The sequence below is a fragment of the Sorangium sp. So ce145 genome (assembly GCF_051525985.1).
In the GTDB taxonomy this organism is placed as follows: Bacteria; Myxococcota_A; Polyangia; order Polyangiales; family Polyangiaceae; genus Sorangium; species Sorangium cellulosum_B.
The window spans coordinates 5,768,187-5,825,857 of record NZ_CP150315.1; the positions used below are offsets into that span (position 1 = coordinate 5,768,187).

Consider the following 57,671-nt stretch of genomic DNA (forward strand, 5'->3'; position numbering starts at 1 on the left):
ACACCGTAGAGCGAGAGCTCCCGATCCGGGCTCAGCGCGTAAGGAGGCAGCTTCAGACTCTGCGCCACGAGCGCCCCCAGATCCTCCACGAGGCGGTCGGCGTGAGCTCCGTTCGTCCCGTTGAGCCTCGGGGGAGGCTCCGCGTGCTCCTCCGCCTCGCCGTTGCCCCTCCTCGTCTGCTGCGATGGCTGCGACCAGAACGGCGCCTCGCCCTGGCCGATCCAGCAGGCCCGTTGCTCGAAGGGATAGGCAGGCAGGTACATCAGCGGCGGAGTCCCTTCCGGATAGAGGAGCGGCCAGTCGACGTCGACGCCGCTCACCCAGAGCTGCGCGAGCTTGCGGAGCTTGCGCTCCTCGATCACGATCCGCAGGTAAGCCTCGCCCTCCCGGCCGTCGAGCAGGAGCCGCGAAGCCGCCGGGGTGGTCCCCACGTCGCCGCGGGCGAGATCGTCGATGCCCTCCTCGCCGCGCGCGAACGCGCGCAGCTTGGCCGCGGCGCTCGCCGCATCCGTCGCGATCAGCGCGAGCCGCGCGCCGAGCGGCTCCCTTCCGATCTGGAGCGTGTAGGCGACCGCATCGAGCGGTGTCTCCGGGCTCGCCTCGAGGAACGAGCCGATCCGCTCCGCATAGGCCTTCAGCCGATCCTCGTCGCGGCCGGACAGCACCACGACGCAGGGTTGTCGGGGATCGGGCCGCGGCGCGACCTCGGCCCCGGCGAACGACTCCAGGATCAGGTACGCGTTGGCGCCGCCTGCACCGAACGAGGCCACCGCCGCGCGCAAGGGCTCTCCCTCGACAGCGGGCCGCCACGGCGCGCGCTCCCGCTGAACATAGAAGGGAGAGTCGTCCAGCCGGATGTTCGGATTCAACGGCTCGCTGTTCAGGGTGGGGACCAGCGTGCGATGGTGAAGCTGGTACGCGACCTTGGTGACCTGTGAGACCCCGGAGGCGGCCTCCAGGTGACCGATGCTGGATTTCACCGAGCCGAGCGCGCAGAAACCCCGCTCGACCGTGAAGCGCCGGAACGCCTGCTTGAGGCCCGCGATCTCGATCGAGTCTCCCAGCGGCGAGCCGTTGGCCGCCACCTCGATGTAGCTCACGGCGTCGGGACGCACGCCCGCGCGCCGGAACGCCTCGACGATGAGGTCGGCCTGCGCGCTCGGGTTCGGGACCGTGGCGCCGTGGGTGCGCCCACCGTGGTTGACGAATCCCCCCTTGATGACGGCGTACACGCGATCGCCGTCCCGGAGGGCAAGCGCCAGGGGCTTGAGCAGCAGCGCCCCCACGCCCTCGCCGACGGTGATGCCATCCCCCTCGCCCAGACTGCTGGAGCGCTCCTTGCTGCCGAGCAACCCCATCTGGGAGAAGATCACGTACTTCTGCGGGTGCAAGCTCAGGTTGACGCCCCCGGCCAGCGCCATGGCGCACTCTCCCCGCGCGAGGCTCTCACACGCCATGTAGATGGCCGTGAGCGACGACGAGCACGCCGTGTCGACGAGCATGCTGGGCCCCTTCAGGTCGAAGTAGTGCGACACGCGATTGGCGATGGCCGAGCCCGGGAAGCTCGACAGCTGGGCCGCGGTCGCGCCGTCCGGCGCGACGAAGGGATAATGCTGGTACATCGATCCCACGAAGACGCCGACGCCGGAGGTGGCCCCCTGCTGCACGACGCGGAGCCGGCGGCGGGGATAACCGGCGTCCTCGAACGTCTCCCACGCCGTCTGCAGGAAGAGGCGGAGCTGCGGATCCAGCCGCTCGGCCTCGAGCGGCGAGATGTTGAACAGCAAGGGATCGAACCGATCGACGTCCTCGAGGAAGCCGCCCCACTTGCTGCGGCTCGCGCCTCCGCCGTCGGGCCGGTAATAAGCGTCTCCGTCCCACCGGTGCGGCGGCACCTCGCCGATGCACGAGCGGCCCGCCTTGAGGTTCTCCCAGAACTCGCGGACATCGGCGGCCTCCGGGTAGCGGCCGCCGATGCCGATGATGGCGAACTCCCCGCCGCTCGCCGCGCCCGGCCGGACGAGATCCGGCGCCGACTCGCGCCGGCGCTGCGAGGAGACCGGCGCGATGTCCTCGCTGCGCCCGGCCGCGACCTCGGCACCGACGTCGCCATCGACCTCCGCGACGGCCGCGGCGCTCGCGCGCGGCGCGAGGCCGAGCGTCCGGCGCAGCGCTTCCTCGTGGCTCTCCAGGAGATAGGTGGCCACCTCGGCCACGGTCCTCCGCTCGAACACCAGCGTGGAGGGCATGTCGCCGAGATCCTTCGCGAAGGCGTCAGCGAGCTCCATCGCCAGCAAGGAGTCCACGCCATAGGCGTCGAACCCGGCGTCGCGGTCGAGCTCGGATCCGGCGATCTTCAGGACCCGCGCGATCACGCCTTTCACATACTCCTCGCAGCGCTCCTGGAGTTCGCGCGCGCTGCGCTCTGGCGCGGGAGCCACCGCGGCCAGCGCGGCCAGCCGAACAGGCGGCGGCGCGGCGTCCGCAGCGGGCGTGACATCCCTCCGCGCCGCCGGAGCGCGCGCCGCGGCTCCGTTCGCCGCCGGAGCGCGCGCCTCGGCTCCGTTCGCGGCCGCCCGGTCGCCACGGGCCGCCGCGCCCTGATCGCCCGCCACGGTGACGAGCCCATCACTCTCGGCCACGAACACGCACTGGGCCATGTCCTCCACGGCGACCCCGGGCAGGCCGTGCCGCTGGATGCCCCGAAAGCCGCTCACCCCCAGCAGATCCGACCAGCGCGCGGTCGATAACAAGGGGGAGCTGGGCAAGCGCAGGGGCGCGTCCTCGAACAGCCACCACCCCTCGGTCAGGCCGAAGGTGAGCGTGGCGAAATCCTGGGTGCGCGTCGCCTCGTTGAGGACCAGGAGGCCGTTCGCCCGGAGCAGCGCCCTCACGCGGCCCAGAGTGTGCTCGATGCGCCGCGTGGCGTGGAGGACGTTCGTCGCAAGGACGATATCCACGCTGCCAGGCTCGAACCCCTGGGGGCCCGGCTCGGCCTCGATGTCCAGCGCGGCGAAACGCGCGAACGGGTACGCCGGAGCGAACACCTTCTCCCCGTGGCGGACGAGATGCGAAGAGCAGTCGGTATAGGCGTAGTGGACCCGGGCACCCAGCCGGGCGAGCGCATCGAGCACGAGAGCGCTCGTGCCGCCGGTCCCGGCGCCCACCTCGACGATGTGGATCGCCGGTCCGGGCTCCCGCGCGAGCCGCTCCTCGACGTACGCGACGACGACCTCCGCGACCAGGCGGTTGTGGAAGTCCGTGACGGCGTTCCCTTGATAGATGCGCTCGACGCGGTCCATGGATCCGCGCGGAAACAGCACCTCCGTCGCCTGCTTGCGCCCGGTGAGCACCGCCGGGTACTCGGCCAGGCGATCCCACACGAGCTCGATGGACGGGGCCGCCTCGGGGTGGCGCGCCGCGAGGGCGGCGCCGCCGCCGGAAACGGGCGCGACAGGCTCCGCGAGCGCGCGCACGACGTAGTCGTCGCCCGCGCGCTCCAGGTACCCGCCCTCGCAGAGCATGCGCAGGAGGGCGTGGAACAGCCGCTCATGCGCGGAGACGACGCCGAGCCGCGCCCGCAAGGCCGGCTCGGTCCAGCGCTCGCCGATCGCCAGGAAGACGCCCATCCACCGGAACATCTCGGCGAGCGCACGGCGCGCGCTGGCCCCGAGCGCCTCGATGGCGGCGCGGCAGCGCTCGATCGCGCCCGCGTCGAGCGGCGGCTGGAGCCCCCGGCGCGCGATCGCCTCGAGGACCGAGGGGGCCGGCTCCGCCTGCTCGAGGAGCCTCCGGGTCGAATCCACGCCCACGTGGGCCAGCACCGCGGCGCTGGCCTTGATGGCCGCGACCTGAATCTGCCGCGAGGCCAGGATCGCCTCGATGGCCGCCATGCCATCCTCGTCGCCGATCGGCTCGACGCCCGCCATCTCCAGGCGCTGCACGAGCTCCGGGCTGACGTCCCCGACGGAGCGCCAGTATCCCCAGTTGATGGTCTTGACCGGATAAGGCCGCTGCCGCGCGAGGTGGTGAGCGGCCGCGTCGGTGAACACGCTGCCGGCCGCGTAGCCGGCCTGCTTTGCGTTCACCTGGAAGGCGCTCGCCGACGAGAAGAACACCATGAAATCGAGCGGCTCGCCGGCGAACAGCGCGTCCACGATCCCGCTGCCATCGATCTTGGGCGAGAGCTCGCGCGCGAACGTCGCCTCGTCCAGCTCCGCGAGCGAGCGCTGGTGGAGGACCAGGGCCGAGTGGACGACGCCGTGGATCGCGCCGAAGCGCGCCCGCACCTCCCCCACCGTGCGCCTCATGCTCTCGAGATCGGCGACGTCCGCCCTCAGGTACAGCGCCTCGCCGCCGAGCGCCTCGATCGCGGCGAGCTCGCGGCGCATGGCGTCGTCGAGCTCCCGACGCCCGACGAGCGCCACGCGGGCGCGCACCCGGGTGGCCAGGTGACGGGCGAACGCGAGCCCGATCCGGCCCGATCCGCCGATGATCAGGTAGACCCCGCGCTCGCGGAAGGGCGGCTCGCTCGCAGGGAGATCCAGCGGGACGAGGCGCCGGGTGTAGCGAGCGCCGGCGCGGATCAGGACCTCCTGGGCTCGCGCCGAGCAGGGCTCGGCGAGGATTGCCTGCGCGACATCCTGGAGCTCGCCGGGCGAGGCCCCCTCACGGAGCGGCGCGCCGTCGATGTCCAGGCAGCACACCCGAATCGAGGGGTGCTCCTTGGCGATCACCTTGGTCAGCCCGTACAGGGCGGCGCCGAGCGGGCTCACCGCGTCGTCGCGGTGGAGCGGGATCGCCTGGACACCGACCGTCTTCAGCGAGAACGGCTCCCGGAACGCGGGGTGGAGGCTGAGGGCCTTGTAGAAGCGGAACAGCGCCGAGACCCCGTGCGCCGCGCTCCGGCGGGACGCCGCGAGATCCGCGGCGACGCCGCCGCGCGCCTCGCCCAGGAAGTACACGGTGTCCAGCTGGGATACCGAGCGGAGGCAGGGCTCGAACGAGGCGGTGTCCTCCACGTTCACCGTCCAGCGGCCGTCGCCGCGCGGCCGCGCCGCCATGCCCAGCTCGATCTCGATCACCCTCGCCCCGCCATGGGCCTGCACGAGGGCGTCTTTCAACGCCGCGGCGGAGGGGTGATGCACGATGATCGTCGCGGGCCCGGCGCTCGCTCCGCGCTGGACGTCTACGCGCCGGCCTTGCGGCGGCGGCAAAGGCGCGGATTGCCACGCCGGCAGGAAGTAGAACGGCCGCGCGGGGCGCGGCAGCGGCTGCGTGGGGTGCGGCAGCGTCTGCGTGGCGCGAGGCAGCGGCTGCGTGGCGCGAGGCAGCGGCTGCGTGGGGCGCGGCAGCGGCCGTGAGGCCAGCCCGTGGACGCGCGCAGAGACGCGCCCGGACGCGTCCAGCAGCGTCATCTGGAAGGTCTGGGCGCCGTCGCCGCGGAGATGGGCGAACATGCGGGCGCCCGGCGGCCGGAGCAGCTCGACCCGCTCCACGGAGAAGGGCATGACGGGGCTGCTCGACTGCCCCTCCCCGGACACCAGGGCGAGCGCGGCGTGAAGCGCGCTGTCCATGAGCACCGGATGGAGATGGTAGCGATCCAGCTCCGCCGCGGCGGAGGCCGGCAGCGCGAGCGCGGCCAGGGCCTCGCCGTCTCCGACCCAGACCTGCTCGACCGCACGGCAGTGAGGCCCGTAGTCCATGCCCATCTGCCGGTAGCGGGCGTACAGCGCCTCGCCCTCCACCCGATCGCGGCAGCGCGTCTGGATGGACTCGATGGCCTCGACCATCTCGCCCTCCTCGGCGTCCGAGGAGGCGCCGTCGAGGACGAGCTTCCCCTTAGCATGGAGGACGGGCGCCGCCGGATCACCTCCCAGGACCTCGAACATCGCTGCGCCGTCCTCCTCGCGGACGGCGAGGCGCAGATCCAGCCGGGCGCCCTCCAGCGCAGCAGGCCGCACCCAGTACACCTTGGCCAGCGCCACGCGCTGCGCTCCCCAGATGTGCCGCGCGGCGGCGAACGCCATCTCCAGGTGGGCGACGCCCGGGAGGATGGCGCGCGACGCCACCCGGTGATCCGTGAGGAGCGGCGCGTCTGCGCCGAGCCCACCGCGGAACGTGAGCCCCTGTCCGAGGCTCGAAGCGCCGTCGAGGCGCGCGAGCAGCGGATGCTCGCGCGCGGGCTCCTTCTCCCTCGCCAGCTCGGCGGGGTCGAGATCGGCGAGCCAGTAGCGTTCCCGGGCAAAGGGATACGTCGGCAAGGGCACCCGCCGCGCCTTGCGCTCGGGAAAGAGGGCCTTCCAGTCGATGTCCGCCCCGGCGACCCAGAGCGCAGCGATCCGATCGAGGCGACCCCCTTCGGCGAGCGCCGGGAGGCTCTCCTGCTCGACCCCGCTCCTGGCCGGGCCGTGGCGGCCCGCGGCCCGACCCCGGAAGACGCCGGAGGCAGCGCCGGGATCGCGGCAGAACGCGGCGAGCTTCTCCTCGAGCTCGGCCGCGGTCGAGACGACCAGCGCGAGCCGCTCGGCCATGGGCTCGCGGCCCACCTGCAGGGTGTACGCGAGATCGGTGAGGCGACCTCGGACGGCGCCACGGACGACCGCGCTCCCGCGCACAGCGGCGCCCTCCGAGCGCTCCGCCAGCGAGCGGGCGAGCCCGCGCACCGAGCTCCGGGAGAGGACGTCGGGGTCGAGATCGCGGTGGAACCGCTCGCGGATCTGCTGGCCCACGCGGACGAGCGCGGGGGGATCGACGCCGAGCTCCTCGAGCTCGAGCTCGGGATCGACGTCGGCCGCGCGCACGCCGAGCGGCTCGGTCAGGATCTCGATCAGGGCGTCCTCGATCGCCCTCTCCGCCGCGGCGCCGCCCTGCGCCGCGCCGTTGCCGGCGGCGCTGTCTCCGGCCGGGCGCCGCACGAAGTCGAGGAGGCGCCCCGCGAGCTCCGCGAGCTGCGCTGGCTTGCGGGCCGACAGGATCACGAGCTGGGCCCGAGGGGCCGGCTCTCCCGGGCCGTCCGCCTCGGGCGCGTGCTCCTCGAGCAGGACGTGCACGTTGTTGCCGCCCGCGCCGAAGGAGCTGATCCCGGCGCGGCGCGGGTAGCGGGCGCGCCCCTGCTGGCCGGGCACCTCCGGCGGCTGCCACGCGGCTAGCTCGCGCTGCACGTGGAAGGGCGACGCGTCGAAATCGATATTGGGGTTCGGCGGATCGGCGTGGAGCGAAGGGGCGAGCTGCCTGTGCTCGAGCTGGAGCAGCACCTTCGTCAGCGCGGCGATGCCCGCGGCCGCCTCCAGGTGGCCGATGTTCGATTTGACCGTCCCGAGGGCGCGAGAGCGGGCCGGAAGCCCCGGAAACGCCGCGGCCAGGCCGGTCATCTCGATGGGATCGCCCAGGGACGTGCCGGTGCCGTGCGCCTCGACGTAGCTGACGCTCTCGGGCTCGAAGCCGGCCGCGCTCAGGGCATCCCGGATCAAGGCGCCGTGGGCCTCGGGGTTGGGCACCGTGTAGCCGCTGCTCCGGCCGCCGTGGTTGATGGCCGTCCCCTTGATCACGGCGTGGATGTGGTCGCCGTCTTCGAGGGCCCTGGACAGCGGCTTCAGCAGGACGGCGCCCACCCCTTCTCCGGGCACGTAGCCGTCCCCTCCCTGGCCGAAGCCCCGGCAGCGGCCGTCGGTCGACACCATGCGGCCCTGGGAGAGATACAGGTACTTCATCGGGTGGACGGTGACGTTCACGCCGCCGGCGAGCGCCATCTCGCACTCGCCGCGCCGGATGCTCTCGCACGCGAGGTGGATGGCGGTGAGCGAGGACGAGCACATGGTGTCCACGGCCAGGCTGGGCCCGCGCCAATCGAAGCAATACGAGACCCGGTTGGCGATGGAGGCGAAGATGGATGCCGGGAGGACGGTGCTGCGGCCGGCGCGCTCGGCGCCGAGGAGCTGGTACTGGCCCCACATCACACCTGCGAACACGCCGACCCGCCGCTTCGCGAGCGCGCCTCGCGCGTACCCCGCGTTCTCCAGCGTGGCCCACGCGGTCTCCAGGAACAGCCGCTCCTGCGGGTCCATGAGCTCCGCCTCGCGCGGAGCGATGTTGAAGACCAGCGGATCGAACCTGTCGACGTCGCTGAGGAACCCGCCCCACCGCGTGTAGGTCTTCCCCAGCTTGCCCACCTCCGGATCGTAGTAGGCGTCCACGGGGAAGCGGTCCGCCGGCACCTCGGTGATGCAGTCCCTCCCGGCCGCGAGGTTCTCCCAGAAGGCGTCGAGATCGTCCGCCATCGGGTAGCGGCCGCTCACGCCGATCACGGCGATGTCATCCGCCGGCGCCGCGACCGCGGCAGGGAGGCGCGCGCTCAGGCCGTTCTCGGGCCGGGCCGGCCCGGCGTGGCCGGCGTCCGTCCAGGTCTCGGGCGCGCCGCGGTGAGGCGCCGGCGGCTGCCCAGGCGCCAGGAACGCCCGAAGCCGCTCGGCGCTCCCCTCGGCGACCATCATCACGGCGGTCCGGGCGCGGAGGCCCCGCTCGAACGCCGCGATGCCGGCGGCCGTGCTCAGCGCCTTCATGCCCGTGGCCTGCCACAGCGCCTGCTCCGTCGCGGCGTCCACCCGCATCCCGCCCTCGGCCCACAGGGGCCACGCGACGGAGAGGGAGCGCCCGTGCGCTCCGCTGGCCGCGCGGCCTTCGACGAGCTGATCGAGGAAGCGGTTGGCGAACGCATAGTCGCACTGGCCCGCGTTCCCGGTGATCCCCGCGGAGGAAGAGAAGGCGACGAAGAGGTCGAGCGGCTCGCTCCGGGTGAGCGCGTCGAGGTGCGCGCCTCCGTGAACCTTGGGCCCGAGGACCGCGTCCACGTGCTCGCGGGTCTTGCGCGGGATCAGGGCGTCCCGGAGGACCCCGGCCGCGTGAATGACGCCGTGGAGCTCGCCGAAGCGGGCCCTCGCGAGCTCGATCACGCGCGCCACGTCCTCTCTCCGGCTCACGTCCGCGACGACGTAGAGGACCTCGGCGCCCCGGGCGCGCAGCGCGTCGTGGCGCCGCTGCTTGTCCGCGTCGAGCGGCGAGCGGCCGCAGAGCACGAGCCTCGCGCGCGCCCTGTCGACGAGGTGCTCCGCGAAGCGCCAGCCGATGCCGCCCATGCCGCCGGTGATGAGGTGAACGCCGCCCTGCCGGAGCGGCAGGCCTGCGGGGGCATCGCCGGGAAGCTCGATCTCCCGCAGGCGGCGGACCTGGCGCTTGCCCCCATGGTAACGGACCTCGACGTCGTCAGGGGCCTCGATGAGCTCGGCGAGCAAGAGATCGGCCGCGTTGGCGAGGTCCTCGGGCAGGCCGATCGACTTGTAGACAGCGCGCGGGCTCTCGAGGCGCACGGAGCGCGCAAAGCCGCCGAACGCAGCGTCCCACGCCGCGGGGCGGCCGCCCCGGTCGAGGTGGGCGTGGAGCAGCGTGATCCTGCCCGCCGGACCGCGGGCGAGCAGCGCCTGGGTCAGGGGAAGCACTGTGTGGAGACCGCGGGCGAGCCCGTCCTCCAGGGAGGCCGCCGGCCGGCATCCGTGGAGGATGTGGCCAGGAACGTCGCCCCGGGCAGCCAAGGCATCCAGGAGCAGCTGGCAGTCCTCGGCGCTGGCAGCGCGGATCTCGTAGCGATCGGCGCCGAGCGCGCGGAAGGCGGCGCCGAGGGAGACCTGGGTCACCGCCTGCCCCCGCGACGCGAGCGCCCGCGCGAGCGCCTCGTCGTCGGAGACGAGCAGGATCCGCGCGGGAGCGCCGGCGCGCGCGCCCGGCGACAGCGGCGCGTCTTCCCAGGTGGGCGCGAAGGCCAGGAGCTGAGCCGGCGCGTGCGCCGCCGGGTCCGGGCCCGGCGCCGGCTCCGGCTTCCCTGCCGTGTCCGAGGACAACGCGCTCACCCACGCGCCGGCGTGGTGCTCCAGCAGGTGATCCGTGAGCTCCCTTACACTCTTGTACTCGAACAGGAGCGTCGGATAGAGCCGTTTCCCAAGCCTCCGCTCGAGATCGCGCACCATCTGCAGGAGGTTCGTGGACTCCAGGCCCTGATCGTAGAACCCGTCCTCCAGAGAGATCTCGTCGGCAGGCCGGCCCGACGCGGACGCGACCATGTCGATGAGCTCTCGCTCCACGAGCGCCCGGGAGAGCGCAGGGCGCGCCGCCGGGGCGGCCGCGCTCTCGCGCGGGGCGGCTGCGTCGGCCACGCGGCCTGCTGCGGGCGCAGGCGCGGGAGACGGCGCGACACGTGGCGCGACGGTGCCTGTCGCCGCGGCCGCCGCGCCGTCGGCCAGATCGAGCCGGGTCAGCGAGGCCTGGGACCGGATCCGCTTGATCGAGAGGTTCCTGAACCACGCGAGCGGATTGCCCGCCTCATCGAAGAGATCGATGTCGATGTGGAAGATGTCCTCCGAAGCCGGCCGCCGCGCGTCCTGGCCTCGGAAGAGGACATGGCACCGCTCGCCGGAGCCCCTGAAGGCGCGGAACGCCTCCAGGTAGATGGGGATGCAGGGCTTGGTGGCCGAGGGCGCGGAGGGATCGAGCTTGGCCGGGACCAGGGTCGAGCAGTCGAGGAAGGCGGGGTGGACGTGGAAATCGCGGCGATGTCGGCTCGCCAGCTCGCCCAGGTGGAGCTCCGCGAGGACGAAGCCGTCGCCCCGGTGGATCCTCCCGCGCCCCTTCATGAACTCGAAGTGCTGGATCTCCATGGCCCGGGCGACGGCGTAGGCGTCGTCCACGTCCAGGGACTGCGCGGCCTGCCGCCTGAGGCGGTCGATGTCGAGCGGAGGCGGCGCGTCCGCCTCGGCGCGGTGGATCTCGCACTCGAAGTTGTCTTCCCACTCGTCCGCGAGCGCGCGCCCGTCCCTGGCCTTGCGGCTCGCGGCCGTCGCGCGCCAGAAGCCCCCCCGCCGCTCCAGGTCGACGCGGATCTGCCGGTCGAAGGCGGCGCCGGTGGCCAGCGCGTTCTTGAAGAGGATGTGGCGCAGCTCCAGGCCGTCGCGCTGCAGACCGGCGCTCTCCGCGGCGCGGTAGATGAGGTCCAGGAAGGTCACGCCGGGCATGATGCGGACGCCGTGGACGCGATGATCCCGCACGATGTAATCGTCGTTGTTCATCGACGTCTCGAAGCGGATCCTGTCGTCTCCGCCGAGGTCGACGCGCCGGAGCGCGAGGAGGGGGCGCTCCCTGGCGGCGCGGTCGTCCGCGCCTCCATCGGGCCAGAAGCGGCGCCGGTCAAAGGCGGGCGCCGCCAGCGGCTGCCGTCGCTCCCGGGTCGCGGTCCCGGCCGGGAGCTCGCCGACGATCACATGGGCGTTGGTGCCGCCAAAGCCGAAGGAGCTGATGCCGGCCCGGCGCACTCCGCTCCTGGGGAGCCAGTCCTGGAGCGCCGTGTTCGGGTAGAAGGGCGAGCTCGCGAACTCGAAGCGTGGGTTGGGGGCGGAGCAATGGAGCGTGGGCGGGATCCGCCGGTGCCAGAGGGAGAGGACCACCTTGATGAAGCTGGCGATCCCGGCGGCGCTGAGGAGGTGGCCCATGTTGGACTTGACGCTGCCCACCGCGCAGAAGCCGCGATCCTGGGACGACTTGCGGAAGACCCGGGTGAGCGCCCGCAGCTCGATGGGGTCGCCGATCATGGTGCCGGTGCCGTGGGCCTCGACGTAGCTCACTGTGTCGGCGCCGGCGCCTGCCCGAGCCAGGGCCTGCTCAATCACCTGTCCCTGCGCATCCGGGTTGGGCGTGGTGACACCCATGGTCCGACCGTCGTTGTTCACCGCCGATCCCTCGATGACGGCGTAGATGCGGTCGCCATCGGCGAGCGCCCGATCCAGGGTCTTGAGCAGGACCGCGCCGCACCCCTCGCCGGGGACGAAGCCGTTGGCCCTCTCGTCGAACACATGGCACCTGCCGTCCGGCGACAGGGCCCCTGCCTCGCTCAGGCTGACGAAGGGCTTCTCATCGAGGAGGATGTCCACGCCGCCGGCCAGGGCCATGGTCGACTCGCCGCAGAGGAGGCTCTGGCAGGCCAGGTGAATACCGACCAGCGAGGACGAGCAGGCCGTGTCCACGACCAGGTTGGGCCCCTTCAGGTCGAGGAAATGGGCGAGGAGGGCAGCCACGAAGTTCTGCGCGACCCCGGGGATGCCGTTCTTGGCCGGCATCGTGATCTTGTCGGTGAAGTTCGCGGTGCGGGCGCCCATGAATACGCCCACCTGCTGGCCGGCCAGCTCTCTCTGCTCGTAGCCCGCGTCGCGGAGGCAGGTGACGCCGACCTCGAGGGCCTTCCGGATCAGCGGATCGACGAACGGCGCCGATTCCGGGGTCATGCGGAAATACTCGGGATCGAACAGCTCGATGCCGTCGATGAACCCGCCCCACTTGCTGATCGTCCTGCCCGGGCTGCGGGTAGCGTCGTAGTACCGCTCCGAGTCCCAGCGAGACGGCGGGACCTCGGAGATCAGATCGGCGCCGCTCTCCAGGTTGCGCCAGAAGGTCTCCTTGTCGGGAGATTGCGGGAAGTGGCACGCCACCCCGATGACGGCGATGGCCGGGCGAGGCACCGCCGTTCCCGACGTGGAGAAGCGATGCGCGCTCTCGACGAACGGGACGACGTCACGCGCGGAAGGCGCGGATACGGGCTGGGACGCGGGTTCGGCCGCAGGCGCGGATACGGCCGCGGACGCGGGCTGCGCCGCTCCCGGGTAGCGCTCACCGAGGTACGCGCTCAGGCGCGCCAGCGTCGGATGCTCCAGGAACACCGAGGGATCGAGCGATGCGCCGATGTGCCGCTCCGCCTTCTTGACGAGATCCAAGAGCAGGATCGAGTCGATCCCGAAATCGGTGAACGACGTCTCCGGATCGAGCCGCACCTCGGCGATCCCGGTCGCCTGGGACACGATCCCCCGCAGGAAGGCCAGCAGCGCGGCGTCGACCCGCTCCGGCCGCTGCGCGCCGCCCGCCGCCGCCGGCTGCTCGGCGGCAGCGGGCACCGGCTGCTCGGCGGCAGCGTCGACGCGGAGCCAGCGCTCCATCGGGATCGTCCCCTCGACAAGCACGCAGGGCATCCCGGTGGGCTCGGCCTCGCGGGCCAGCGCGGCGTCCAGCAGCGCCAGGCCCTCGGCGGTGGTCAGCGGGGCGAGCCCGAGCCTGCTGAGGCGCGGGCTCCTGGGATCTCCCATGCCCGTCTCACCCCAGGCCGGCCACGCGAGGGACCGGTACACGTGCCGCCCGAGCGCGTGCTGGTGGGCCGCGAAGCCATCCATGAAGGCATTGGCTGCCGCGTAGTCGGCCGCCCCGACGGCCAGCGCGGGGACCAGGGCAGAGACCGAGGAGAAGAGCACGAAGCGCTCGAGCCCGTCCCGCTCGAAGATCTCGTGAAGGACGGCGAGCCCCGCGACCTTGGGCTCGAGCACCCGCGCGATCGACGCCGCGCTCTTGTCGATGAACGCCGGACGCTCGTGGTCGGCCAGCCCGGCGCAATGGATCACGCCGCCGATCGGCCCCCACTCCGCCCTGACCTGCCCGAAGAAGCGCTCCAGCCGGGGCCTGTCCGTCAGCGGCCCTGTATAGGTCCTGACCGAGGCGCCCCGCTGCTCCAGCGCCTGGATCCGCCGTTCCGCGTCGCTCCCGGCAGAGGGCCCTGTCGCGCGGCCGCCGTCGGACAGGGGGCGCAACCCCATCACCACGAGCCGCTTCACGCCCCGCTCCACGAGGTGGCGCGCCACCTCGGCGCCGATGCCCCGCGTGCCGCCGGTCACCACCCAGACCTTGTCGGGGCTCCACGCCCCGGCCGGCGACGGCGCCGCCCCGGCGCCGCCGTCCGCGCCCCGCTCGCTCAGGTAGGGCTGATGGCGCACGCCGCCGCGGTAGCAGGCTTCGCCCTCCTCCGGCGGGAGCGACCACTCGCTCTCCACGAGCGACGGCAGGACGTCCGCGCGAGCAGCCGCCCGGTCCACGTCCACGGTGCGCGCCACGACGCCGCGGTACTCGGCGCCCAGCGCGCGCACGAGACCAGCGAAGCTCGCGCCCGAAAGGCTCCCCCGGTCGGCCCGGAACGCCACGAGGCCCGAGGTGAAGTGCAGCACCCGGAACGCCGTGCGCTTCGCCACGAGGAGGCGCTGGAGGAAGGCCATCTTGCCGGCGGAGGCACCACCATCGAGGTCCAGCGCGGGGTCGAGGTCGGATAGGTCGGATAGATCGATGAGCCCCGCCAGATCGGGGTGCGCGCCGAGGAGGCGCTCGGCGGCCTCGGCCCCCTGCCCCGCCGAATCAGGCCGGAACCACGCGCCGGCGCCCGATCCGGGGGCGTCCGTTCGCAGAACGATCTTCTGGAGGGAGCGATCTCCCCGGAACAGCCTCTCCGCGACGGGGTGCGTGGCCGCATCGGCCAGCACGACCACGCTGCCCGCGACCTCCGGCAAGCTGGAGGACGGGCGCGCCTGCTCGCGCCACCGCTTGTACAGGAAGGTCGCTCTCCGTCCGGCGGCGGTGTCGAGGACCGGACCTCGACCGTCGGTGGGAGCGACCTCGGCGACCGGATGGGCCGGCGCCGGCGCCAGAGCAGGCTTGAGGAACTCGCCCGCCACCCCGGGGCCGCCGGGGAGCCAGTAGCTCTCGCGCGCGAAGGGATAACTCGGCAGCGAGATCAGGCGGCCTGCCGGGCTCACGGCGAGCTGCCTCCACGGGACGTCCCCGCCCTCGGCCCAGTGCCGGGCGATCTCCTCCAGGCGCCCCGCTCCAGCGCCCCCGGAGCCCGCGCCGTCCGGCAGCGCGCGCGCCGGGGCCTTGCCAGCGCGACCCTGAAAGAGGCCGTCGGTGCCCCTTCGCGCGAACCGATCCAGCTTGTCGACGAGCTCGCGCCGGCTCGCGGCGACGAAGGCCAGGCGCTCCTCCATCGGCTCTCGCCCCACCTGCAGCGTGTGGGCGATGTCGCTCAGGGCCGGCGCCTCGCCCGCCTCGTCCCCGCGCCGCTCAAGGAACGCCTTCAGGTTTCCGGCGTGTGCTTCGAGCCGGTCCCGGCTCCGGGCGGAGAGGACGACGACAACGGGTGCGCCGTCGCGGCGCTCGTCCCGTGGCCTCGGATCCACGAACTCCTCGACGAGGACATGGGCGTTGGCCCCGCCGGCTCCGAACGAGCTCACGCCCGCGCGGCGCAGCGGCGGGTCGCCCGCCCCGAGCGACGTCCCCTCGGGCCAGGGCGACAGCTCCCGCTGCACGTAAAAGGGCGAGTCGGCGAAGCCGATCTTCTCGTTCAGCCGCTCGGAGTGCAGCGAGGGCACGAGCTGCTTGTTCTGGAGCTGCAGGAGCACCTTGGTGAGGCCGGCGATGCCCGCCGCGGCCTCGAGGTGGCCGATGTTCGACTTGACCGATCCGATCGCGCAGTACCCATTGCCGTCCGTGTAGCGCCGGTACGCGCTGGTCAGGCCGGCGATCTCGATCGGATCACCGAGCGAGGTCCCCGTACCGTGCGCCTCGACGTAGCCGATCGTCCGCGGATCGATCCCGGTCGACGCCAGCGCGGCGAGGATCAGGTCCGCCTGGGCGTTCGGGTTGGGGACGGTATAACCGTTGGTCCTGCCGCCGGCGTTGATCGAGGAGCCCTTGATGACGCCGTAGATCCGGTCCCCGTCGGTGAGCGCCCTGACGAGGGGCTTGAGCAGCACGGCGCCCACGCCCTCGCCGTCCACGAAGCCGTTGGCCCCGGCCCCGAAGCTCTTGCACTTCTCGTCGGGCGAGAGCATGCGCATGTGCGTGAGGCGCAGGTAATGCATCGGATGCAGGATGAGGTTCACGCCCCCCGCGACCGCCGCCTCGCACTCGCCGCGTCGCAGGCTCTCGCAGGCCAGGTGGATCGCGGTCATGGAGGCGGAGCAGGCGGTGTCGACCGCCAGGCTGGGCCCCTGGAGGTTGAGGAAAAACGACACCCGGTTCGCGATGGACCAGTACGCCGACTGGGCGCCGGTCATGCGCCCGCGGGCGCAGGACGCGGCGCTGAGCCACTCGTAATTGCAGTTCATCACCCCCACGAAGACACCCACCTTGAACGCGTGCCGCGCGAGGGACTCGGTCGTATATCCGCCGTCCTCGAGGCAGGCCCACGAGGTCTCCAGGAACAGCCGCTCCTGCGGATCCATGTTCTCGGCGTCTTTCGCGGTCACCCTGAAGAACAGGGGATCGAACTTGTCGACGTCCTCGATGAAGCCGCCCCAGCGGGTATAGTGCTTTCCACCCACGCCGGGATCCGGATCGTAATGGTCCTCCCAGCGCCAGCGGTCCCGCGGGATCTCGTCGATGCAGCTCCTGCCATGGCGCAGGTTGTCCCAGAACACCTCCAGCGTCGGCGACCGAGGATAACGGCCGCTCAGGCCGATCACGGCGATATCCCTGTTGGCCTTCTTCTGATGCAGAAGTCGGACGAGGCTCTCTCTCTTCGCGTCCATCATCAAATCCTGTGATCGAAGGGTCATCGCCATTCGCCTGAGGGGCCCCGGTCCAGCCGGCGGCGCTCCGCCTCGCGTTCCTGGCCGTCATCGAGGCTCGCCCGGACGGCCGAGGAGCCGTTCGTCGCACCCGCGCCACCCGCGCCACCCGCGCCGCCTGCGCCCCCGCCCTGCAGCCACCCCAGCAGGCGCTCGACCTCCGCGTCGGACATCCGCGCGACCTCGCCCGCGAGGTCCTCGGGCACAGCGCCGTCGAACCGCTCGACGGCCGCAGCCGGGGGGCTCGGGGCGCGCCGCCCGGGGGCTACGCCGGCGCGCTCCGGGGGGTCGGCGCGCTCCGGGCGCTCCGGGTTGGCGCGCGGCCGCACGGGCTCCGCGCCGCCCCCGCCGACCCCGGGCGGCTCCGACGCGCGCAGGGCCGCTTCATGGTGGTCGACGAAGAACACCGCCAGATCCTCCACCGTCAGCTTCTCGAAGAGGAGCGTGGAGGGCAGCGCGCCGACCCGCTGCTCGAACCGCTTGGTCACGTTCAGCACCACCAGCGAGTCGACGCCGTACGCATCGAAGTTCCGATGATCCTGGATGGATTCCGGATCGATCTTCAGGACATCGGAGAAGATGCCTTTCACGTACGTGCGGGTGCTCTCCAGGAGCGCGGCGCGATCCTGCCGGGCCTTGGCAGGCGGCTGAGCCGCGACCGCTGCTCGCTGCCGCGCCGGCCGCCCTTCCGCCCCATGGCCGTTGCCCTGCTCGCGCGCATGCCCGTTCACTGGCTCGCTCGCGCGCACCTCGTGATCACGCGCCGCTCCGTTGATCTCGCGCACCTCGCGCGCCCTCTCCGGCCTCTCCGGGGGGACCGCGGCGTGGGCCGCTCGGGCCGTCGGAGCCGGCGAGCCCGCGTCGAGCTCGACGACGCCGTCGCTCTCGACGACGAGGACGGCCTGGTCCTGCGCCTCCAGCGCGACGCCCGGCAAACCGAGCGCGCGGAAACCGCGGAAGCCGAGGCGCCCGAGGACCTCCCGCCAGCCGGCGATGCTGAGCAGCGGCGACCCCTTCATGCGCAGGGGCTCGTCCTCGAAATGCCACCAGCCCGGGGTGAGGCCGAAGGTCAACGTCGGATACTCCTGGACCCGGGTGACCTCGTTCAGGATCAAGAGGCCTCCGGGCCGCAACAGGCGCTTGCTCCACCCGGCCGTTCTCTCGATCTGCCGCGTGGCGTGGAACACGTTGGTCCCGAAGACGACATCGACATCGTTGCTCCGGAAGCCCTGGGCCTCTGGATCCTTCTCGAGGTCGAGCACCTTGAACTCCGCCGCCGGATGGCGGTCGCCGAAGGTCCGCTCGCCCTGGCGGACGAAGGCCGCGGAGATGTCGGTGAAGACGAGCTGCACCCGGTCGCCGAACGACGCCAGCGCCTCGAGCACGAAGGCGGTGGTCCCGCCGGTCCCGGCGCCGACCTCGAGCACGCGGACGACCGCCGTGGGATCCTCCGCGAGGCGGAGCCGGCAATAGCGGGCGACAACGAGGGCGACCCATCGGTTGTAGTGATCGACGACCGGGCTGCCCTTGTAGATGTTCTCCACGAGCGACGTGGTCCCGCCCGGGAATAGGACATCCATGTGCCCTCGCCGCCCGGTCAGCACCTCTCCGTAGGCCGAGAGGCAGGCGGACAGGAAGCGCAGCATGTCCTCGAGCCCCGGGTGCTCTTGAAGAAGCCGTCGAGTCGCCTGCTCCTGGTCCCATGCGTGGAGGGCATCGGGGAGGTCGGCCGCCGCGGTCACCGTCTCGCCGTCCACCCGCGCCCAGCCGGCCCGCTCGACGATGCCCAGCAGGGCGTCGAACAGGCGATGGTAGTGCGGCGCGATCTGGAGCCCTTCCCGCAGCGCGGAGACCTGGCGCCGATCGCCCGCGCGGCGGAGCGCGCCCATCCCCTGAAGGGCCCGCAGCAGCGCCCGAGCCCCGAACGCCTGCAGCGCGCGGCTTGCCTCGCCGGAGAGCTCGAGGGCGCGCGCGTCGATGGACGGGGGCTCCAGGCGATCGAGCGCGGCCTCGATCAGCGAGGGCGCGGCCGGGGCAAAGGCCTGGTATCGCCGCTCCCACCTCACCCCCATCGCCTGCAGGAACCCGGGCTCGGCCTTGAAGGCCAGCACCTGCTCCAGCGGGCTCGCGGCCACCCTGACCACCGCCTCCAAACCCTCGTGGGTGTGGATGGGGTGGACGCCGAGGGCCGAGAGCCGCTGCCGGACCTCCTCGTTGGCCACCGCGCCCACGCTCCCCCAGAATCCCCAGTTGATGATCCTGACCGGAACGCCGGTTTGCTGGTGGAGGGCCAGGGCGAACGCGTCCTTGAAGACGCAGCCCGCTGCGTAGTTGCTCTGGCCGGCGTTGCACAGGAACGACTGCCCGGCAGAGAAGAACATCAGGAGATCGAGCGGCTCGTCCCGCAGCGCGCGACAGAGAACGACGCTGCCGCGCACCTTGGGCCGGAGGACCGAGCGGAGGGTCTCCGCGTCCATGGTCATCAGCGTGCGGTCCGCGAGCACCATGGCCGCGTGGATCGCGCCGTCGATGCGGCCGAACCGCTCCCGGGCGCGGGCGACGGCCGCGCGCATGGACTGCTCGTCGGCGATGTCGGCCTGGAGCTGGAGCACCTCGCCGCCGAGGGCCCTTATCTCCTCGATCTGCTGCGCCGCGACGGCGCTCGGCGGCTTGCGGCCGAGCAGCACGAGGCGCGCGGCGAAATGCTCGGCCAGGTAACGGGCCAGCTCGATCCCGATGCCGCCGGTGCCGCCCGCGATGAGGTAGACGCCCGACCGCTTGAACGGCGCGCGCGGCGCCGGCGGCAGCGCCACCGGCTCCAGGATGGGCACGCTGCGCACGCCGTCGCGGTAGGCGACCACGCCGCCCGGAGCGCCGGGGCCACGCGCGATCGCCCACCACAGCGCGCCGGCCCGGAGCGCCTCGCCGTCGCGCCGCAGCTCGGCGGCGTCCACGTCGACGACGTCGACGACGCCGATGCGCACGCCGGACAGCTCCTTGGCCGCCGAGCGGCAGAAGCCCACGAGATCGCCGCCGTGCGGCGCGACGCGCTCTCCTGCCCTGACCGGGTGGACGCGATCGACAACGACCTTGAAGAACATCCCCTCCGGCGCTGGCCGCAGGGCGAGGATCGCCTTGAGCAGGTGGAAGGCGGCGAAGACGCCGCTCTCCTGGCTCCGCTCCAGGGCCTCGAGATCGTCGAGCGCCGCGGGCCCGGCCTGCAGCCCACCCAGGAAGTAGATGCCCGCGATCGGCGCGTTCGCCCGCAGGCACGCCGCGAACGCCTCAGGGTCGCGCCGGTCCACCTCGAGGCGATCGACGCCGGACAGCCTCGTCTCCCGGCTCAGCGTGACCAGGACGACGCGGCGATCGGGATGGACAGCGGCGATCGGCTGCGCCGCGTCGCCCCACGAGGGCGGCGCGAACACAAGGACGGCGCCCGGACCGGCGGCGTCGCGCGCCTCCTCGGCCGGCTCCGAGACCCAGCGTGGCCGGAAGAAGAGCCGCCCCAGCGGGTCCCTGGGAGCGCGCACGACGAGGCCCTGGAGCTCAACGCAGACGGCCCCGGAGGCGTCGAGCAAGGACACCTTGTAACGGTCCTTCTCCGCCTGCCTGACGTGGGCATAGAGCCGCGCGCCCAGGGGACGGAGCACATCCACCCGCTCGACCGTGTACGGCAGCGCGATCGCCTGGCCCTCCCCGCCGTGAGACGCCGACAGGGCCATCGCGGTCTGCAGGGCGCCATCCATCAGCGCGGGATGGAGGCCGTAGCGGTCCAGCTCGCCGCGGAACGCGCCGTCGAGCTCCAGCAGCGCCAGGGCTTCCTCCCGGCTGGCCCAGACGCGCTTGATCACGCGGAAATACGGTCCGTAACGCAGGATCGACCCTTCGAGCCCGCGGTAGAACTGCTCTCCGTCGGCGAGCTCCGCGCAGCGCGCCTGGATGTCCTGGAGGGCGAGGCGCTCGCCCGAGGCCTCCGGCGCAGGCGCGGCCGGGTGCAGCTCGCCTTCGGCGAAGACGGTCGGCTCGTCGCCGCCCGACGCGATCTGGAACCGGTGGTGCTCGCGCTCGGGGTAGACGCGGATCCGGACGTCGACGGGCCCGGTGACCTCGAGCCGGTTGAGCCAGAACACCCGGCGCAGGCTGGCGCGCCCGCCGGGGAGCAGCCGGCTGGCCGCCGCGCTCGCCATCTCCAGGAACCCGACGCCCGGAAGGACCGCGGCGTCGTGGACGCGGTGATCCCTGACCACACGATCTCCCGGGTAGAACGTCTTCCGGAAGGTCAGCCCTGCGCCGAGGCTCTCCGCGAGGTCGACGCCGTCGACGAGGGGGTGCAGGCGCGCCGGCGCCTCGCGTTCGACCGGCTCGGGAGACAGCCAGTAGCGCGCCCGGGCAAAGGGATACACGGGCATGACGAGCCGGCGCCATGTGTCCTCCGGGAACAGCGCTCGCCAGTCGGGGTCGTGACCGCGGGTGTAGAGATCGGCCAGCGCGAGGAGCTTGCTCCGGTACGCGCCGCCCGCGCCACCGGCGTCGCCCGAGGGAGCGCGGCGCAGCTCGCCCAGGAGGACGCTGGCGAGCTCCCGCAAGGCGGGCTCCGGTCTGGCCGGCTTCGCGCCGAGCTCTCCGAACACGACGCCGCCGTCGGTCTCGCCCCGGATCACCGCGCGCAGGCGCTCGGTCAGCTCTTCGCGGCTCGCGGCCGCGAACGCGGCGCGGACGTCGAAGTGGGCTCGCCCGACGAGCAGGGTATAGGCGATGTCGCCGAGCACCTCGGCGGCGCCGGCGCCCTCCAGCCAGCGCAGGAGCTCGCGGACGCGCTGCTCGAGCGCGGCGCGGGTGCGCCCGGAGAGGGCGATCAGGAACGCGGGCGCGGCGGTGGACGGGGCCGCGCGCGGGCGGGCGGGCGGCTCCTCGAGCACCACGTGCGCGTTCGTCCCGCTCATCCCGAAGGAGCTGATCGCCGCCCGGCGGGGCCCCGAGGGGCGCCACGGCCTGAGCTCGGTGTTCACGAAGAAGGGGCTGTTCGCGAAGTCGATGTGCTCGTTGGCCCCGCGGAAGTGGAGGCTCGGGGGGATCTGCCCGCGCTCCATCGCGAGCACGGCCTTGATGAAGCCCGCCACGCCCGACGCGAGCGCCGTGTGGCCGATGTTGGTCTTCACCGAGCCGATCGCGCAGTAGCCCGTCTTTGACGTGAGCGTCCGGAACGCGTCGGTCAGCGCGTTCACCTCGATGGGGTCGCCGAGCCTGGTGCCGGTGCCGTGGGCCTCGACGAGGGTGATGGACTCCGGATGCACGTCGAAGTCGCGGTAGATCCGGGCCTCCAGCTCGGCCTGCGAGAGCGCGCTCGGCGCGGTGATGCCGTTGGTGCGACCGTCCTGGTTGACCCCGGAGCCGGCGATCACCGCGCGGATGGGATCCCCGTCGCGGAGCGCGTCGTCGAGCCGCTTGAGGAGCACAACGCCGACGCCCTCGCCGGGGACGAAGCCGTCGGCGCCGTCATCGAAGGTCCTGCACCGGCCGCTCGGCGAGAGCATGCCTGCCTTGCCCGCGACCTCATGGAAGTGATGGGAGGTCATCAGGCAGACGCCGCCTGCGAGCATGAGGTCGACCTCGCCGCTCCAGAGGGCCTGGCAGGCCATGTGGATGGCGATGAGCGACGAGGAGCAGGCGCCGTTGAGGGTGATGGCCGGCCCCTTGAGGTTGAGGAAATAGGCGATCCGGGCAGCGATGACCGAGGTGTCGTTGGCCCAGAGGGTCTGCGGCTCGTCGAGATCCTTCGGGGACATGAAGGCCTGGTAGTTGCCGTCGAGCGCGCCCGCATAGACGCCGCAGCGCGCGCGATCGAGCGCCTCGGGCGTGTAGCCGGCGCCCTCCAGGGCCTTCCATGCCTCCTCCAGGAACAGCCGCTGCTGCGGGTCGGACAGCTCCGCTTCGCGGCCCGAGATCTTGAAGAAGAGGGGATCGAACTTGTCGATGTCGTCGAGGAAGCCGCCCCAGCGGAACTGCGCGGCCGATCCGCCGATGCGATCGGGATCCCACCGATCCTTCGGCACCTCGGTGATGCAATCCCGACCCGCCGCCAGGTTGTCCCAGAACGCGTCCAGATCGGGCGAGCCGGGGAATCGACCCGACAGGCCGATCACGGCGATATGGCGCGATCTCGCGGCCGCCGGGGCCTGGTCTCGCGGTGGGCCCGCGCTGGAGAGCGCGGGCGGCGGCGCGGCCTCACGCGGCGGCGCGGCTTCACGCGGCGGCGCGGCCTCACGCGGCGGCGCGGCCTCACGCGGCGGCGCGGCTTCACGCAGGGCGTCGCCGTGGGTCTCGACGAGGAACCGAGCCAGCGCGCGCACGCTCGTCCAGTCGAAGATCACGGTGGTGCGGAGCTTGATGCCGAACGCGTCGTTGAGGAGCCGGACGAGATCGACGCCGAGGATCGAATCCACGCCGTACTCGGCAAAGGGAGCCGAGGGATCGATCGACGCGACCGGCAGGTCCAGCGTGGCGGCGACGCACGCCATGACACGCGCCTCCACCTCGTGGCCATCGACCGGGCGCCGGGGCACCGGCGCGTCCTTCCGCGCTGGCACATCGCCCGGATCGGCCGCGGCCACGCTCTCCCGATGCGCGCTCGCGGCCTCCCCGGCGCTCGCGGGGCGCACCCTCGCGACGATCCCGTCGCTCTCGGCCACGATCACCTGCTGCGGGACCACGTCGCCCCCGGGCCCCACGTAGCCGAGGGGCAGCACCGGCGAGAAGCCCGCCTGCTCGAGCAGCCGCTTCCAGGCGCTCCCATCGAGCAGCGGCGCGTGCGGAAGGCGCTCGGCTTCGTCCTCGAACGCCCACCACCCCTCGAGCAGGCCGAAGGTCATGGTGAGGAAGCCCTGGACCCCGGTGCCCTCGTTGGCGACGAGCCACCCGCGCGCCTTGAGCAGGGTCTTTGCGCGCCCCAGCGTCGCGGCGATGTCGCGGGTCGCGTGGAGCACGTTGGCGGCGAGGACCAGATCGAACTGCCCCGCAGGAAAACCCTGCTCCTCCACGTCCTTCTCGATGTCGAGGACGCGGAACTCCACGAAAGGATAACGCTCTCCATACGCCCGCTTCCCGTGGAGGCAGAACGCCTTGGAGACGTCGGTGTACACGTAGCCCACGCGCGAGCCGAAAGGCTGCAGCTCGGCCAGGACGCCGGCGCTCGTGCCCCCGGTGCCGGCCCCGATCTCGAGGAGGCTCACGCGCTCCCCCGGCGCCTCGCGAAGGCGCTCCCTCACGAACGCCGCCGCGCTCTTCGCCACCATCCGGTTGAAGAGGTCGGCCGCGCCGTTGCCCCGGTAGATGCCCTCGACCAGCGCCATCGACCCGTCGGGGAAGAGCACGTCGGTCGCCGCGACGCTGCCGGTCAGAATCGCGGGGTAATGGCGCAGGCATTCCCACAGGAGCTGGACGTGGGCGCGCGCCTCGGGGTGGGCCTCCATCAGGCGATCTCGCTCGCCCTCCAGCGCAGCCAGGCTGCCGGCGGTGCGAGCCAGCGGAGCCGCCGGCCCGGCGTCGCTCCGCGCCTGTTCGGCCTCGTCGAGGAGGGCGAGCAGGGCCGAGAACAGCCGGTGGTGCGGCGGCGCGATGCCGAGCCGGTCCCGCGCCTCGACGGTGCTCGCGCGCACGCCGGGCTCCCGGGAGAGGCCCATGTCCCGGAGCACGGCGGCCAGCGCGCGCTTGCCGAAGGCGTCGAGCGCGGAGAACGCCGGGCCGAGATCCGGGAGCTCGGCGCGCCGGCCCTCGTCCTCCAGCGCCGGGGCGAGGCGCGCGAGCAGCGGGGGCGAGCTCTCTGGCAGCAGCTCGAGGGAGCGATCGCCGGCGACGCCGAGCGCGCGGAGGACGTGCTCGTCCGCCGGCACGACAGCGAGCTGGGCGGCGCGCTCCGCGAGGAGCCGCTCCAGCGCGGCCAGGCCCTGGCCAGGCGCGATGGCGCCGTACCCCAGGGCGGCGAGGCGCTGGCGGCCGAGCGCGTCGCCGTCGTCCCAGTAGCCCCAGTTGATCACCTTGACGGGGTACCCGGCGGACCGGGCCAGGCTCGCCCCGAGCGCGTCCTGGAACACGCTACCGGCCGCGTAGGCGGCCTGTCCCTTGTCCCGGGAGGAGGACTGGATCGAGGAGAAGAAGACCAGGAAGCCCGGCGCGTGCTCGGCGAGCGCCGCCGCGAGCGCGCGGCTCCCCCAGAGCTTGGCCCCGAGCAGCTCGAGGAACCGCTCCGGCGACATGGCCGCGAGCGGCTCGCTCGCGAACAGGAAGGCGGCGTGGAACACCCCGTCGATCCGGCCCCAGCGGGCGCGGACCTCGCCCAGCGCCGCCGCGAGCTGCCGCTCGGAGCGGGCGTCCGCCTGGAGGTAGAGGACCTCTCCGCCGGCGGCCGACACGCGATCCATCCGGCCGCGCAGGGCGGCGTCGAGCGGGCGTCGGCCGATCCAGACGAGGCGCGCGCCGGCCGAGGCAGCGAGGAACAGGCTGAGATCCATGCCGATCCTGCCCGCGCCGCCGACGATGCAGTAGACGCCGCTGCGCCGGAACGGCGAGCTCGCCGCGGGGGGCAAGGCGATCGGGCGGAGCACGCGGCGGTAGCACCGCCCGCCGCGGAAGGCGCAATCGTGCGCGTCGGTCGCCGCGCCACCCAGGGCCTGCTGGACCGCGAGGGCGTCGGCCTCGGGCGTCTCGCCGTCCACGTCCACGCCCTGGACGAGCAGCCGGGGGAGCTCCTTGGCCACCACGCCGGCCAGGCCGTGGAGCGCGGCGCTCGGCGGATGAGCGAGCTCGCCGGGCAGCACGGCGTGCGCCCGCTCCGTCACCAGCGCGAGCCGCGGCGCCGGGCCGCTCTGCTCGCCCAGCGCCTTGATCGTGCGGAAGAACGCCAAGAGCCCCCGCGCGACGCTGCGATCGAGCGCCTCTTCGTCGAGGTCGTCGCCCGCCCGCCCCGGCCTGCCGGCCAGGAAGTAGGCGCGCTCCGCCGGCAGCAGGTCCTGGAGGGCGCGCTCGAGGGCGCCGGCGTCGCCGACGGAGACCGAGCGCCCCGCGGCGGGCACACCTCGCCCGTCGCCGTCGCCGGTCAACCACAGCGCGCGGATCTCGTCGCGCGGATGGGCGCGCCGGATCGCCTCGGCCAGCCGCTCGCCCCCTTCCGACACGACGATCAGCACGCGCTCGGCGCCCGGGCGCGGCGCGCCGGACACCGCGGTCCGGACGGGCTCCCAGCGCGCCTGGAAGAGGGTGTTCGGCGCGGCGGCCCCCTCCGCGGCGAACGCCGGCGCGGCGCCCTCCACCGCGGCGAGCTGCGGCGCCGGCATCTGCGGTGCGGGTCGAGCCTGCTGCACGGCCGCGACCTCTCGGCTCGGCGCCCAGTACCGCCTGGGGGCAAAGGGATAGACGGGCAGCGGGACGCGCCTCGGCCGGACGGGCTCGCGCTCGTAGAGCAGGCGCCAGTCGACGTCGATGCCGGCGGTCCAGAGCCAGGCCAGCTTGTCGTACTCGCGATCCTCGACGATGCACTGGAGGAACGTCCGGCCGGAGCGCCCTTCGATCAGGGGCGCGGCGAGGGCGTGTGGCCTCTTCGCGGCGCCCCGGTGGAGCCCTTCGCGCGCCTTGCCCTCGCGGGTGTCCTTCAGCGCCTCCAGGAGCTCGTCGAGCGACCGCACCACAAGGGCGAGGCGGGCCGGCATCGCCGCACGGCCCACCTGCAGCGTGTAGGTGAGGTCCGCGAGGCTGAGCTGCGGCGGCCCCTCCGCCTCGCCCGCGCCGCCTTGCGGCAGCGCGCCTCGCGACGCGGAGAACCTCTCTGGATGGGTGGCCGCGAGGTGGCTGGACAGCGCCTTGACGTCCGTGAGCCCGACCACGAGGTCGGGCTGGATCTCGATCCGGTGCCGCTCGCGCAGGCGCTCGGCGAGGCGGACGGCGTGGACGGGCTCGAATCCATAGGAGCTCAAGGCCACGTCGGGCTCGATCTCCTCGGCCCGCACCGACAGGAGCTCGGCCACCACGTCCCGCAGGGCCGCCTGCACCGCGGCGAGGACGCCGTCACCATTTGCGGCACCGTTTGCCGCGCCGTTTACGGCGCCGTCCGGCAGGGCGCCGCTCCCGCGCCGCTCAAGGAAGTCGATGAATCGGCGCACGTAGTCGTCGAGGCGCTCCTCGTCTCTGGCCGAGAGCGCGAAGACGCGCGGGCGGCCGTCGTCGGGGGTGACCCGGTTGTCGTGCTCCTCGAGGATGACGTGTGCGTTCGAGCCGCCGGCACCGAAGGAGCTGACGCCCGCGCGCCGCGGCACGGTCCGCCTCGCGCCGCCCTCCTCGAGCATCGGCCGTTGCCAGGGCGCGAGCTGCGCCTGGACGCGGAAGGGGGAGCTCTCGAAATCGATGTTCGGGTTCGGGGGGTCGGCGTGGAGCGACGGCGCGAGCTGCCGGTAATGCATCTGCAGCAGCACCTTGGTCACCCCCGCGATGGCCGCCGCGGCCTCGAGGTGACCCAGGTTGGACTTGGCGGAGCCGATCGCGCAGTACTGGCGATCTGCGGTTCCCTTCCGGTAGGCCCTGGACAGGCCGGCGATCTCGATGGGGTCCCCGAGGGCCGTCCCGGTGCCGTGGGCCTCGATGTAGCTGATGGTCCGGGCGGCGACGCCAGCCTTGCGGAGCGCCTCCTCGATGCAATCGCCCTGCGCCTTCGGGCTCGGGACCGTGAAGCCGCTCGCGCGGCCGCCGTGGTTGACGGCCGTCCCCTTGATGACCGCGTAGATCCAGTCCTCGTCGGCCACGGCCCTGGCGAGCGGCTTGAGCACGACGGCGCCGACGCCCTCGCCGGGCACGTAGCCAGTCCCTCCTTCTCCGAAGGTGCGGCAGCGCCCCTCGTCCGAGAGCAGGTTCCCCTGGCTGAGGAAGGTGTATTTGTTCGGGTGCAGCGACAGGTTGACCCCGCCGGCGATCGCCGCGGTGCAGTCGCCGGCACGGATCGCCTGGCAGGCCAGGTGGATCGCCGTGAGCGATGAGGAGCACATCGTGTCCAGCGACACGCTGGGCCCGGCGAAGTTGAAGAAGTACGAGACCCGGTTGGCCACAGACGCGTAGAGCGAGCCCAGGGTGGGACCGGGCTGCCCGGGCCCCACGCCGGCGGAGAAGAGCTGGTATTGCCCCCACATCACGCCGGCGAAGACAGCGACCCTCTCGGCGGCGAGGCGATCTCCGCCGTACCCGGCGTCCTCGATCGCGTGGTAGGCCGCCTGCAGGAACAGCCGCTCCTGAGGATCGAGGATCTCGGCCTCTCGCGGGGAGATGTTGAAGAAGAGCGGATCGAACTGGTCGAAGCGCTCGAGGAACGAGCCCCACTTGCAGGGAGACGTCCCCTGCCGCCGCTCCTCGGGGTCGAAGTGAGATCGGTAGTCCCAGCGCTCGCCGGGTATCTCGATCACGAGATCGTGCGCCTCCGCGAGGTGGCGCCAGAACGCGTGCAGATCGTCGCTCTGGGGGTAGAAGCCCGCGAGCCCGACGATGGCGATGTCGCCGGTGGACCCGGGCGGCACCTCGACGCCGGGCGCGGCCGGCGGAAGGCCCGGCGCGCCGGCCGGCTGAGCGCCCGGTGCCCGGCCAGAGGCGGCGCTCGCCGCCGCCGCGGGCGGCTCGTCCTCGGCGGGGTCCAGCGACAGGATCCGCTGGAGGCGCTCGGCCTCTCCTGCCACGACGACGAGCCGGGTGAGGCCGGCGCCCAGCGCGACCTGGAAGGCGCGCAGGCCGGAGGGGGTGTCCAGGGGAACGATGCCCGTCTGCTCGGCGAGCGCGGCCTCCGCGTCCGCGTCCACCTGCATGCCGCCGTCGCGCCAGAGCGGCCAGTTGATCGAGAGGCTCCTGCCCGAGCGCTGGCCTCTCTGCCGCAGCAGCTCGCGGTGGGCGGCGTGGTGGTCGAGGAAGGCGTTGGCGTACGCGTAATCGCTCTGGCCGGCGTTGCCCCACACCGCCGAGGTCGACGAGAACGAGACGAAGAAATCGAGCGGCTCGTCCCGGGTGGCCCAGTCCAGCGCGAGCGTGCCGAGCACCTTGGGGCCAAGGACCGCCTGCACCGCCTCCTTCGTCTTCGACGGGATCAGCGCGTCCCGGATCAGCCCCGCGGCGTGGATGACCCCATCGAGGCGCCCGAACCGGGCCTTGATCGCGGCGACCAGATCGACCACCTCGCGGCGTCGGGAGAGGTCGGCCTGCAGGTAGACGGCCTCCGCGCCCTGCGCTGCCAGCGCGCGCAGCGCGGCTGCCTGGGCCTCGCCGAGCGGCGAGCGGCCGACGAGCGCGAGCTTCACGCCCGGCTCACCGGCCAGGAGCCGGGCGAAGAGCAGGCCGAGCTTCCCCGTCCCGCCCGTGATCAGGTACACGCCGCCTGGCCTGGCGGGCCCGCCCGCCGCGGCAGGCGGGGTCCACGTCCGCCACCGCCGCGCCCAGTGGCGGCCGCCTTCGTAGCGCAGCTCGAGGGCGTCGTCGCCGCGCCCGAACGACGGCAGGATCGCGTCCAGCAGGCGCGCTGCCCCGCCGCCGCACGCAGGGTCGATGGCCAGGGTCCTGAACCTCAACCGAGGGTTCTCGCGGGAGAGCGTCCGGGCGAAGCCGCCCAGCGCGGCGAGGTGGGCGTGGTCTCCGTCGTCGCGCTCGACGTAGGCCAGGACCGCCTCGACCGGCTCCGCTGGCGAGCACGCGCAGAGCGCCTGGGCCAGCCAGAGGGCGGCGTGGATGCCGCGCTCCAGGCCGCGCGCGATCGCCTCGTCGTCGCCGGCGAACGGATCCTGCCCCCAGAGGAACAGGATCCGCGACGGCAGCCCCGAGCGCGCCTCGAGGCCGTGCACGAGGGCGTGGAAATCGTCGGGGGACCGCGGATCCACCTCGAACGTGTCGGGCGAGATCTCACGGAACCGCGCGCCGGGCCGGACGAGGACCACGGGCCCGGCGGGGTGCCCGTCGCGTTCCCGCCGCGCGATCAGGGCGTCCCGCGTCTCGGTGCCGGTGTCGAAGATCCAGAAGGCGCCGGCCCGGAGAACGGCGGCGGCGGGAGCTGGTCCCCACGCCGGCCGGGCGAAAACGACCTCGGCCGGCCGGGGCGGCGGCGGAGCGCGATCCGGCGGCGGCGGGACGCGATCCGGCGGCATCGCTGGCCGGGCGAACCGGCCGGCGTGGTGGCTCGCCAGGTACGCGGCGAGATCGGCGACGGTCGTGTGCTCGAACAGGAGCGTGGGATAGAGCTGCGTCTGCAGGCGCTTCTCCAGCATCCGCACCAGGCGCAGCAGGTCCGCGGAGTCGAGCCCCTGCTCGTAGAAGCCGACGTCGAGCGGGACCTGCTCCGCGTCCTCGCCATGGAGCCCGCCCAGCATGGCGCGCAGCTCCGCGACGATGGCCCCGCGCACGCCCGGCGCCGCGTCCGAGCCGCCCTGCGCAGGCGTCTGCGCCGCGGGCGAGCGCGTGGCCTCGTGGCCCACCGGCGCGGCGGGCTTGCCTCCCGCGGAGGCCTCGCCTCCTCCCGCGAGCGGCGCCGCGTCGAAGCCCGCCGCCGCGCCGGCCGCTGCGGCGGATGGCGGCGAGGCGCCCGGCCCGTCCTTCGCGGGCTCCGCCTCGGCGGACGGCGCGAGCTGCTGGATGAGCTGCTTGAACCGGACACGCTTGGCAGAGAACCGGCCGTACGCGGCGACCTGCCTGCCGCTCGGGTCGTAGAGCTCGATGTCTCCGTAACTCACGTGCTGCGAGGAGCTCCTGAGCTCCTGCTTCTTCATGTGGACGAAGCACGAGCCCCCCAGCCGATCCACCGCGCGGAAGACGTCGACATGGAAGGGAATGAACGGGACCTCGGTCGTCTGGCCCGGCGGCACGATGAAATACGGCGGGAACACCAGTGCGGAGTCGAGGAACGCCGGGTGGAGGTGGTACTCGTCGAGGTATTCCTTGCCGAGGGAGCCGAGCTCGAAGAAGGCCAGGAGGTAATCCTCTCCCTCGTCGACGTGGCCGCGGACCTTCATGAAGTCGTCGTGGACGATCTCCATGCGCCGCGTGGCGCTGTAGATCTCCTCGAGATCGACCCGGCGCCTCGCCCCTCGCTGCAGCGCCGCGATGTCAATTGTCTTTCCGAAGGGGGATGTGTCCTCCACGAGGTGGCATGACAGGTTGTCCGTCCACGCTCCGGACGTGTCCTCTGCGCCGGCGTCCCGGCTCTGCACGACGACGAGCCAGCCGCCATCCGCTCGGTCCACGGTGACGAGGACCCGCTTCGGCGCGTCCGCGCCTGGCGCGACCGGGGTACGGAAGAGCAGATCCCGGAAAGCCATCCGGTAAATGGGGAATCCGCGCTCCCGCAGGACCTTTGACAGGACCTCTATCCATGCGGCGCCGGGCAGGAGCCGCGTCCCGTGGACGCGGTGATCCCGGAGCATCAGGTTGTCGTGATGAACGGTGAGGTGGCACCGAAAGGGATTCATCGACTCGGATCTCCTCAGCAAAGCCGTCTATCGCCTTCCAGGCTTCCGCGCGCCGGGCTCGGCGCCGTCCGCGGGCTCGAACTCGAGCTGGAAACGCGTGGGATCGCGCCGCGCCGGCGCGGCGATCGCTTGTGGCGACGAGGGCGCGGCCGGGCTCTCCGGCCAGAAGCGGCGCCGGTTGAAGACGGGAGCAGGCAGGCGCCGCCGCCCCTGCTGGTCCGAAGGGGCGAGCGCCGGATCCAGCTCGGCGACGATTGCGTGGGCGTTGGTGCCCCCGAACCCGAACGAGCTGATCCCGGCCCTGCGGACGCCGCGACGAGGGCGCCACGGCGCGAGGCGCGTCGCGGGATAAAAGGGCGAGTCGGCAAACGCGAAGCGCGGATTCGGGGTCTCGCAGTGGAGCGTGGGCGGGATCTGGCGGTGGCGCAGGGCGAGCACGACCTTGATGAAGCTGGCGACGCCTGCGGCGCTCAGGAGGTGGCCGATGTTGGTCTTGACGCTGCCGACCGCGCAGAAGCCCCGCTCCTCGGTGGAGCGGCGGAAGACCTGGGTCAACCCGCGGAGCTCGATGGGGTCGCCGATCAGGGTGCCGGTCCCATGGGCCTCGACGTAGCCGAGCGTCTCCGCGGCGGCGCTCGCGCGCGAGAGGGCCTCCTCGATGACCGCCGACTGCGCCTCGGGGTTGGGGGTGCTGATGCCCATGGTGCGCCCGTCGTTGTTGACCGCGATCCCCTCGATCACGGCCTCGATGCGATCGCCGTCGGCGAGCGCCCGGTCGAGGCGCTTCAGGATCACGGCGCCCGCGCCCTCTCCGGGGACGAAGCCGTTCGCCTTCTCGTCGAAGACATGGCACTTGCCGTCGGGCGACAGGGCGCGCCCCGCGCTGAGGACCAGATAGGGTTTCTCGTCGAGCAGCACGTCGACGCCGCCCGCGACCGCCATCTCGCACGCGTCCGAGGCCAGGCTCTGGCACGCGAGGGAGATGCCCACGAGCGCGGACGAGCAGGCGGTGTCCACGACCAGGCTCGGCCCCTTGAGGTTGAGCGCGTGGGACAGGTGCGCGGCGATGAAATTCTGCCCGCCGCTGACGATGCTGGCCTTGGACGCGTGCCTGGACCGCTCGGCGAAATTCGCGGAGCGCGCGCCCACGAAGACACCCACCTTGCGGCCGCCGAGCGCCTTGCGATCGTAGCCGGCGTCGAGGAAGGCCGTGACCCCCGCCTCCAGGAAGAGGCGGACCAGCGGATCCAGCATCACGGCGTCCGACTCGGGGAGGTTGAAGTACCCGGGATCGAACCCCTCGATGTCGTCCACGAACCCGCCCCACCTGCTGATGCTCTTGCCCTCCTGCAGGGCGGGGCTGTACAGGCGGCGCCAGTCCCACCGGGACAGCGGGACCTCGCGGATGCTGCACACGCCCGCGGCGAGGTTCTCCCAGAACGCCGCCGGGCAGGGCGCGCCGGGAAAGCGGCAGGCGAGGCCGATCACCGCGATCCGGGGCTGCCCGGAGGACGACGCCCCGAGGGAGGCGCGCGCTCCGGCGTCCGGAGCGGGCGCGATCGTGGCGGCGGGCTCCGCCGGCGCGGGCGCAGGCGCGGCGACGGGCTCTGCCGGAGCGTGCGCGCTCTGCGCTGTCGCATCCCGGCGAGGAGCGTCGGACGCCGCGACGGCCTGCGCCTGCGCCTGCGCCTGCGCCTGCGCAGGGACGTTGTCCGCAGGAGCCGGGCGCGGCGAGAGCCTGGCGCGGATCTCGGCCTCGAAGTGTTTGCGGAGGTGGCGAGCGAGATCGTCGAGGGTGCGGTGCTGCAGAAGCACGGTGGGCTCGAGCGCCACGCCGCCCAGCCATGTCTCGATCCGCTGGACGAGGCCGGCCAGGATGACCGAGTCCACGCCGAAATCCTCGAACGGCGTGTCCGAGCCCAGCTTGGCCACGGGGATCCGGAGCTCCGCGCTGAACACGCCCCTCAGCCCGTCGAGGACACGGCTCGCGCCGTTCTCGCCCACGCGCGGCGTGATGTGGCTCGCGCCGTTCTCGCCCGCGCGCGGCGCGATGTGGCTCGCGCCGTTCTCGCCCGCGCGCGGCGCGATGTGGCTCGCGCCGTTTTCTCCCGCGCGCGCGGCGGGCGCGGGAGGCGCCGCGCCGAGCGTGGGTTGCTTCGCCTGCACCGGCTCTGGGCGCTCCACCTGCAGCCAGCGCTCCGCCGCCGCCTCCTCGGGGAGCTTCCTGCCGGCGAAGACGCAGGGCGCGCCGTGCAGCCGCACGGCCTGGTCGAGAAGCGAAAGCCCCTCGGCCGTGGAGTACGTCGGGAGGTCCCATTCCTCGAAACGCCGGGTCCCCTCGCCGGCCATGCCGCCCCCCTGCCAGCGGGACCATTGAATCGATCGGACGTGTCGCTCGCCCGCGGCCGCGCGCTGCGCGGCGAAGACATCCATGAAGGCATTGGCCGCCGCGTAATCGAGGATCCCGGCCGAAAGCCGCGGTATCAGGGCGGCCACGGACGAGAACGTGACGAAGAAGTCGAGAGGGCTCGTGCTCGTCAGCTCGTGGACGAGCTGAAGGCCATCGACCTTCGGTGAAAGGACAGCGGCGATGTCGGCGATGTCCTTGTGAATGAAGGCGGGCGTGGAGGTCCGCATCTCGCCCGCGCAATGGACGACGCCTCCCAGCGGTCCAAGGTCGCGCTCGAGGCCGCCGAGGAAGCCCTGCAGCGCCTCGCGGTCGGTCAGCGATCCGACGTAGATCCGGACCTCGGCGCCGCTCGCCTCGAGGTCGAGCACGAGGGCCACCCTGGCCGCGGTGAGCGGATCGCGCGCCGGATCCGCGACGAGCGCCCGCCAGCGCTCGCGCGGCGGCAGCGGCTTGCGCCCCAGGAGCGCGAGCCGGCGCGCACCGCGCCGGACCAGGTGGCGGGCCACCTCGGCGCCGAGGCCCTGCATCCCGCCAGAGACGAGGATCGGCCGCCCCGCCGCGATGGCCGAGGCGATGGGATCGCCGCCGCGAGGACCGCCGGACGAGGACACGGGCGAAATCCGGGGGACGAAGCGCTCGCCGTCCCGATAGCAGGCCTCGCCCTCGGGGGCGTTGGCCATGAACTCGTGCCACAGGAGCTCGCCCAGGGACGCTCCGGAGAGCGCGCGCTCGTCGAGGTCGACGGTCCGGGCCCGGACGCTCCTGTACTCGGCGCCCAGCGCGCCGATCAGGCCCGCGAGCGCAGCGCCGGCGAGGGACGGCGCCTCGTTGCGGAAGGGCAGTCGACCGCGGGTCGCGTGCAAGAGCCGGAACGGCCCCGGGACGGCGAGCCGAACGAGCCGCTGCACGAAGGCGAGCTTCCCGAGCTGGAGCGGGCAGCGCGCGACCGGCTCGCGATGGATGTCCGACAGGTCGATCAGCGCGGCGATCCCCCCGTGCTCGTTCCAGAGCGCCTGCGCGAGCGCGTCGGCCTGCGCGGGCGCGCCGGTGTCGAGCTCCATCTCTCCGCCGTGGAACCCGGCCGCCGCATCACGCGTGAGGACGACGCGAACGTCGCCGTGCCCCGCGCCCAGGGCCTCCGCCAGCGCGAGCGTCTGCCGGCCGGCGACCACGAGGACCGCGCCGTCCGGGCGCTCCGCGCCGCCGGCGACGCGCTCCGAGGGGCGCCAGGCCTTCTCGAGGAACACGCCGGCGTGCGCCGGAGCGGCCTCCGGAGCGGCAGCTCCTCGCTCCCCGCCCAGGTCCGCCGAGGGCGAAGGCGCCGCCGCAACGCCCGCCGCGCCCGCGGGCTCGTCCTGCAAGGGCAGCCAGTACCGCTCGCGGGCGAACGGGTACGTGGGCAGCGAGATCCTGCGGCAGGCGGACGGCCGGGGCAGCGCTTCCCAGTCGATGTCCGCGCCGGAGACCCACAGCCTGGCCACCTGCTGCAGCCGGCCCTTGCCGATCCATTGCGCGATCAGCGACCGGACGCCCTCGTCGTCCCCGGGGAGTAGCGCGCGGTCGTCCGAGCGGGCCCGCCCCCGCAGCACCGCTGCGTCGTCGCCGGCCGCGAAGGCCTCGAGGCCGCGCGCGAGCGCCTCCCGGTCGCCGGCGATCAGCGCCAGGCGCTCTTCCATGGGCTCTCTGCCGACCTGGAGGGTGTACGCCAGGTCGGCGAGGTCGACGTCGTCTCCGCCGCGGAGGAACGCCGCGATGCGCGCGGCAACCGCGCGCAGCCGCCCTTCTTCCCGGGCGGAGAGCACGACGATCTGCGGCCCTTCGTGCGGGGGGCGCGGCGCGACCTCCGGGGCCTCCTCCACGATGACGTGGGCGTTCGCCCCGCCGGCCCCGAAGGAGCTGATCCCGGCCCGCCGGGGCAGGACCTGCGAGCGCCCGTCGACCTCGACGGTGGCTCGCTCCCAGGGCGCCGGCCGCCGCTGGACGAAGAACGGCGTCGCCGTCCAGTCGATGTTCGGGTTCAGCGCCTCGGCGTGGAGCGACGGCGCGAGCTCGCCGTGTTTCATCTGGAGCAGGACCTTGGTCAAGCCAGCGACCCCGGCGGCCGCCTCCAGGTGCCCCATGTTCGACTTGAGCGACCCAATCGGGCACGAGAAGCCAGGCTCCGCTGCGCCCTGGAACGCCTGGTTCAAGCCCTCGAGCTCGATGGGATCCCCGAGGGGAGTCCCGGTCCCGTGGGCCTCGATGTAGCCGATGGACCGGGCCGGGATCCCCGCCCGCGCGACGGCGGCCTTGACCAGCGCGGCCTGCGCCTTGGCGCTCGGGACCGTATAACCGCTCGACCTGCCGCCGTGATTGACGGCGACCCCCCGGATGACGCCGTGAATCGGATCTCCGTCGCGCAGCGCGTGCGAAAGGGGCTTGAGCAGCACGCACCCGACCCCCTCCCCCGGCGTGAACCCGTCGCCGCCTTCACCGAAGCTGCGGCAGCGGCCGTCAGGGGCGGTCATCTTGAACAGCGAGTGCTGAAGGTACTTGTTGGGGTGGAGGGACAGGTTCACCCCGCCGGCGAGGGCCATGGCGCACTCGCCGCGCCGCAAGCTCTCCACGGCCAGGTGGAGGCACGTCAGGGAGGAGGAGCAGAGCGTATCGACGCTGAGGCTCGGGCCGTTCAGGTCCATGACAAAGGAGACCCGGTTGGCGATGGACCCGTACCCCAGCCCCACCGCGACCGGCCGGCCCCTGAGCGTCGCCTCCACCCCGTAGAAGGGATACTCGCTGTACATGACGCCGGCGAACACACCCACGCAGCCGCCGTGCCTGCGCTGGAGGAGCTCGCGGGTATAGCCGGCGTCCTCGAACGTCGACCAGGCGACCTCCAGGAACAGGCGCTCCTGGGGATCCATGAACTCGGCCTCTCGCGGCGAGATCCTGAAGAACATGGGGTCGAAGAGGTCGATCCCGCGGAGGAACCCTCCCCATTTGTTGTGGATCCGGCCGAGCTTGCTCCGGTCGGGATCGTACCAGGCGGCGTGATCCCAGCGATCCGCGGGGATCTCGGTAATGCAGTCCTTGCCCTCGCGCAGGTTCTGCCAGAACTCGCGCAGATCGTCGGCGCCGGGGTAGCGGCCGGCGACACCGATGATGGCAATGGCGGTGTCGTCGCCGACCGCTGCAGGGAGCGGCCCTGGCGCGACCACCGCCACGCCGGCGACCGGCGCCGGCGCGGCAGCCGCGCCGGACGGCTCGGCGCCGGTCAGGCCGAAGCGCTGGCGCAGCGCCTGGCCGTGGGAGGTGACGAGATGCCGGGCCACCTCCCGCAGGTCGCGATGCTGGAAGAACAGGGTCTTCGGCAGGCCGGCGAGGCCCTCCGCCGAGAGGAGCCGATACAGCCCCATGGCCATGAGGGAGTTCAGGCCGTAGTCCGAGAGCGGGGTCTTCGCCCGCACGTCGCGCGCAGGGATCTCGGCCACCGAAGCGAAGAGCTGCACGAGCCAGCGCTCCACCGCGTCGAGCAACCCGTCTTCCGCCTGCGAGCCCGCAGGCGTCACGGGCGCCGGAGCAGGGGCCGCTGCGAAGGCCGCTGCCACGGCGGGGGCCGCTGCCAAAGCCGGAGCCGGAGCAGGGGCCGCTGCGAAGGCCGCTGCCACGGCGGGGGCCGCTGCCAAAGCCGGCGCCGGAGCCGGGGCCGCTGCCGGAGCAGGGGCCGCGCCGGACGCGCGGGAGATCTCCCGCACGCGGAGCCGCTGGCCCCCGAACGGGTACGTGGGCAGCGGCACGCGTCGCGGCGGTCGCCGGTAGCAGCGCGACCAGTCCACGGCGTCCCCGGCGACCCATCGGCGCGCGAGCGCCACGGGATCGTCCGACGCCGCGGCGGGCCGGGGCACCGGCGTCCCATCGACGCTGCCGGTGAACACCCCTTCCGGCAAAGGCGCCTGGCCGGCGGCAAACGCTGCCAGCTTGGCGCCCAGATCGTCGAGGTCACGGGCGATGATGGCCAGCCGCTCGGCCATGTCGCGGCGCCCCACCTGGAGGGTGTAGGCCACCCCGGCGAGCGAGAGCGTCGCGCCCGGTCCGGCGAGAAAGCCCTGGAGACGTCGCGCGTACTCGCGGAGCTGATCGCCTGTCGCGGCCGAGAGGATCACCCCATAAGGGCCGATCGACGCTTCGGCGGGTCGCTCTGCAGCGCAGTACTCCTCGATCACGGCGTGGCCCAGCGAGCCCGTGGCGCCGAACGCGTTGACGAGCGCGCGGCGCGGCCCGCTGCGGGGCTGCCATGCGGCCGGCTGCTCGGGCACCCAGAACGGCGCCCTGTCCCAGGGGATCATGGGGTTCAGCGCGCCGCTCAGCACGTGCGGCGCCAGCGTCTTGTGCTGGATCTGGAGCAGCACCTTGGCGAGCTGCGACATGGCCGAGGCGGACTCCAGGTGTCCGATGTTCGGCTTGATCGAGCCGAGGGCGACCCGGGGCGCGCTGCCTTGCCGCTCCCCGAAGACCTCGATCAGCGCGGCGATCTCCGAGGCGTCGGCGATGGCGGCGCCTGTCGCCGCGGCCTCGACGTAACTTACCGCCTCGGGCCCGAGGCCCGCGCGGCGCAGCACGTCGCGGATCGACGCGGCCTGCGCCTCGGCCGAGGGCATACCGTAACGCGGGGTCGCGCCTGTGTGGTTGATCGCGGTGGCCTTGATCAGCGCGTGGATGTGGTCGCCGCTGCGCTCGGCGTCGTCCGCCGGCCGGATCAACACGGCGCCCACGCCTTCTCCCGGGATCCATCCGGTCGCGTCCTCTCCGAGCGCGTTGCCGAAGCCGCTCTCGGACACCATCCCCAGGCTGCAGAGCAGCCCCTGATGGTACGGGTGGGTCATCAGGTTGACGCCGCCCACGATCGCGGCCCTGCACTCGCCGCGCTGGATGCTCTCGCACGCGAGGTGCAGCGCTGTCATCGCCGACGAACACGACGTGTCGACAGCGACGCTGGGCCCCTTGAAATCGAAGGTGTGCGAGACCCGGTTGGCGATGGAGGAGTGGAGCGCCACGGCCCTGGCCACGTGGTCTTCCCGAAAGCCCTCCACTCCCTCGTTCTGGAAGTCGTTCCACATCACCCCGACGAACACACCCACCTTGCCGGCCTGGGCGTTCAGGCGCTCGGCCGTCGTGCCGGCCGCCTCGATGCACGCCCACGCGGCCTCGAGAAACAGCCGCTCCTGGGGATCGATCGAGCGCGCCTCCGCGGGGGACATGCGGAACAGCAAGCAGTCGAAGCGATCGACATCGTCGAGGAAGCCGCCCGAGGAGCAGTAGATCCCGCCCTTGTCAGGCCCCGTGGCCTGGAGCGGCGCAGGGTCCCAGCGATCGGCGGGGGCCGGCCGGATGCTCCGCTCGCCGCGGCGGAGACGTTCCCACAGCGCGGCGGCGTCGGGCGCGCCGGGGTACCTCCCGCTCTGGCCGACGATGGCGATGTCCGTGCCCCAGGCGGCGCTGGCCGCGCCCCGGCTGCCGGCTCCGGGCGAGGCGCTGACAGGGAGCGCGCCCGCCGGAGCGCCGCGCACAGTCAACGCCTCGACCCCCTCGCGCGCCGGCGTCCCCCTCCCCGGCTGCCGCGCCCGAGGCAACGCGCCCTCGCGCTCGACGCGGCCGCCCAGCACGTTGAGGAGGAATACGTGCCTCGGGCCCAGCCCGAAATGAGGCCGGATCCGGTCGAAATCGACGGCGCCGACGGGCAGGAGCCCGACGCCGAACTCCGATTGCCGGAGCGTGAGCAGCTCGATCAAGCACCCTGTCTCGATGAGAACGAAGGGATCCGCGCTCGCTCCATAGACGGGCTCGATGGCGTCGAGCTGGGCGATGAAGAACAGCGAGAACCCGGATCGGTCGAAGTGCGGCCGGTTGTAATAGAAATGGGCGGTCCGCTCGATGGATGGATTCCCGTCGATCAGCCAGAGCTCGTGCCGCTCGGGGTGATGATAGTAGATCCCGGGGCCGAGCCCCTCGACGGCGCCCTCTTTGACGTGCAGGTATGTCTGTACGGCGTAGGTCGCGCCGGCCGAGGGATAGAGATACTTCGGCTTTCCGTCGATCGTGGCCTGGCGGAGGAGCCCCAGCAGCCCGCTGAAGTCCGCGAGGGGGATGGGCTGGTCCTGGAAGTCGGTCCGGCACGAGCGCAGGCGGTAGTCGGCCTCGGGGACGCTGTCGCCAGGAAGCGCGATGACGCCGCGGTGCTCGCCCTGCCGGCGCAGGTGCGGCTTCTGCTGCTTGAAGGCCTCCCGCTGCTCCCTGGAGAAGAAGTCGGTCTTTTGCGGAGCGGGCGCGCTCGGCTCGGCCTCGACCGGCGCCGCCAGGGGCTCTGGTGCCGCGGCCGCCTCGACAGGCGCCGCGGGCGCGCCGCGCTCCTCCAGGAAGGCGGCGATGCCAGCCACGGTGGGCCGCTTCAGGAGGACATCGACGCTGAGCGACAGATCGAGCTGCTCGCGAAGGCGCTGCGCGATCCGCACCAGGGTGAAGGAGGTGGCGCCCAGGTCGAACAGGTCCTGGTGCGGGTCGACGTGCGCCACGTTCATCGCCTCCCTGAAGAAACCGACGAGCTGGTCGACGAGGCGCTGCCCAGCGAACACGCGAGGACTCCCATTCTTCGCCGACGCCGCCGGCGCAGACTGCGCCGGTCGCGCCGACTGCACCGGTCGCGCCGGCAGCACCGGCTCGGGCGCAGGCTTTACCGGGGATGCGGCGCTCCGCGGCGAGGCCGCGGGCTGCGGCGAGGCCGCGGGCTGCGGCGCCGCGGCCCCGGCAACCTGCTCGGCCACGCTGGCGGCGATGCCCGCCATGGTGGGATGCTTCAGGATCGTCTCGACGGACAGGCTGACGCCGAAGGCCTCCCGGACCTTCTGGGAGACCCGCACCAGCGTCAGCGAGGTGGCTCCCAGGTCGAAGACGTCCGCCTCGGGAGCAAGGCCCTTTCGCCCGAGGGCCAGCTCGAAGAGGGCGACGATGTCCCGGAGGATCTTCTCCTTCACGGCGCCGGCGTCCGGCGGCGCCGCGGCCGCGTCGTCCTGCACCGGCCAGGGCAGCGCCGCCCGGTCCATCTTCCCGTGGGCCGTCACCGGGATCCCGGCGACCTGCACGAACTGATTCGGCACCATGTAGCGCGGCAGCGAGGATTCGAGGAAGCGCCGCATCACCTGGGGCGAGAACGACGCCCCGTCCCGGAGAACGACGTAGGCGACCAGCCGCGGATCACCCGAGTCGGCGTCCCGTACCGCGACGGCGGCCTCCCTCACCGCCTCGTGCCCGAGGAGCGCGGCCTCGATCTCTCCGAGCTCGATCCGGAGGCCGCGCAGCTTGATCTGCCCGTCCATGCGCCCGAGGAAATCGATATTCCCATCGGGGAGCCACGCGGCGCGATCCCCGGTCTTGTACATCCTGGCGCCCGGGCTCGGATCGAACGGGTCACGGACGAAGCGCTCCGCGGTCAGCTCGGGCCGGTTCAAGTAGCCGCGCGCGAGGCCCACGCCGGCGATGTAAAGCTCGCCTGTCTGATCGGGGCGCACCGGCCGCTGCTGCTCGTCGAGGATGTAAAGGCGGATGTTGGCGATGGGACGGCCGATAGGGACCTTCCTGTCGTCCCTCAGGTTGCACTTCCAGAAGCTGACATCGACGGCCGCCTCGGTGGGGCCATACAGGTTGTGGAGCTGAGCGGAGAAGGTGGAGAGCGCCCTCTCCATCAAGGGATACGGCAGCGCCTCGCCGCTGAAGAAGACGTGCCGCAGCGACGCGCAGCCCGCCGCTCTGGGCTCGTCCAGGAAGAGGCGCAGCATCGACGGGACGAAGTGGCAGGCGGTCACGCCGTGCTCCTGGATGAGCCCGGCCAGGGCCGCCGGATCCCGCTCCGCGCCGGGCGCCGCGAGGACGATGCGGGCCCCGGTGATCAGCGGCCAGAAGAACTCCCAGACGGACACATCGAACGTGAACGGGGTCTTCTGCAGGACGCGATCAAGCGGCGTGAGGGCATAGGCTTCCTGCATCCAGTGGAGCCGGTTGCAGATCGCCCGGTGGGAGAGCATGCACCCCTTGGGCATCCCCGTGGATCCCGAGGTGTAGATGACATAGGCGAGGTGCTCCGGCCGGACCTCGACGCGCGGCCTGTCGGCGGAGTACGAGGAGAGCCGGCTCGCCTCGGTGTCCAGGCACAGGCGCGTCCCGGTGAATCCGGCCAGCACGCCGGAGAAGCTCGACTGGGTGAGCAGGACGGCCACGCCGGCGTCCCGCGCCATGAACTCCAGGCGCTGCTCCGGATACGTGGGCTCGAGAGGCAGGTAGGCGCCACCTGCCTTGAGGATCGCCACGAGCGCCACGACGAGCTCGAGCGATCGCTGCATGAGCACGCCCACGATCTGGTCGGGGACCACGCCGTGCGCGCACAGGAAGCGAGCGCACCGATTGGCTTGCTCGTCGAGCTCACGGTAGCTGAGCGAGCGCCCGTCGATCTGCACGGCCGGCAGATCGGGTGTCCGGAGGACCTGCTCCTCGATCAGGCGGTGGAGGGCCTGATCCTCGGGATACGCGGCGCGGGTGTCGTTCCAGCGCGCGAGGCGCTCTCGCCACGCCTCGTCCGTGAGGCCGGCGAGGGCGGAGGGCGCGCTCTCGGGGGCGCGCTCTCGGAGGACGGCCGCGAGGTCCGCCCGATCCCAGACCTCGGGCGAGGTGGCGAGCTGCTCGAGCAGCCGGCCGTAAGCGGCGAACATCTCGGCCACCATGCCAGGAGGGAAGTGATCCTGGACGGCGTCCCAGTGGTACTCGAGCCTGCCGTCGGCCTCCACCTGCGCTGTATCGAGGACGACCTGCGGCGTCTGGGAGAGGCCGCACGCGTCGCAGAAGCCGACCGGCAGCCGGAAGTCGGCGTGCGGCATGAAGCCGGTGAACACGACCGGCAGGACGCGCGCGCCCTGTTCCGGGCGCCGCAGCGCGAGATCGCGCAGGACCCCGAAGCCGCCGAGGAGCTGATGGGCCCGGTCCTCCTCGACGCCGCGCTGATGGCGGCGGACCTTCTCCGCGAACGAGCGGCCCGACCGAGGGTCGTGGACGAGCCAGCGCAGGAAGGTGAAATCGCCGACGACCTCGTCGATTTCCGGGTGGATCGGGGGGCGCTCGTAATCGACCACGACCACGGTGAACGGCCCGGGCTCGGCCCAGGCCGACAGCACCTCGACATACGCCGACACGAGGACGGTCTCTGGCGACACGCCGAGCGCCCTCGCCCTGTCCGCGAGGGCCGGCCACGCGGCAAGCGTCGCCTGGAGCCGCGCGCGCTCCGACCGGACCGAGGCCGGGGGCCGCGCCCCGGGGAAGACGGGGCCGTTCGGGATGTGCGCGAGCTTGTGACGCCAGTATTCCCGGGACACCGCCCCTTCCGGGGACCGCTGGAGCCGCGCGACGGCCGCCACGTAATCCTGAAAGGTGATGGCCGGCCGCCGCAAGGGAGCCTCGGACCGCTCGTAGAGGCGGAACCATTGCTTGAGGACGAGGAGGACGCTGTTGCCGTCGGCGATGAGCAGGTCGATCGCGACGTGCAGGCGCCAGCGCGTCGCGTCGAGCCGCGAGGCGGCGACCTCGAACAGGGGCCATCGGCCGAGGGGAAAGACCTGCTCGCTCGCGCGCCGTCGCATCGTGGCGAGGGCGCTCTCCGGCGACGCGTCGCCGCGCAGGTCGACGGAGCGGATCTCGTAGGGCGGCACGTCCTCGAGCACGCGGCAGCGCCCGTCGGCGTCGATGACCGCCCGCAGCATGTCGTGGGTCGCCACGACCGCGCGGAGCGCGCGCTGGAGGCGCGGCACGTCGAGGCCCTCGCATTCGTACTCCAGGTAGAGCTGGCAGCTCACGCCGCCGTGCTCCAGGAAGGCCGTGCGGCCGACGAAGTACGCCTGTTGCAGGTCGGTGAGCCCGAAGGACTGGTGTCGCAGGGCGGGGTCGTGCGCCAGAGGCGGCGGCGCGGCGCGCGCGGGTACGGCGTCGGAGCGGGAGGGCGCCACGGGACGATCCGCCGCCGGGCGCTCGGCGTGCCAGCGCTCGGGGTGCTCGGCGAGCTCACCGACGGCGCGGCCGTAGCGGTCGAACATCGCCTCCATCACGCCTGGCTCGAAGGACTCCGCGTCGTAATCCCAGCTCAGATAGAGCGCCCCGTCCCGCTCGAGGATCTGGTGATCCAGCGCGACCTGGGGTGTCTGCGTGACCGCGTACGAGACGCGCTGGAACCAGTCCTCGGCGTCGGCCGGCTTCGCCGCGTTGTCGAGCATCGAGGTGAACACCACCGGCAGCGTCGAGGCGCGATCGGCCTTGCTCCGCAGCCGGAGCTCCCGCAGGGTCCGCACCCCGCTGACCGTGTAGTGATCCATGTCGTCCCAGAGCTGGCGCTGGTGGAGTCGGGCCTGCTCGATGAGGCTGCGGCCCGCGGGCGGCTCGACCTTGAACAGGCTCGTCGAGATGAACGGCCCCACGATCTCGTCGATACGCGGGTGGAGAGGCGGGCGGTTGAAGAAGGTCAGGACGAGGGCATAGGCCTCATCCCCGGACCAGCCGCTCAGGGTCTCTGCGAAGAGCGTGAGGAGCAGCGTCGTCGGCGAGACACCGGAGCTCCGGGCCGCGCTCTTCATCGCTCCCCACGCCGCGGGGGGCAACGACCGGTGCAGCCGGACTCGCGCCGAGGCCGCCGTCGCCGACGGGGAGCCCGCCCGGACCCGCATGGGCAGCTTCGGCCCAGACGGCATGTCCGCGAACTTGCCGAGCCAGTACGCGAGATCCTCCCGGAATCGAGGCGTTTTTTCGAACTCCTTGATCGCCAGCACGACGTCGCGAAAGGACACATCGAGTCCGGCGAGCTCTAGCCCGGGCTCGCGGTAGAGCTGGAACCACTGCCGCTGGAGCAGGTGCAGCCCCGCGCCGTCGGTGACCCACGTATCAAGGCTGAAGTGGATGATGGATCGGTCGCCCGGCAGCCGGGTGATCTCGATATCGAAGAGAGGCCACGACCCCGGCTCGTAGAGCTTGTGGGACAGCCGGAGCCGGACGTCAGCGCGGTGGCGCTCGATCTCGGCCGCCGCGGACCACCTGAGGTCGTGGACCGGGAGAGAGACAGGGGGGGCCGGCGGCATGATCTGCTGGCGCCCCTCGGGGAGGATCTTCGCGCGCAGCATCTCGTGGTGGGCGACGAGGCGCTGCCAGGCCCGCTCGAGCCGCGCGGCGTCGAGGTCCTGCTCCTCGATCTCCATGTAGAAGTGGCCGCCCACGTGGCCGAGCGCGTCTCCGAGCTGCTTGCCCACCAGATAGGCTTCCTGGATATCCATCAGGGGAAAGGGCCGATGGCGGTTCTGCGGATCCGGCGCGAGGACGGGCGCGCGGGGCCCGGCGCCGTCGGCCGCTCCGCCGTGCTGCGGCGGGGTGCGCCGCAGCCTGTCGCGGAGGGCGCGGAAGACGCTCAGCTTCTCTTCTCTCGAGCGTTCGTCAAACATGGCGTCCGTCACAGCCTTCTCCATGCGGTAGAGTCGCCGCCCGCGGTCCGGGCGCTGCACACAAGCGCGATCACGTCAGACCATGCCTTCGAGCTCGGGGCGCGAGCGCAACGCGTTGAACAGCGCGTCGAGCTCCGCGTCCCCGAGCGCGTCGAGCTCCGCGTCCCCGAGCGCTCCGAGGAGCCGCCAGAGCTCGTCATGCCCCACGGCCAGCTCCGGCGCGCCGGGGCCGGGAGCGCCCTGGGCGCGGAGCACTTGGGCCTTGATCTCTGCGAGCGCGGGATCGCGCTCGATCATTCCCGCCAGCGAATCGATCGTCCCTGCCTGCGCCAGGACTGCATTGGGGAATGGCCGGCGCAGCCTCTGCTCCAGGTGGTAGCAGAGCTTGGCCATGGCAATGGACCCCACGCCGAAATCGACGAGGGCTTGATCCGCGGGCAGCGACCCGGCGAGGCCCAGGAAGTCACCGATGGTGCCCTGGAGGTAGGTCGTAATGGCGTCGAGGCTCGTCCCGCGCTGCGGCGCGCGCAGCGTGCTCGGGCTGGCCGCCGTGCCATTCGCGTCCGTCACGGCGGGCGGGGCCTCCGGCGCGGGCGCGGAGACCGGCGCCTGCGTTATCCAGCAACGAGCCCCGCCGAAAGGATACGTGGGCAGGGTGAGGCGCTGGGGCGGCGGGCCTCCCTCGTACAGCGCGGTCCAATCGACCGGCGCGCCGGCCACCCAAGCGTGTGCCAGCGCCACGGCCGAAGACGCGGAGAGAGGCGCGCTCGCGGGCGAGGGGCTCGTGGGCGAGGGGCTCGTGGCGAGGACCGCTCCGGCGGGGCGGATACGGCCCCATCGGGTTCGCTCCGTCTGCCGCCGCTCCCGGATGAACTGCTGGAGATCGGCGCGCAGGTGATCGAGATCGGGCGCGGCGACGGCGAGCCGCCACGGCATGGCCTCCCGGGCCGTTTGCAGGGTGAAGGCCAGATCCCGCAGGGAGAGGTCCCCCGCGCCGTCGCGAGAGGTGATGACGTCGAGGAGCCGCTGCGCGTAGGCGACGAGGCGCTCTTCATCCATGGCAGAGAGGACAAACAGTTGCTCGCCTTGCGGCGCGGACATGGGCACGGGAGCGGACCGCGCCGCCGGATCGTCGAGCTCCTCGACGATCAGGTAGACCCCGGAGCCTCCCGCGCCGAACGACGAGATGCAGGCTCGCCGCGTGGAGGGCTCGGCATGCCCGTCGACGACCGGCATGGGCCAGGGCTCGAGCGCGCCGGGGATCCTGAACAGCGACGCATCGAAGCCCACCTCTGGATTGACCGGATCGGCGTGGAGGGACGGCGCGATCTGCCGGCTCCGGAGCTGATGGACCACCTTGGTGAGCTGCGATATGCCGGCGGCCCCCTCGAGGTGGCCGATATTGGGCTTGATCGAGCCGAGGAGGCAGGGCCCCTGGCGCCGGCCTCGGCGGAGCACCCGGGTGAACGCGGCCAGCTCGGCGGCGTCGACGAGCGTCGAGCCCATGCCCTGCGCCTCGATGTAGCTCACCGAGCCGGGATCCACGTTCGCCCGCGCGAGGGCCCGCTCGAGCAGGTCGGCCTGCGCGGCGGGGCTCGGGGCCATGAACCCGCTTGTCTTGCCCGCATGGTTGAGCGCGCTGCCCTTGATGACGGCCAGGATCGGATCCCGGTCGAGCAAGGCCTGGCGCAGCGGCTTGAGCAGCACGGCGCCCACGCCCTCCCCGGGGACAAAGCCGTCGCCGCCCGCGCCGAAGCTGCGGGTCTGGCCCGTCGACGACAGCGCCTTGACCTGGCAGAGGTTCACGTAACGAGAAGGATGGGGATAGAGGTTGACCCCACCCGCGAGCGCCATCTCGCACTCCCCGCGCAGCAGGCTCTCGCACGCCAGGTGAATGGCTGTCAGCGACGAGGAGCATTGGGTGTCGATTGCCAGGCTCGGCCCCTGGAAGTCGAAGAAGTACGACACCCGGTTGGCGATCGCAGAGAACGAGGGATTGGAGAACACCCAGCGTCCCCGCGCCTGCTCCTCCAGGGCGAGCAGGTGGTAATCCCCCACGTTGACGCCGACGAAGACACCGACCGATCGCGACTGCGGCCTCCGCCGCGCGTACCCGGCGCGCTCCAGGGTGGACCACGCGATCTCCAGGAAGAGCCGCTCGGACGGGTCGAGGCTCGCCGCCTCCGTGGGCGAGATCTGGAAGAACAGGGCGTCGAAGCGGCCGATATCGTCCAGGAAGCCGCCCCATTTGCAGTACATCCTGCCCGCGGCGGCCCTCCGGGGGTCAGCGTCGTAGTAGGCGCTCACGTCCCATCGATCGGCGGGGACCTCCCTCGTGCACTCCCTCCCGGCGCGGAGGTTCTCCCAGAGCTCCTCCGGCGAGCGCGCCTGGGGATAACGCCCGTCTAGGGCGAGGATGGCGATGTCGTCCGCGGCGCTCTCCGGAGCGAGCCGAGCGCCGCTCTCCTCGATCACGGGCGCCGCGGCGGCCGGCGCGCGCTCGTGGACCAGCGCCGCCGGCGCGACGCCCTCCGCGTCCCGGCAGCGCTGGTCCACGACCGAGCGCTGGTGCTCCAGGAAGTAGCCGGTGAGCTCGGCGAGCGTCGAGTGCTCCAGGAAGAGCGTCGCCGGCAGATCCGGGTAGTCTCTGCTCAGCTCTCGCTTCAGCGTCATCATGACGAGCGAATCCACGCCAAGGGCGTCGAGCGGCACCTCGTCCTCGACGCTCGCGGGATCCAGCTTGAGGGTCCGCGCCAGGACCCCGCGCAGCTCATCGCGGATCCACCGGGCGGCCGCCTCGTCGGAGCCGGCGCTGCGCCCGGGCGAGCGGTCGGCCCGCTGCGCGACCTCGCCCTGGCGTCCGGCCCGCTGCGCCGCCTCACCCTGGCGTCCGACCCGCTGCGCCTCCGCGTGCGCGCTATCTGGCGCGAGCGGCGCGAGCGGCGCGACCACGACGCCGTCGCTCTCGGCCATCACCACGCATTGCGGGGCCTCAAGGGGCTCGATCCCGGCCTGGCCAAAGAGGTGGAGGCGACGGAAGCCGGCCGTCTGCAATGCGGCGCGCCACCCCGCCGGGCTGAGCAGCGGAGAGCCAGGGAGGCGCCGGTCTCCGTCCTCGAAATGCCACCACCCCGCGGTCAGGCCAAAGGTCAGCGACAGGAACGTCTCCGCCCGGGTCACCTCGTTGAACAGCAGGACCCCATGGGCCTTGAGCAGGCGCTTGAGCCGCTCCAGCGTGCGATGAACGTTCCGCGTGGCGTGCAGCACGTTGCTCGCCAGGATCAGATCGAACGAGCCCGGGGTGAGGCCCTGCGCCTCCACGTCCCGCTCGAGGTCGACGACCTGGAACTCGAGGAACGGGTACGCCGCCCCGAACCGCCGCTCTCCTGCGCGAAGGAACTCGCGGGATACGTCCGAGTAGACGTAGCGAACCCGCACCCCCTCCGCCGCGAAGGCGTCGAGGGCGCGCGCGCTCAGGCTCCCCGTGCCCGCGCCCACCTCGAGGACCCGGAGCTCGGCGAGCGGCTCCGCACCCGAGCGCCGGCGGACGTACGCACGCGCCGCCCACGCCGCCAGACGGTTGAAATGATCCGCGGCCGCGTTGCCCTGGTAGACGCCGCTCACCAGCTCGGACGAGCCGCCCGGGAACAGGACCTCGGCCCCGCTCTTGTGACCGGCCATCACGAGGAACAGATCGCGCACACACGCCGAGAGCAGGGCCGCATGCGCGCCGACGGGCGGCGTCCGGCAGAGCCGCTCGCGCTCGTCGGTCAGGCGACGCAGCCGCTCCCGGGCCTCGGCGCTGTCCACCCGGGCGGTCGCGATCACCTCGTCGCCGCGGAGCTCGACGAACCCCGCGCGCGCGAGGATCTGCAAGAGGACGTCGAGGAGCCGATCGTACGGCGCCACCACGCCGAGCCGCCGGAGCAGCGCGCCTCGACCGCAGCCCGCGCCGCGCCGCTCGAAGCAGCCTTCGCGCTGGAAGGCGGCCAGGAGGTCCCAGCAGGCGAGCTCGTCCACCTGCTGGAGGGCCTCGTCGAACGCCCGTGACGGCTCCGCAGCCATGGACTCGGACGCGGGCAGGACGAGCGGCTCCTCGAGCACGGAAGCGGCGCTGGCGGGGTAGACCTCGCGACGCCGGAGGATGCCGGCGCGCCGCAAGGCGGCGCTGTCAGCCCGGAAGACCAGGATTTGCCGCGCCGGCGAGGCCACGATCCGGCCGAAGGCCTCCACGGCCGCGGGCACGGTGAGCGGATGAACGCCCTGCGCGGCGTAGCGCCGCTCGACCTCGGGCAGGTTGGCGGCCCCGACGAGCCCCCAGAACCCCCAGTCGATCACCTGGACCGGGTACGCGACGCGCGCGGCGAGCCCGAGGGCGAAGGCGTCCTCGAACCAGCTCGCGGCCACGTAGTTGCCCTGGCCGGCGTTGCCGAACAGCGCCGCCGCTGCGGAGGAGAACGTCATGAAGTCGAGGGGCTCGCCGGCGAACACCTCGCCGAGCACAAGGCTCCCCTCGACCTTGGGGGCCAGGCAATCGGTGAACCGCTCCTCGGTCATCCCGGCGAGGAGGCCGTCCGCAAGAGTGATCGCGCCGTGCATGACGCCGTCGATGCGACCGAAGGCGGCCTTCGCCCGGGCCACGGCCGCCTTCATCGCGGCGAGGTCGGTGACGTCGGCCTGCAGGTAGAGGACCTTGCCTCCCCTGCCCTCCACCGCCGCGATCTGGCGCTCGATTTCGCGATCGAGCGGCCTGCGGCCGACCCAGACGAGGCGAGCGCCGACGGCCTCGGCCAGGTGGAGGCTCAGCGCGTGGCCCACGCCGCCCGTGCCGCCGACCAGGAAGTACACGCCACCTCGCCGGAACGGCGGCGCCCGCGGTGGCACGGCGACGGCCACGAGCTCCTGCTCGTAGAGCACGCCGTCGCGGAGCAGCGCCAGGGTGCCCTGCCGGCTCCAGGGGAAGGCGCGGACTCGGTCAACGCTGCTGGCCACGCTGCTGGTCATGCTGCCGGCCACGCTGCCCGCGGTCGGCCTGGCGCTCTCCTCGCCGAGCGCGAGGTCCAGGCAGGCGATCTCCCAGTGCTCGCACTCCCTGGCCAGCACCTTCGCCAGCCCGTAGAACGCGGCGGCGAGGGGCGAACGGACGGGCCCTGCCTCGAGGTGGAAGGTCTCGTTCCCGACGACCTTGAGCTTCAGGGGGTTCACGTCGAAGCCGCGCCGGAAGAGCGCCTTGATCAGCCGGAAGAACGCGGTGATCGCGCGCGTCGGGGCGGCTCCGGCCGCGCCTTCCGCGCCCGCGAACGGCAGGACATAGACCAGCGCGCCCGGGCGGAGCCCCGCGAGCACGGCCTCGAGCGGCGCGTCCGAGCCGTCGCCCGAGCCGAGGCCGAGCGAGCGCACCTCGTCCCCGGCATGCGCCGCGGCGAGGGCCCGCCGGAGCGGCTCAGCGGCCGGCGTGGAGACGATGAGCACGTCCTGCCGCGCTGGCGCCGGTGAGGCGCCGGTCGGGCCGTTGAACGACGCGGCGAGCGGGGCGCGCAGCGGTGTCCACACCGGCTCGTAGAACAGGTCCTGGCAGAGGTCGGGCCCGGGAGCGGCCTTCTCGACCGGCGGCCGCGGGGCGCTGCCGGCCCAGTACCGCTCGCGGGCGAAGGGATAGGTCGGCAAGGCGACGCGCCTGGGCCGGCTCCCCGCGAACAGCACGTCGGCCGGCAGGGGCGCCCCCATCACCCAGGCCGCGGCGAGGTCGACAAGGTTCACCCCATCTCCGCCCGCTCGCGCCAGCGGGGCGCCGCCGCCGGTCTGCGCCAGCGGGGCGTCGCGCCTCACCTGGGACGGCGCGGACCTGCCGCTCGGGTCGACCCGACCGTGGAACACCTGCCCCGACGGCGTGTCCCCCCGGCAGAACCGGCGGAACGCGGACGCCGCCTCGCCGAGCGAGCCGGCGATCACGGCCAGCCGGGAGGACATCACCTCGCGGCCCACGAGCAGCGTGTAGGCGACGTCGGAGAGGTCGCACGAGGGCGCCGCGTCGCGGCTCAGCGCCTCGAGGCGGTCGGCGAGCTGCTGCGCGTACTCGCGCAGGCGCGCCTCGTCCCGCGCGGAGAGCACGAGCAACCGCGGCCCGCTCCGGGGCGGCGGCGGGGGCGGCTCGGGGTACTCCTCCAGCACGACGTGCGCGTTGGTGCCGCCGAACCCGAACGAGCTCACGCCCGCGCGCCTGGGAACGGGGTCGCCGTGCTCGTCGAGGAGCGGCGACCACGGCCGCGTCTCCGTCGGCAGGTAGAACGGCGAGCCCTCGAGGTGAAGGTACGGGTTGGGCTCGCGCAGGTGGAGGTTCCCCGGCAGGGTCCGGTGCTGCATGGACAGCACGAGCTTGAGGAGGCCGGCGATGCCGGCCGCCGGCTCGAGGTGGCCGATCTGCGTCTTCACGGCGCCCAGGGCGCAGTACGGCCGCGCCGGCAGCGCCAGGCCCTGGCGCTCGGCGAGGCGGCGGAAGGCGAGCTTGAGGCCGTCGACCTCGACGGGGTCGCCCAGCTCGGTGCCGGTGCCGTGGGTCTCGATGAGGGTGACGGTCTCCGGGGACACGCCGGCCCGCGCGTAGGCGTCCACCAGCAGATCGGCCTGGGCCTGCGCGTTGGGGGCGGTCAGCGACGCGGCCCGCCCGCCGTGGTTGACCGCCGTGGCGCGGATGACCGCGAGGATCCGATCGCCGTCGAGGACGGCCCGCTCGAGGGGCTTGAGGAGCACCACGCCCACGCCCTCGCCTTTCACGAAGCCGTCGGCGCGCCGGTCGAACGTCTTGCAGCGGCCGTCCGGGGAGAGGATGCCGAGCTGGTCGGCGCCGATCACGCCCTCGGGCGAGCACATCAGGGTCACCCCGCCCGCGAGCGCGAGCGTGGACTCGCCGAGGCGCAGCGAGTGGACGGCGCGGTGGACGGCCACGAGGCTGCTGGAGCAGGCGGTGGTCACGACCTCGCTCGGCCCGTGGAGGTTGAGCAGGAAGGAGACCCGGTTGGCCAGCATGGCCAGGTTGTTCCCCGTGGCCGCCTGGGCCCCCCACGCGCCGCTCTGCTGGAGGATCCGGCTGTAATCGTCGTACTGGATCCCCGCGAACACACCCACGGGCTGGCCGCCGAGGTCCGAGGCCCGGTAACCGGCATCCTCGATGGCGTGCCAGGCGGCCTGCAGGAGCAGGCGGTGCTGGGGATCCATGAGCTCGGCCTCGGCGGGCGAGAGGTTGAAGAACCGCGGATCGAAGGCGTCGTGATCGGGGATGAACCCTCCCCACCGGGAGCGGGTCTTCCCGGGCTCGGTGGGGTCGCCGTCGTAGGCGCGAAAGTCCCAGCGCTCGGGCGGCACCTCGGTGATGAGGTCCACGCCATCGCGGAGGTTCTCCCAGAAGGCGCGCAGATCGCGCGATCGCGGGAAGATGCCGCTCGCGCCGATGATGGCGATCGCATCGCCCTGGGCGCCGCCCCCCGGCGCGCGCGTGGCGGATGCGCTGCCCGCGATCGGGGCGGCCGGCTCGCCGCGAGGAGCCGAGGACCGGCCTCCCGTCGCTGCGTCGCGGGTGGTGTCGGGGGCCTTGCTCAGCGCCGGGAAGGTCGCGAGCAGGTGGTCCACCAGCCCGCGCACATCGGGGTGAGAGAAGAACACGGTCGGGCTCACGGTGACGCCGAGCCGATCGTCGATGCGCGCGGAGAAGGTCTTGAGGTCGATGGAGTCGAACCCGACGTCTCCCAGGTTGACGTCGACACCCAGCCGCTCGGGCTCTAGCCCGATGATCTCCGCGGCCATCCGGCGCACGACCTCCGTGAGCCTCTCCGCCGCGGCCGCCCCGGCCCGCGCGTCCTGCGCTGCCTGCGCGGGGGCCACGGCGGCCGGCGCGGGGGCCACGGCGACGGCGGCCGGCGGCGTCAGGCCGAGGAGGCGCTCGATCTTCGCGCGCTCGCCGGCCAGGACCATCACCTGCGCGGCTCCGGAGGCGAGGAGCCTGTCGAAGGCCGCGAGGCCCTCGTCGGCCTCGAGGTACCTCATGCCCGTCGAGCGCAGGTAGAGCTGCTCGCCGCGCGCGTCGAAGTGCATGCCGCCTTCCCGCCACAGGGGCCAGTTCACGGAGAGCGTCCGGCCACGGCGCCGGCCCGACTGGCAGAGCCGGGTCCGGTACTGCGCATAGGCGTCCAGGAAGCGATTGCCCACCGCGTAGTCGCACTGGCCGAAATCGCCGAGGACCGCGGAGGTCGACGAGAACAGGGCGAAGAAGTCCAGATCCTCGTCCTGCGTAACCTCGTCGAGCACGACGGTCCCCTGGATCTTGCTCCGCAGGGCGGCCGCAAAGTCGCGGTGCGGTTTGTCACCGATCCGCGTCGCGTCGGTCCCGCCCGCGGCGTGGATCACCCCGTCGAGGCGGCCGGAGCGGCGCCGGATCTCGTCGATCACCCGTGCCATGCCGGCCCGGTCGGCGACGTCGACGCTCCGGTAGCTCACCGTGGCGCCCAGGCCCTCCAGCTCGGCCACGAGCGCCGGCCGGACGTCGGGCGAGCGTCCGGTGAGGACCAGATGCGGGCGTCCGGCGCGGGCGAGGTGCCGGGCGACGAGGGACGCCAGCGCGCCGGCGCCGCCGGTCAGCAGGTACACCCCGTCGCGCCGCCGCGCGGCGCCGTCCGGCGGCGGCGGGACCCGGAGCGGCGCGATCGCGCGCACGAGGCGCAGGTCGCCGCGGTACAGCACCTCGGCCGCAGCGGCCCGGCACTCGTCGGCCAGGGCGCCGTGCGCCGCGCGCGCGGCCGTCCCCTCCAGCCTCACGACGGTGAAGACGAGCTCCGGAAAGACGTGGCGCAGCGAGGGACCGTAGCCGGCCACGGCTTCCAGGAACGGGTTGGGACCGTCGAGCTCCGGGTACGCGAAGAGCACGCGCGAGAGGCCCCTGTGACCGGCCCGCGCCAGGGCGCCGAGCAGGTGGAACAACGAATGCACCCCGAGATCGAGGAGCGCCTCGCCGCGGGTGAGGATCTCCTCCGCCGCGGCCGGCGCGCCGCCGGCGAGGCTCCACTGGTGGACAATCCGCTCGGGCAACCGCCTCGAGGCCGCGAGGGCGGCCACCATGCGGTCGTAATCGCCCGCCGCGTCGATGCGGATCTCGAAGCCCCCGCCATGCACCTCGCGGTACGCGGGACCCGGGCGCACGCGCACCACGGCGCCCGGCAGATCGCGGCCGCCCTGTCCGTCGCCGGCCTCGAGGCTCAGCGTGACCCCCCGCAGCGGCGCCCCGCGCTCGGCAGCGATCGGCGAGGGCTCCCAGTCGAACCCGTAATAGAAGCAGGGATCGCCGGGGGAAGCCTCCTCGCGGCTCGCCGCCGCGGGCGGCGCGGCGCCGACCGGCAAGACGAGCGGGCCCGCGTCCGGGATCCAGCGAGGCTCGCGCGCGAAGGGGTACGTCGGAAGGGACACCTTGCGGGGCTCGCGGGAGCGCGGCAGGCGGTGCCAGTCCACCTCGCCGCCGGCGACCCAGACCCGGGCGAGCGCCGGAAGATGTCGGTCGCGGAGCATGGCCTGGACGTCCAGGGCCCCCGCCGTCTCGCCCTCCTTGGCGCCGGCGCGGCCGCGGAGCAGCGAGGCCGGAGCGCGACCCGCGAGGTAGGCGCCGAGCGCTGCGTGCAGCTCGCCGAAGTCGGAGACGACGAGCGCCAGGCGCTCGGCCATGGGCGTCCGGCCGGTCTGCAGCACGAACGCCGCGTCGTCGAGAGCAAGGCGCGGCGGCGCCGGCTCGTCCTGGCTCACGCGGGCGCCGGCATCACCTCCGGTGAGCGCCGCGACGAACGCGTTCACGCTCGAGCACCAGGACGCTGCGTGGAGCGTGAGGTCGGTGCCCAGGGCGGCGTTGAGGTGGTCGACGACGCGCCCCACGCCGGCCTGATCGAGGCCGTACTCCGAGAGGTCGTCGTCCGGATCGAGATCGGCCGGGGACACCGAGAGCGCGCCGGCGATCAGCGCGAGGACCTGCGGGCGGATCGCGGCCGGCGAGCCCTTCGCCGCGCGGCGCGCAGGAGCGACGAGCTCCTCGATCTCGTCGACCTCCTCTTCCAGGAACGCCTGCCACCGCGCGACGTAGGCGCGGAGCCGCTCCTCGGTCTTGGCCGAGAGCAGGAACAGCTGGGGCTCCGAGGACGCCTCGGACGCGCGCTCGTCGCGGTGCTCCTCGACGATGACGTGGGCGTTGGCCCCGCCCGCGCCGAAGGAGCTCACGCTCGCGCGCCTGGGCCACGCCGTCCCCTCCCCGTCCCGCGCGATCGGCGTCCAGGGCTCACGCCGGGTCTGCGGGGAGAACGGCGAGCTCGCCCAGTCGATCCGCGGGTTGGGAGGCTCCGCGTGGAGCGAGGGCGCGAGGGTGCGGTGCTCGAGCTGCAGCAGCACCTTGGTCAATCCGGCGATGCCGGCCGCGGACTCCAGGTGTCCGATGTTGGGTTTCACCGAGCCGACGGCGCAGCGGCCGTGGGCCCCGGTCCCGGACTGGAAGGCCCGCGAGAGCCCGGCGATCTCGATGGGATCCCCGAGGACGGTGCCCGTCCCGTGCGCCTCCACGTACCCGATGGTGGCCGGATCGATCTGGGCCTCCTCGAGGGCGCGGGTGATGAGCTCCGCCTGCGCGTTCGGGTTGGGGACGGTATAACCGCCTGTCTTGCCGCCCGCGTTGACGGCGGAGCCCTTGAGGACGGCGAGGATGCGGTCGCCGTCGGCCAGCGCCAGGGACAGGGGCTTGAGCAGGACTGCACCCACGCCCTCGCCGACCACGAAGCCGTCGGCGTCCGCGCCGAAGCTCTTGCAGCGATCGTCCCGCGACAACATGTCCACGAGGGTCAGCCGCGCGTAGTGGATCGGGCTGAGGAGGAGGTTGACCCCGCCGACAACGGCGGAGGTGCAGGAGCCCGCGCGCAGGCTCTCGCACGCGAGGTGGAGGGCGGTCAGCGACGAGGAGCAGGCGGTATCCACCGCCATGCTGGGCCCCCTCAAGTTGAAGAAATACGAGACCCGGTTGGCGATCGACCAGAAGGACGAGTGCGCGTAGGTCAGCTTTCCCCGGGCGCAGGCGTAGCCGCCGAGCCACTCGTAATCGCGGTTCATGACGCCGACGAACACGCCTGTCTTCGGGGCCGCCCGGAGCAGCGCATCGTGGGCATAACCGGCGTCCTCGAAGAGGCTCCACACGACCTCGAGGAAGAGGCGCTCCTGGGGATCCATGCCCTCGGCCTCCTTGGGCGAGATGTTGAACAGGAGCCCGTCGAAGCAGCGCACCTCGTCCAGGAAGCCGCCCCACCTGGAGTAGCTCCGGCCCCCCTTGCCCTCCGCTGGATCGAAATGGGGGCGAAAGTCCCAGCGATCCGGCGGGATCTCCCGGATGCTCGAGATCCCCTTCTCGAGGTTGCTCCACAACCGGCGAAGATCCGGCGCGCCGGGGTAACGGCCGCTGGCGCCGATGACGGCGATGTCTTCCCGCGCCGCCGGGAGGGCGCCGGCCCTCGCGGGCGCGGGTGCTTCGCGCGGGCTCTCTCCGGCAGCGGCGCCGCGCGGGCGCGCCGTACCCGCCGCGCTCTGCCGCTCGTCCGTGGCCTCGGCCCCGGACGGCGTGGCCGGTGCTGCGGCCCCGGACGGCGCGACAGGCGCTCGCTCGGGGACGGCACCCCTGCTCCGGAACAGGTCGCTCCGGGTGATCGTCTCGCCCGACGAGGGGCGCCCGAGCTGATCGAGGGCTCCGGCGTGGCGCTCGGCGAAGTACGCGGCGAGCGCGTCCACGGTGAGGTGCTCGAAGAGCAGCGTGGGGGCGAGGGGCCCGAGATCCACCTCGAAGCGGCGGAGCAGGTCGAGGTTGGCGATCGAGTCGACGCCGTAGGTCTCGAACGTGGCCGCGGGGTCGATCTTCCCGGGCGGGATCTGGAGGACCTCGGCGAAGATCGCCTTCGCATACGCGACGAAGCGCTCGCGAGGGGTCGCGGCCGCGGCCTGCTCGCCTGCCGCGGCGAGCGCGCGGCGCTGGACCTTCGCCTCGCGGGCCGCCGTGGGCTCGGCCGGAGCGGGCGCGGCCTTTCGCGCTTCCTCGCCCTGGCCCACGACCCCGAGCTGGCGCAGCACCTCGGGGGCGGCCCTCATCACCACGACCTGCGGTGAGGAAGAGGCCATGATGCGCACCAGCGCCTCCATGCCGGCCTCGGGCTCGATCGACTGGACGCCCATCCGGGCAAGGCGCTCCCGGTAGGCCGGCGTCGCCGCGACGCCGACGCTGCCCCAGTACCCCCAGTTCACGACCTTCACGGGGACGCCGAGGTGCGTGCCCAGGTGGTGGGCGAAGCCGTCCTCGAACGTGGACGCCGCGGCGTAGTTGCTCTGGCCCGCGCCGCCGCCGAACGACTGGACCGAGGAGAAGAACAGGAAGAAGTCCAGGGGCTCGTTCCGGACGGCCTCGAAGAGGACCGCGCTGCCGCGGACCTTGGGCTCCAGCGCGGCCCTGAAGGTCTCCTCGTCCATGTTCACCAGCGACCGGTCGCGCATCACGATCGCCGAGTGGACGACGCCGTGGATGCGACCGAAGCGGTCCTTGGCCGCGGCCACCGCGCGCCCCATGCTGCCCGGATCGGCGGCGTCGGCCTGGAGGTAGACGGCCTCGCCGCCCAGCGCGTGGAGCTCGTCGAGGGCCCGCTGGATCTCCGGCGTCAGCGGGCGCCGGCCGAGGAGCACCAGCCGGGCCGAGGCCGCCCTCGCGAGCGTGCGGCTCAAGGTCAGCCCGATCCCACCCGCGCCCCCCAGCACGAGGTAGGTGCCG

General features: G+C 72.9%; 4 protein-coding genes (2 of these 4 cut by a window edge). All 4 read right to left on the minus strand.

The window, feature by feature from the left end; all coding sequences use genetic code 11:
• Positions 1–16,436, minus strand: partial view of an SDR family NAD(P)-dependent oxidoreductase gene (locus tag WMF34_RS21365; protein ID WP_437994379.1) — the 5' portion only. The gene continues 1,138 nt to the left of window position 1, outside the view; 16,436 of the gene's 17,574 nt are visible here — the first part of the coding sequence; the start codon lies at positions 16,434–16,436; the stop codon falls past the left edge of the window.
• Positions 16,437–16,459: 23 nt separating this feature from the next.
• Positions 16,460–30,949, minus strand: coding sequence for an SDR family NAD(P)-dependent oxidoreductase (locus WMF34_RS21370; RefSeq protein ID WP_437994380.1), 14,490 nt, complete (start codon positions 30,947–30,949; stop codon positions 16,460–16,462).
• 27 nt (positions 30,950–30,976) lie between these two features.
• Entirely contained in the window at positions 30,977–44,854 is a 13,878-nt protein-coding gene (locus WMF34_RS21375; protein WP_437994381.1) for an amino acid adenylation domain-containing protein, read from the minus strand.
• A gap of 75 nt (positions 44,855–44,929) precedes the next feature.
• Positions 44,930–57,671 carry the 3' portion of an SDR family NAD(P)-dependent oxidoreductase gene (locus WMF34_RS21380; protein ID WP_437994382.1) on the minus strand. 12,512 nt of this gene lie beyond the right edge of the window, so 12,742 of the gene's 25,254 nt are visible here — the last part of the coding sequence; its start codon lies beyond the right edge, outside the window — the gene reads right to left on this strand; it ends in the stop codon at positions 44,930–44,932.

Coding starts and splice junctions, on each gene's coding strand:
- WMF34_RS21370 (WP_437994380.1), bottom strand. CDS start 30,949: ATGAATCCCTTTCGGTGCCACCTCACCGTTCATCACGACAACCTGATG.
- WMF34_RS21375 (WP_437994381.1), bottom strand. CDS start 44,854: ATGTTTGACGAACGCTCGAGAGAAGAGAAGCTGAGCGTCTTCCGCGCC.